The sequence below is a fragment of the Gracilibacillus sp. JCM 18860 genome (genome assembly GCF_055395245.1).
The window spans coordinates 3,839,368-3,897,038 of sequence record NZ_AP043868.1 but is presented as its reverse complement, the minus strand read 5'-3'; the positions used below and the strand labels follow the sequence as shown (position 1 = coordinate 3,897,038).

Here is a 57,671-nt window from a genome sequence, read left to right as displayed (position 1 = left end):
TTCTCGATTCAACACAAAGCTAGAATTATAGATCCCGTCCTCTTTTTTATTGGCGACAGAGCCGCCCACTATATTAACGGAAAATTCTTTCGCTAAATTACTTAAAAATGGAATCGTCGCTTTGCCATTTTGATCAGCTATTGGTTCTAATTGGTCTAGGGCATAGCCTGTGTTCCACATTTCTGGTAGGACAATGGTATCTGGCTTTGTCTCCATCATTTGCTTTTCTATCCAACTAGCAATCTTCTCGCGATTTTTTTCTGGGTTTGCCACATGGACATTCATTTGATATAAGGCATACTTCATCCAATCACACCTACTAATGATTTTCTTTCTATTGTAAATCATTCGACCAAATAAAGAAATATAGAAAAACCGATAAGCTTTAACTCATCGGTTCTTCCCGTCTAATTCTTTTGTCGACTGCCTATATTGAATTTCGTATGGAACAATAATACGCTTTACTGGCTCTTCTTTATTTTTCGTTCTTTCAATTAAACAACGTGCGGATTGAAATCCTAGCATATAGATTTGAATATCCACCGTAGTTAATGGAGGTGTAGTAATCTCTGATAAATAAAGATTGTTAAAGGATGTAATCGAAACATCCTCCGGACAACTTAAACCTAGCTCTTCTAATGTACTAATCACCCCAAAGGACATTAAATCATCCGCTACGACTAATCCAGTTGGCGGTATATCCAATGCGAATAATTGCTCTACCGCGTCGCGTCCCCCTGATTTCAGAAATTCAGCATGGGCAAAATATTCCGCAGGTAGCTCTAAATTTGCTTCTTTAATTGCCGTTTTATAGCCATTCAGACGGTCAATCGTTACCGTGAGCTCAGGTGCTCCACCAATAAAGGCAATATGTTCATGTCCTAAATCGATTAAGTGGTTGGTTAGTTCCTTACTAGCCTTTACGTTATCATTATCGACATAAGTAATTTCATTTTCTTGTTCTTGCGGTTTACCAACAATGACAAAAGGGAAACCTTTCTCGATTAAAAATTGTTGAACAGGATCAGCAATGCGAGAATAGAGCAGGATAATTCCATCTACTCGGTTCCCATTCACCATCCGCTTTACCTCTTCAAATACCTCTTCTTCATTTCCTCCTGTCGATACATACAAGGAATATTCTGTCTTATGCGCATAGGCGCCAATTCCTCGTAATACCTCTGGAAAAAAAGGATTTTGGAGCGCTTTATCGGCAGAGGATGGCATAATGACACCGATTGCTTGAGACGACCTAACCGCTAAATTCCGCGCATTAAAATTTGGATGGTACCCCAAATCCTTCATTGCTTTTCGCACACGTTTTTTTGTTTCTAAACTGATCCTTGGATTATCTGCAATCACTCTAGAAACGGTGGATGGTGCTACTCCAGCCTTTTTTGCCACATCTTTTATTGTAACTCCCATAAACGACACCTTCTACCAATCTATTCTTATCATTTGTGAAGCTTTCTTCATATTAGCAAATATCAAGTCTCCCCTATTATAATCTATTTTGCTTATCTGGGACACCCTACCCTTTTGTACCACCAGCTGTTAGCCCTGATATGAGGTAGCGCTGCAAGAATAAATAGATTGCTGCGACAGGTACGGCGATAAGAATCGAGCCTGCTGCAAATCGTGTAAAGTTATTGGCAAATTGATCATTAATAAAATTATAGAGGCCTACAGCCAATGTGTAATTTTCCTGACTAGACAAAACAATGGATGGCAATAAGAAGTCAAACAATGGCATCATAAAGTTAAACAAGGCAACAACAGCTAAGATAGGCTTCGCAAGTGGGAGCATCACACTCCAGAAAACACGGAGATGTCCAGCACCATCAATTCTAGCAGCCTCATCTAGCTCTCTTGGTATCGTATCAAAATACCCTTTCACTAACCAAGCATTAAATGGAATTTGTCCACCTAAATAAACAAAAATTAATCCGGTTAACGTATCGAGTAGCCCTATCATGTTTAGAAAAATATAAAGGGCAACCATTGCCATCATTACCGGGAACATTTGTAGTAAAAGGAACACATACAGCCCATTTTTTCGACCGACAAACTTATATCGGGAAAATGCATAAGCTACTAAGGAAGTTAAGACAACACTCCCCAAAGCAACGGATATCGATACAATCATCGAATTTTTATACCAAATTAAATAGTCACTTTGTTCACTAAAAAGCCATTTGTAATGCTCAAACGAGAAATTTTCTGGTATTAAAGAAGAAGAATATAAGCTATTCCCTTGATTTAGTGACATGCCAATTGTCCAAATCAATGGATAAAAAATAATGATCGATGTTAGGATGATAACGAGATACATAAAGGTTAGTTCTACAATCGATTTTTGCTTCTGATTCATTAAATTTCACCTTCTTCTTTAAATGATTTCGTTTGTCTAAATTGGTAGAATGCAAATCCAGAAATAATCAATCCCATGATCAAGGAAATAACAGCTGCCATGGCATAATTATTCGTATCAAAGGTTAGCTTATAGACCCAAGATATGAGGATATCCGTCCCACCTGCGTTTTGGTTTCGCACTGGAGGTCCACCTTCATTAAACAGGTAAATAATATTAAAGTTATTAAAATTCTGTGCATATTGCATGATCAGTAGTGGCGCTGTTGCAAACATCACGTGAGGAAAGGTAATGTATCGGAATTTCTGAAAACGAGTTCCTCCATCTACGTCAGCTGCCTCGTACCAATCCTTCGAAATACTTTGTAGAACCCCTGTAAACAATGCAAAGATAAATGGGAAGCCTAGCCATGTTTGAATCAAGATAACCGCCGTACGGGCATAAATCGGTTCACTTAGCCATGGGATACCATCTCCACCGATAAGTGGAATAATGATATCTCGGTTAATCGCTCCAAAATCGTCATTGAACATGGCAGAAAAAATGAGAATGGTCACAAATGCAGGAACCGCCCATGGTAGGATAAAAATGGTTCGAATTAATTTTTTAAACCGTATTCTCGGATCATTCACGATTAAGGCTAACACTAGCCCAACCGCAATTTGTAAGGTGGTAGCAATAACTGTCCATACAATCGTCCATGCCAGTACACTGACAAAGGTTTCCTGCCAAATAGGAACGGTCACTAATTCTGTAAAATTGGTAAAGCCGACCCAATCTACTAGATTACGAGGTGGAGAATTATAAAGATTGTAGTTCGTAAAAGCTAGTAATACGGAAAATAATAATGGAAAAATAACGACAAATATCATTAGCAAAAGGCCAGGAAAAGTCATCAAATAAGGAAAGGCACTATCATAAAAATCGATAATCGTGTCCTTGAATCCCTTTGGCTTCCAGCCTTCCTTCAGCTTTTTCGCTTGTTTTCTTGCATCAATAATATTAAATATATACAACACAAGTAGAAAAACCGTGGCAATTAAGGACAACACACCAAACACGAGTAATCGAACCGAATGATCTGTACCCGGTATCGTTCCAAGTGTCCTTAGTCCCCATAATCCAAAATTGATGGAATCAAGTAGTGTTAAGAGAAACGCTACTTCTAATAAGATGAAGATAAATCCTTTTAAAAATCGTCGATTATATAATTGACCAAGCCCTGCAAAAATAATCGATAAAAGCGTTGCTATCGTTGGGTTATGATTTTTAAAAGGATGGTTACTTATTTCTTTTTTCAACAGAATTACCCCCGTTCATTGATGAAAAATACATCCATGTATAAGTGCTACGTTACTTTGCTCTTGGCACATTTTATTAAGTCGGGCTCACCATTATAGGATTCAACTCACATTATGGTATAGCAAACGCCCAAAGCTCTTTACCTCACCACAATAGGAAGCTTTTTTGTCATACTTAGAGGAGCGGGTATCAGACACCCAACTCCTCTAAAAAGTTCTTACTGAGCTCCACCGCTTGCTTCAATATTGGAATGAATATATTCCACTGCCTCTGTTAACACTGATTCAGGATCTTCTCCTTCCGCTAAAAATTGTAGAGCATTGTTCATTGGTTCCCACACTTGTGACATTTGTGGGGTACTTGGCATTGGCACACCATTTTCGATTTGTCCACTAAACGCAGCATAAATCGGGTCTTCAATCGATGCTAAAGCATTGGTATTGGTTGGAAGCTCCCCTGCCACTTCAAAATACTTTTGTTGGTTCACTTCATTTGTAATAAATAACGCTAGATCTGTTGCCCATTCTGTATTTTCTGAGAAATAAGAAACCATCCATGATTTCACACCAACCAGTGTAGTCGCAGGTTTACCATTAATTTCAGGGAAAGGTACAAAACCAAGCTTATCCCCTAGCGCTTTTTGGTAGCTAGGTATACTCCAAGGTCCATTAATCACAGCACCGATTTTTCCTTCTGTAAACAATCCATCAATAACATCCGTAGTAGTAGATGCTGGAATCATCCCATCACCAAAGAAAGATTGGTATAACTCTCCACCTTGAATCGCTCCTTCATTAGCTAAGCCTACATCCGCGATATCATATTCCCCTACATCACCACCAAAGATATACGCACCATAGTTCTTAAAGAATGGATAAGCAAAATATAAGTCATTAGGCTTCATTAAAAATCCGTATTTATCCTGTGATGCATCGGTATGTTGTTCCAAGGCTACTTTCAAATCTTCGATTGTACTAGGCTCTTCCGTTATAATATCTTTATTATAAAAAATCCCATATGTTTCAATAACAGCAGGTACACCATATAAATCTGTCTGACCATCATACTCATAAGTAACCGCATCCAATGAAACTTGGCTATAGGAGGCTTGATCTGATTCTTCTATTTCTAATGGTTGAGCGAGTCCTTGAGCGACAATATCACCTATACGATCATGTGGTTGAAAGTATAGATCGGGACCTCTTCCTTCTGGTCCAGCTAGTGCCAACTCATCTAGTTGTTCTAGCATCGATTTCGCCACAACGTTCACCTTAATTCCTTCTTCTTCCTCATATTTGGCAGCGATTTCTTCAATAGCCTGTAATTGCTCTTCTTCGTCATTTGCCCAAATCGTCAGTTCTTCAGGCTTATTATCAGAAGCTTCATTTGTTGATTCTTCACTACCTTCACTATTACTTGCCTCTTCTCGGTCTGGTGCACATCCTACTAATGCTAGAAGGGCAATCAATAGAACCCCAATTGAGAATAAAAATGTTTTCTTTTTCATTTCTAACTCCCCTTTTTATTTAATTTGCGCAATCGCTTGCACTTAATTGTTTACATTATACATCCGCCACTTATTTCGCGCAAGCGTTTTCTTTTTATTTTTGTATTTTAAATTTTTCCTTCATTAAATAACCTTTTTAATAAAATTTTAAAACATATTTTATATTGACTTATTTTATACTTTCTTGTAATAATATATATAACAACAAGATTTATCTTCGATCATAATTTGAGGGCAATGCTTTGGATTTTACCAACAACCCCGGCTTCCAATTGAGAAGTCGGGGTTGTTTTTTTAGAAAGGAGGCTCTGGTGAAAAGTCCAAATTTAGCTGGAAAGGATGAGGATAAATAGTGAAATTTTTAGCGAATTTTGCGAAATCGTTTGCATTTATGTTGCTTTGTTTGCTCGTTTTCCAACAATTTAGCTCGGAAATCGAGGCTTCGTCAAAAGTCGATTATTCCCAAGATGTCATTTATCAAATTGTAACAGACAGATTCTATGACGGTGATCCAACGAATAACCCTACAGGTGAGCTTTATAGCCCAGATGCCAGTAATCTGCATAAATATTTAGGCGGAGATTGGCAAGGAATTATCGAAAAGATTGAAAATGGCTACTTAACGGATTTAGGTGTAACCGCTTTATGGATTTCTCAGCCAGTTGAAAATGTGTATGCTGTTCACCCTGAGGGTTATACTTCCTATCATGGGTATTGGGCAAAGGACTATAAGAAAACCAACCCATTTTACGGAGACTTAGCGGATTTTCAGCAATTAGTAGAGGTGGCTCATGAAAAAAGGATGAAGATTATTATTGATTTTACTCCAAATCATTCTTCTCCCGCTCTTGAGACAGATCCTAATTATGTAGAAAATGGTGCGATTTATGATAATGGTACGTTACTCGGTAATTATTCTAATGATGATCAGGGCTTATTTCACCATAATGGGGGAACTGATTTCTCCTCATTGGAGGATGGGATTTATCGAAACCTCTATGATCTCGCTGACTATAATCTCCAAAACGAAACAATTGATCAATATTTGAAAGAATCGATCAAGCATTGGTTAGATCTTGGGATTGACGGCATTCGCGTCGATGCGGTCAAGCATATGTCCCGAGGGTGGCAGGAAACACTAGTCAATCATATTTACACTCATCAGCCTGTTTTTACATTTGGGGAATGGTTTTTAGGAAAAGGAGAAATTGATCCGAAAAATCATGATTTCGCAAATGAAAGTGGTATGAGTTTATTAGATTTTCGTTATGGTCAAGCGCTCCGCTCTGTATTAAAGGATGAAGATGCTACGTGGACTGACTTTCATGAAATGATTGAGCATACATCTGCTAGCTATGACGAAGTAAATGATCAGGTTACCTTTATTGATAACCATGATATGAGTAGATTTACATCCTCTACTACTTCAAAAACCGACACGGAAATGGCATTAGCCGTGCTTCTCACCTCCCGAGGTGTCCCTACGATTTATTATGGCACAGAGCAATATCTAACAGGAGAAGGAGATCCGGAAAACAGAAAACCAATGCCAGGCTTTGATCAAAATACGAAAGCGTATCAACTGATCAGTAAGCTATCAGCCTTAAGACAAGCCAATCCAGCACTAGGCTTTGGAAATACAACAGAGCGTTGGATCAATCAAGATGTTTATATTTATGAAAGAAAATTTGGAGACCATGTTGTCGTAACTGCTGTAAATAGTGGAGACACCGCATACAATATCTCAAACATGCAAACAGCATTACCAAGCGGAAACTATGACGATGTACTTGCTGGATTATTAAATGGAAATTCCATCACGGTGAACCAGGATCAACAAGTTAACAGCTTTGAATTGGTTCCAAATGAGGTAGCGGTATGGCAGTATACAGCAGAGAGCAATGGGCCATCTATCGGACATGTTGGTCCAATGGTAGGTCAACAAGGGAATGACATAACGATAACTGGTGAAGGGTTTGGAAGCTCCAACGGAAACGTGTTCTTCGGTAACGAAACAGCAGAAGTAAAAAGCTGGAGTGACTCAGAAATTGTTGTGACGATTCCTGCCCTTGCTGCTGGAAAATATGCGGTTACGGTGGAGACTTCGTCGCAAGTATCAAGCAATAATTACGAGGGATTTGAAATTTTGACAAACCAACTCGTCCCCGTTCGTTTTGTTGTCGATAACGCAGAAACAGATTATGGTACTTCTATTTATCTAGTTGGAAATACACAGGAGCTTGGTAATTGGGATGTAGATATAGCGATTGGTCCATTTTTTAATCAAGTTATGTATCAATATCCTTCTTGGTATTATGACATAGGTGTACCAGCAGGACAGGAAATCGAATTTAAATTTATTAAAAAAGATAGTCAAGGAAATGTCACCTGGGAAAGTGGCACGAATAGAACCTATTCAACCCCTACCACAGGAACAGACACCATCCAATTTAACTGGAGAAATTAACCTATTGAAGCGGGCAATGCTTTTGATAACAACCCCATTAAATTAATGGGGTTGTTTACTATATATAAAAGGAGTTTTGAACAATGCTAACAGATATTCGTCATCGAGCAATTCTTCCATATGTATATGGCAAGGATAAAGAAACTGTAGAAATTATGCTAGAAACAAAAAAAGAATTCATAAAAAAAGTGGAGCTAATCTATGCCGACCCTTATCATTTTAAAGAAAAGGATTGGCAATATCAGCTCAGTGAAATGAAGCAAACTGGTTCCACTAGAGATATCGATTATTGGAAAATCCAAATAAAACCACCCTATCGAAGATTACGATATGGCTTTCGCTGTACCACCGCGCAAAATAAAACGATCATCGTGACAGAGCGAGGTTATTTTGAGGAAATACCTAAGGAAATTGGCAATTTTTATTGTTTTCCATACCTTCACGAGGCCGATAATTTTCGTGCCCCTAAATGGGTAAAGGATACGGTATGGTATCAAATTTTTCCTGAGCGGTTTGCTAATGGGGATTCCTCCCTTAATCCAGAAGGAACCTTACCATGGGGCAGCACTGATCCGACACCAACAAATTTTTTTGGCGGGGATTTTCAAGGAATCATCGATCACCTTGACTACCTAGTGAATTTAGGGATAAACGGCATTTACCTCACCCCTATCTTTAAGGCTTATTCTAATCATAAATACGATACGATTGATTATTTTGAAATTGATCCCCAATTTGGAGATAAGGAAACCTTCCGCCGGCTTGTGAAGGGATGTCATGCACGTGGCATAAAAGTCATGCTTGATGCTGTTTTTAACCATAGTGGCTTTTATTTCGAACCATTCCAGGATGTATTAGAAAACCAGGAAGATTCACGATACAAGGATTGGTTTCACATTTGGGATTTTCCGATAGAAACAGAACCGAAGCCTAATTATGATGCCTTTGGATTTGTTTCGACCATGCCTAAATTAAATACGGCGAATTCGGAAGTGAAAAAATATTTGCTAGATGTAGCGGAATATTGGGTCAAGGAATTTGATATTGACGGATGGCGACTAGATGTTGCCAATGAGATTGACCATTCCTTTTGGCGTGAGTTTCGACAGGTAGTCAAAAAAGTCAAGCCTGATGCTTATATCCTCGGTGAAATTTGGCATGATTCCTTACCATGGCTCGAAGGAGATCAATTTGATGCTGTGATGAATTATCCTTTCACCAATGGTGCGATAGAATTTTTTGCGAGACAAAGGATGGATAGTCAAACATTTGTGGATAACATCACGAATGTACTGCATATGTATCCACAAAACGTGAATGAGGTCGCCTTTAATTTATTGGATAGTCACGATACAGCTAGGATACTAACCTTAGCAGATAACGACAAGAGAAGGGCACGACTACTGTATCTATTTCAGTTATCCTTCCTCGGTTCCCCATGCTTGTATTATGGGGATGAAATTGGCTTATCTGGCGGAGAAGATCCAGGATGTCGTGCATGTATGGAATGGGAAGACGAGAATCAAGACCAATCCTTGTTTTCATTTGTTCAACAGTTAATCCAGTGGAGAAAGGAAATTAAAGGCTTCGGCAATTCGGGGGAATTCCAGTTTTTAAAAGGGCAAGGAAATGTCATTGTTTATGAAAAAAGAACAAACACGAACAGGCTAATTTTTGTTTTGAATAATGAGGATAAACAACAAGACATTATTTTAGATGAATTAGCTAATCTCAGTGCAAAGGAATTGTTCACAAACAGACAGGTAACCTTTCAAGATCAAGCAAAAATTAGTGTACAGGCATATGGCTACTTTTGTTTTCAACTATAGTAACTGACTAGATGCCTCTTTCCGCATAACGTGCCATCATTAGGGAATAATGGAGATGACTAGTTATCAAGGAGGCATCCAAATGGACAAAAACAAGAAGGAAAAGGAAATTTTGACAAACCAGCAAGGCCATGACGTGACAGACAATCAAAATGTTCGAACCGTTGGCAATCGTGGTCCAATGACATTGGAGAATTATGATTTTTTGGAGAAAATAAGTCATTTTGATCGTGAAAAAATCCCTGAGCGTATTGTTCACGCCCGTGGTACAGGAGCGCATGGTTATTTCCAGTCATATGGAACAGTAAACGGGGAGCCTATCTCCAAATATACCCGAGCAAAGGTGTTTACCAATACAGAGGTACAAACACCGGTATTCGTGCGATTTTCTACTGTTGTTCACGGCAAGCACTCTCCAGAAACGTTGCGTGACCCTCGTGGCTTTGCGATTAAATTTTACACAGAGGATGGCAACTGGGATTTAGTCGGGAATAATTTGAAAATATTCTTTATCCGTGATCCATTAAAATTCCCTGATATGATCCACGCATTCCGCCCTGATCCAGTGACGAACTATCAAAACCTTGAGCGTATGTTTGACTTTGTCAGCAGGTCCCCAGAGGCGATGCATATGATTACATTTGTCTATTCTCCTTGGGGGATTCCAGCGACTTATCGCCATATGCAAGGCTCTGGAGTACATACGTACAAATGGATCAATGCGGAAGGTAAGGCTGTTTTAGTGAAATATCATTGGGAGCCTGTGCAAGGAATTAGAAACTTGACACAGCAGGAAGCTAATAAAATTCAAGGACAGAACTTCAACCATGCTACTCAAGATCTCTACGAAGCCATTGAGGAAGGCAATTACCCTGAATGGGAGCTTTATGTACAGATTATGGAGGACGGAGAGCATCCGGAACTAGATTATGATCCGTTAGATCCGACAAAGATTTGGTATAAGGAAGATTATCCATGGCATAAGGTTGGAAAAATGGTGTTAAATAAAAATCCTGATAATTTCCATGCGGAAGTAGAGCAATCGGCATTCGGTACAGGGGTGCTAGTCGATGGGCTTGATTTTTCCGATGATAAGCTTTTGCAAGGGAGAACCTATTCCTACTCTGATACACAGCGCTACCGTGTAGGTGCGAATTATCTTCAGTTGCCAATCAACCGTCCACATAAAAAGGTTGTGACAAATCAAACGGGTGGACAAATGGATTTCAGAGAGGACTATGGGGAACATAAGAATCCTCATATTGATTATGAGCCATCCTTACTTGGCGGGTTAAAGGAAGCGAAAAATCCAGGCGTTGAGCATGAGCCACATGTGGAAGGAAATCTCCAACGTAAAGCTATTTCTCGCGAGAACAATTTTGGTCAAGCGGGAGAAACCTACCGTCGTTTAGCGGATTGGGAGAAGGATGATTTAATCGCAAACCTTGTGAATGCCTTGGCTAGTTGTCACGAGGAAATTCAGCAAAAGATGGTGGAGATGTGCTATCAATGTGATCAAGACTATGGTAAACGATTAGAGGATGGACTGAAGAATGCGACAAGCAGTCGTGAAGAGAAAATGGAAAAAGCGGTTGATATGGCAGAGGAAATGTCCAAGCCTTCAGATCCTTATTAAAATTAGGAGGGCCACTTCTTTTTTAAACGAAGCGGCCCTTTTCCTATTTATGATGACAATATGCTACTACTTCCTGGTAAGATAACTCCCCACCGAAAATATCTAAGGCACTTCCAATAGTAATATCAAGCTTACCTTTCGATAGCTCGCGAAAATGGTCTAGATCCTCCATCGAACGAATCCCACCAGCATAGGTTGTTGGAATCGATACCCAATCTGCGAGCTTTTCCACTAAATTTGCTTCAAATCCACTTCTCTTCCCTTCCACATCTGCTGCGTGAATCAGGAACTCATCGCAGTATTGCTCAAATTCTCGAATCGTCTCTTGATTGATTTCAATCTGGCTGAACTTTGTCCATTTATCTGTGACGACAAACCATTTTCCATCCTTTTGCTTACAGCTCAAATCAATCACAAGCTTGTCTTTTCCAATGGTATCAAGCAATTTCTCTAATCGTTCTTTATTCAACTCACCATTTTGAAAAATATAGGAGGTGACAATAACGTGAGAGGCACCATTTTCAAGATAAAACGATGCATTATCTGCATTCATCCCCCCACCAATTTGCAGTCCGTTTGGATAGGCATTTAAAGCTTCTAAGGCTGCTTCTTGATTTCCATCTCCTAGCATAATAACATGCCCACCTTTTAGCCCATCTCGCTGAAACATTTCCGCATAGTGATTACTTTTATAGGTTGATATGTAATTTTCAACAACAGGCTTTCCCACTTCGTTTAACGTATCTCCAACGATTTGCTTTACTTTTCCTTGATGCAAATCAATACAAGGTCTAAAGTCCAAAGCGATCACGTACCTTTCTTCTTGTTTCTTCCTTTCATTCTAAATCATTTTTGAAAAAAAAACATCTAGATTGGGGGATTTAGTTGTGTACTTCTTTCAGTTTTTACTTATGTCCTCCATCCCTACAATAAAAGCACTGTCGGTATTAAGGTAATCTTCTTCTTGAATTATTCCATAAACCGCACAGTCTTTATATTGGTTTTTGGCATTACGAATCATATGTCTAATAACTCCTTCTTGAACCAGTCCAGCTTTAACCATTACCTTTCCAGAAGCCGGATTATCGGTGTTATGGGCTGCCGCAATTTTATGTATGTTCATATATCGGAAACCAAATTCCACCACTGCTTTTAAGGCTTCGGTCGCATACCCTTGATTCCACCATGTGTGTCCTATCGAGTAACTTACCTCACAGTTTCCTGTATGGTTATCAAAATCATACAAGTCGATTTCACCAATTAATTCGCCATTGACTTTTCGCTCAATAGCCCACCAACAAAATTCCTTTCTGTCATAATTCTTGACTATCTTTTCTACCCTCTCCATTGTTTCGATAACAGTTTTATGCGCCGCACTAACTCGATTATCCGATACGCGTTCATCAGAAAGCCAGTGATTAAATACCTTTTGAGCATCAGACAACGCCATCCTTCTTAGGATCAATCGAGTGGTTTCTATCTTGGGTGTTCCTAGATAATGTATCATTATGCCACCTTCCTCAATTATTTAGAAGAGCTAATAGATATTCAGGAGCGAGACGTAGCTTACTAACAATTGATGTTTATTTCTATCATAAAACATATGGTGAAATTACTCATAAAAAAAGAGTAAATAAAGAATAAGGAGCACCACTCAGCGTGTGTGCTCCTTTTATTATAACCATGTGCTAGACTTACTGCAGGGCTATTAATCTGTTAATATCTTTGAACCCATCCTTTAATCTCTAAGATATTTATAATCAAATGTAACACCAGGACTATAATAACCAGTAACTTGAAAAAGAGTTTCTATACTTGAGGTAATAGCCCACTGTTGTTTTACAAATAAAGGATTTTCGTCTTCTGGAGGTAAACCTAGAATCACGTTAAGACCCGGATTAGTTTGATACCACTCCCCACTTTGGGCGGAATATATGAAATCAGTTTGATTTCCCCATCTTCCTAAAGAACTGGCTGTATAAAATCGAATTCCGGTTACTCTAGCCGAATCTGGAATTCCGGGTTCCTCTATTAAATCTAGAATCTGGTATGGCAATATGGTTCCGACATTGTTTTGACTATAGTTAAATCCCATACCTGTATCTACAGAGAAGCTATCCTGTAACCAAGCATCTCCTACAAATAATTGATAGTTTTCTTCAGCATTATAACTGTTGTAAGGCATAATGGCTATATACCAAGTTCCAGTAGTATTTATATTCAGGTAAAGTTTCTCATCTGCGTTCCCAATATTTTCGGATAGGGCATAATTTAAATCTGGATCAAATATATAAAGGTCATAGTCTGCATCACTAGGAATATTTTTTAATAGAAATGCGACATCCGTACCTGCAGTAAGATCTATTTGATACCAATCTACATCTTCTGCATCTCCAATATTAGCATTTAATTCTTGTCCAAATAAAATAGGTGTACTTGTCTCCATTGTGTTGTTCGGTTCATATGAATCATTTAATATCTGAGAAGTAATTGGCTGATAGGTAGGGTTGAGGTCATTAGTTTTTTTAATCAAAGTATCAATATCTACATTCTTAGATGAAATCGATTCATTATTTACTTCACTAAATTCATTTGTTTTACTACTTTTAAAATTTAGGGAAGGGTTCGACGACGTATTTTCATTATCCTCGATAGCTAATACCGTTACACCAGTACTTGTTAGAATAAATGTAAGAATTAGCATAAAACATATTCTTGTGAATTTCAATTTAACATCCCCACTTTCATAAGTTTCCAATATTTTTAGCGCTTTCAAAATGGTAGAATACAAATTTTTATAGCATAGTTCTTTTGCTACCACCTCCAATTAATCCTTATCCTGATTTTCGGTATTTTTTGGAAAAATTAAATAGGTAATATTTACTATTTTAATAAATATTACCTATACAGTATTAATAAATTCTTATTTTGTAAGCAGTTAAAATTGGATGGAGTGTAATCAAACAATTAATCTCCTTCCCTGTACTCTCTTTTAAAATAAAAAACTGTTCCACCCCTGTCAGCTCCCAGCCATCCTTACCAAGGGAATTTAGCTTTTTAGTCATTACTGTGTTGAAATCTATATCAGACAATTAATTAGATAATTATTCCCTAACAAATAAGCCCCGAGGTTGAGTTATCCAAATCATCCACAAAAATACGACCTGGATTTATATTCTCAACGACTGCTATAGCTTCTAATTGACCATTTTCATTTAGTAATTTTCTACATTTACTAAATTGGGTTTTATTCAATTCTGTTATCATAAACCTATCCCACCTCTTATAGCTTGTAAAAAAACAATTCGAATCCTAAGGAATTAACTTAATACTAAATATACTGGCAAATATAACAAATGCAGCCGTGAGAAAAGAAATAATGGCATATCCTTTGCGTTTTGCTTGAAGTTCATTAATTCCCATAGCCAAGAGCATGAATCCTAAGATTAATTGTGCATATGGAATTATACTAAAACTCCCAGTAACTAAAGCATATCCTGACAAACAAACAACGAAAACTGCTAAAATAACTTTTAATAATTTCAACAATAATCATTCCTTTCCTTAATATTACTCCCCATTTACTATCCTAGTACTTGTGACTTTTTCCATCCATTAATCGAATAATAATCGCGAGTGTACCCCATTCCTTTTCCTTCTCTGGAGAATATATTTGATAGGTTTGTTCGACCATTTCTCCGATCGAACTACCAACTGCATCAAAATCACTTGCTGGGATATTTTCATACATATCTTTGAAAGACGAATACTGCTTTAGACCGATAACCTCGACTGTTAATGTTTCGTTGCCTTCAGGGATTTTTGTGAATGTTATTGTATCTCCTACTTTTACTCTTCTTCTTTTCTCATCATTTAATCTGACCTCTACTTTTTTTCTCCCAGATTTCATTGAATAGAAAGGTGTTTCATTTAGGCGCATGGTGTGTTCCATTTTCTCAACTCCTAATAATCTTTTTGCCATTTTATCACCAGACTCCATCTTATATTAACATAAATATCCAATATCACAGATAATATTATTAGCCTGATCGCAGAGGGGATTACTATTCTTACAATAAAAAAACTGCACCCTATTTGTTTAACAAATTGGGGTGCAGGGCATTTCGTTAGTATTTTTAAAATCCTCGCTCGTATTGGACAGGTATTTCGATTTCCTGGTGTAATTGGCGGGCAGCATGAATGGCCCAGTATGGATCTCTTAGCATGCCACGTCCGACTGCCACGAGATCGGACGCTTTATTTCCGATAATAGCATCAGCTAGTGCTGGGTCTTCTAAGCGTCCTACCGCAATAACAGGAGCTTGCAATGCATTACGCATTTCTTGTGCAAATGGTATCATATATCCCGCATGTCCTCCTGGATTACGAGATGGGGCTATTGCTCCTTCTCCTCCAGCACTGACATGAATCATATCTACTCCTGCATCCTTATACACTTGGGCGAGTTTGACACCATCCTGTAGCTCATAGCCATTTTCGACAAATTCTGTTGCAGAGATTCGCATAATTAATGGCATATCTGCAGGCATCTCACTTTTAGCTGCTTTGATTACTTCTACACCAAATTTGGTGAGATCCGCATATTCATCCTCCCGCTTATTGGTTAGATGGGAATGAAATTGATGAATTAAATAACCATGGGCACCGTGGAGCTCAATGGTATCAAATCCCGCTTTGACTGCTCTTCGTACCGATAAGCGGAATTTTTCCACCATTTCCTTGACTTCTCCTGTTGTTAACGCTCGTGGAGTTTTGTAGTTCCCATCAAAACGAATTGCAGATGGTGCGACAGGCAGATCTGCATCCTCCGCTTTACGTCCTGCGTGAGCGATTTGAATACCGATCTTAGCACCATTCTCATGGACCGCATCCACAATCCGTTGATAGGCTGGAATTTGATCATCAGACCAAAGGCCTAAGCAATGATTCGAAATCCGTCCATCTGGCTCCACATTTGTCATTTCCACAATCACCAGACCCGTACCACCTATTGCTCGACTGACATAATGGGTATAATGCCAATCATTTGGTGTTCCGTCTTTTTTTGAAACGGAATATTGACACATCGGTGGCATTACCACTCGATTTTTTAACGCTAAATTTTTTATGTTAAATGGGCTAAATAATGTATCCAACTTGTTTTCCCCCTTTAGAAAATAACTTCGATGGATAGTATACCAAGATTTTGCCAAACATTCACTTAATTGAACTCACGGTAAAATGATCACAAATATTAGGCGGGAGCATAGATTAAGTACAGATACCTATCTTAGGGAAAAGGATGTGAATTTATGTTTTACCATATAAAGGAATTGCAGTATCCTGCCAAACCAGATAGGCCGGATCCTCTATTCGCAAAGAAATTACAAGAGGTGTTAGGTGGACAGTTTGGCGAAATCTCTGTGGCTATGCAATATTTATTCCAAGGCTTTAATGTTCGAATGGATGGAAAATATAAAGACTTGTTAATGGATGTAGGAACAGAAGAGTTAGCACATATTGAAATGCTCGCTACTATGATAGCACGTCTGTTAGATGATGCTCCTGTCGGGGACCTTGAAGAGGCAGCAAAGGATCCTGTAATGGCTGCTATTATTGGTGGGATGAATCCGCAGCACGCTATTGTTTCTGGATTAGGTGCCATGCCTGCTGACAGTGTAGGTAACAGGTGGACTGCCGATTATATTATTTCTAGTGGGAATTTATTAGCTGATTTTAGAGCAAATTTAAATGCAGAATCCCAAGGAAGACTTCAGGTTGCTAGACTGTACGAAATAACCTCTGACCGTGGTGTGAAAGATATGCTATCCTTTTTAATTGCAAGGGATACGATGCATCAAAATATGTGGCTTGCAGCAATTGAAGAACTTGAGCAAAAAGAAGGGGTAGTCGTTCCTTCTACCTTCCCTCGCCAATTAGAAAAACAACAGGTTGCCTATGATTTTTATAATTTCTCTCGAGGCGAGGAATCGGCACAAGGTAGATGGGCACATGGTCCAAGCATGGATGGATGTTCTACCTTCTGTTATGTTCAAAACCCACCTGCCTATGGATCTGCTCCTAAATTATCTGCAGCTCCTCCCTATACATTTAACACGAATTTTCATATTCCTCCATCTTTATGTTAGGCGATTTCCCTCAGTTATTTTACTGAGGGGATTTTTTATTGCATTCTATTTTTATTAATAGGGGTTACGGACAATCCATGCTATGATAGAATGAACCTATAACATGCAAGTGGAGGTTGCTATGAAACTCATTTCAGATAAAGATTTACAGGCAGATTGTGAGCAATGCTTTGGCCTATGCTGTGTGGCATTACCCTATGCAAAATCAAGTGACTTTGCCTTTCAAAAAGCTGCAGGTGTGCCTTGTCGAAACCTAGAAGATGATTTTCGATGCAGCATACATAAAGAACTAAGAACCAAAGGCTTCCGTGGCTGTTCAGTCTATGAATGCTTTGGGGCTGGACAAAAAGTGGCCAAGCAAACATATTCCAACAAAAACTGGCGGGACCATGAAGATATTGCCCAGGAAATGTTCGAGGTTTTTCCCATTATGCAACAGCTGCATGAAATACTCTATTATTTGAATGAAGCGATGGATAGAGAAGAAACGGCTTCCTTCCATGCTGATATAGAAAAAGCCTTTCACAGCATAGAGGATTTGACGTATCTTTCCCCAGCGGCTTTATTAGAATTAGATATTCAGCATCATCGCTCCCAAATTAATCCACTACTCGTCCAAACAAGTGAAGTGATTCGGGCAAAACACACTCGAAAACATCGAAAATTACCTAAAGAATTAATAGGAGCAAATCTAAGTAATAAAGCAATACAAGGAGTTCCTCTTCGCGGTGCCTTACTTATTGCAACAGATTTTAACAATACCGATTTAAGAGGTGCTGATTTTCTCGGTGCGGATCTGCGTGATGCGAATTTAAGTGGCGCTGATTTAAGAGAGTGTATTTTTCTGACACAAGCACAGTTAAATGCAGCAAAGGGAGATAGCGAGACAAAACTACCTTTACATTTACGCCACCCTGCTCATTGGTCTTAAGGCTGTTATTAGAAAAGTAGGTGATTTAATTGATTATTTGGGTTAATGGAGCTTTTGGTTCCGGGAAAACACAGACTTCTTTTGAATTACATAGAAGAATTCCTAATTCCTTTGTGTATGACCCGGAAAACATTGGATTTTTTATTGATAAGAATATACCGAAAGAAATTGGTAATGGAGATTTCCAAGATTATGTCATCTGGCGTGAGTTCAACTATACCCTTTTGAAGTATATCGAAAGCGAATATGATGGAGTTATCATTGTGCCAATGACCATAGTCAACCCTCTGTATTTTGATGAAATTATTGGCAGGCTTAGAAAGGAAAAAATGATCGTTAATCACTTTGTATTATGGGCCTCCAAAGAAACGATACAAAAGAGATTACGGAAGAGAGGTGAAAGAAACAATTCCTGGTCAGCAAAACAAATAGATAGATGTTTACAAGGATTATCAAATGATATATTTCAACAGCGGATAAATACGGAAAATAGGACGATTGAAAATGTAGCAGAATTAATTGCATCACAATCTCGTATTGACTTATTACCTGATAATAGAAATAAGTTCAGAAAAAAATTAGATAGAATGAAGACACAACTAAATCATATTCGATTTTTCAATTAAAGTGATGGTGTCTACGTCTCCATAATAATATTTGCAATCCAAAAATACAAACTAAAAGCCAGGCTAAACCTAAAGAGACACCTGCCAATACATCTGTAAAATAGTGAACACTTAAAACCGTCCTACTTAACGGTATCAGTACAATGAGCAGACTTAACACACTGTTACAGAGCCATTTTGTCCTGCTTTTCCAACGACTTCTTGCAACAAGGTAGATGCAAAAACCGTAAAATGCGATTGATCCTGTGGAGTGACCACTTGGAAAACTGAAGCCCGTGCCATCATATTGCATCAGAATTTCTGGCCGATCTCGTTGAAATATTAGCTTCAAGCCTTTGGTAAGCAGGCTGATTCCAACCATGTTAATCCCAAAAAAGATCGCTTCCCATTTCCTTTTCTTAAAAAGAAATAAGTAGCTGACCAACACGATTGTTGCGATCGTTAGTATTGGGACAGAGCCTAACTCGGTTATGGTTTCCATCAAGGAATGGAACCATGTATCTCGTGCAGATTCCATTACATCTTGGACAACCTGATCTATATAAAACTTTTCATCCTCTAAAATATCATCGGCAATCTCAATAAAAAGAAAGGTTGAACCAATGATAAAGGCAAATCCTATGATCAAAATGATTAACGCCATTTCAGAAGAATCTTTTGGTATCCACTTTTTCCAATACAAGCTTATTCACCCTTTACCGACTTTTCCTCCCTTTTCCCTTTTCTACGATCACAAAACCTACTGCAAATGCTTCGGCGGATCTTGATCATGAGATTGCTTGCTCACTTCCGTAAATAGATTATTGGAGGAAGGATTTGGCTGAGAGGTAGTTAAGATTTGCATCAATTGTTGAAATTCTTTTTTGGTTACTGGTTGAGCCTCTTGTTTTAAGGTATACCCTATCTGACCATTTGGTTCCAATGTGGCAAACTCCACATCCTTTATATTCGCCACATTACTCTGTCTTAGCATCATTTCTAGCTGGTCGACGGTTAAGCGCAATTTTTTTAAATTTTGTTCATTTATTGTTCCATTCTCTATCAATATTTTGGATTTTCCTGTGATTAATTTTTCAATACTATCTGATTTCATTTGTAGGTATTCCATTGTAATAAGCGTGATAACTAACAAGGCCCCAACGATTAAGGTTGTCCATATATTTTTTCCCGACACTGGCTGAATAAGCAAGGTTCCGATTGAAATCATGATAATCGTTTCAGCTAGTGTCATTTGTGATATCGTTTTTCTTCCGGCAAATCTTAGTAACAATGTACCTGCTAGTACAATAAGGATTGCTTTCCAAACTAAATCCCATTCCATTGAAACGACCTCCTCTTTGATTGGCTTTCCCTATCTTTTCCATTCTTCTTGAAGTTATTCCATATAGAAAAAAAGCCATCGTGAAATGGCTTTTTAGGTTCCTTTATCTCATGTATTTGGTTAAAAATTCGGTTAGCTTCGTCTGATATTGCTCTCGATAAATGGCATATGCCTCTCCGTGACTTGCTTCAGCAAATAGCATGATCTCTGCTTTTTCCGTGTTCTGGTAAAGCTTACTCGCCATTTTAGTTGGAACAAAATCATCATTTTTACCATGAAAATATAAGATTGGAACATTTGCTTTCTTTACCTGTTCAAGCGCAGAGGCTTCTTTCAAGGAGTAATCTGCTCTTATGCTTGTGATCAGACTTGTTGTCGGTAGAATGGGGAATGCAGGTAGATGATACATTCGATTCATCTGATATTTAAAGAGGTCGTACACACTTGTGTATGCGCTATCAGAGATAATGGCCTTAATATTTTCTGGTAGGCGCTCGCCACTCATCATTAATACTGTTGAGGCTCCCATCGAAAGTCCATGAACGACAATTTCTGCATCTTTTCCGACGCGATTGATTACTTTGTCGGTCCAATCTAAATAGTCAAGGCGATCATGCCAACCAAAGCCAATGTAATCTCCTTCACTCCCCCCATGGCCTCTTAAGTCTGCTGTAAAAATATTATAGCCTAGCTCTTCATAATAATATTGGCCATATAATCCCATATCCATCGCATCGCCTAAATATCCATGTGCTAAGATTACTGTCTTATTTGTCGGCTTTTTTGCTTCTAAAAAATAACCATTTAGATGGAGTCCGTCATAGGATTCTAGTTGCCATTGTTCAAAATCCTGATTCGCTACCCAACTACGCCAATCTCCCTTTAAAAAAACATCCATCGCTGCAGTGGAGACAGTTAAATCCTCATTTCCTTGCAGAAACTCCTTCTTCTCTCTTTTAATGGCTAAATCATAAAAGAAATTACCTGCAATTAAGTCTATGATTAATAGAATACTAATAAGTGCAAAACTAAGCTTTATCCAAGTTTTTCTCCTCAAGATGATCCCCTTTCTAAGCTGCTTATTCTATTATATCAAGAATAGCGGATCATTTGAGCTATTAATTTTTTGTAGGAATAGTATATTATGGATTTTTCCCGCCACTATTATAAGTGATACCGCCATTAGCTCGCTTAAAAGAAAAAAGCAAAATCGGTCTGATTTTGCTTTTTACTCTACAGCTATTTTTTTATCTTCGACTTTCGTTTCTGCGTCTTGCTGATGTGGTGGCTTCACGCGTTTAATAAATAATGCTAAAATCAGCGCGAGACATGCAATTAAGGTAGAGACAAAAAAGCTAAAATTAATTCCCGCAACCATTCCTTCATGCAGCACATCTAATGGGATCGAACCAGCTTGCTGTGCACCTGCCTCTACATTTCCTGCACCATTAGCTAGTAAGTCTTCAATTTTGTCATCTCTTCGATTGTTCATCACAGATACTAACAATGCTGATCCAATCGCACCTGATACTTGCTGTAAGGTATTATTCATTGCTGTACCATGCGGGTTATTGATAGCTGGTAATTGATTCAAACCATTTGTCATGACAGGCATCATCACCATAGACATACCGAACATTCGAAAGGTATACAATAACACTAGTGTAGAATAGGCTGTATCCATACTAATTTTACTAAAGAAGTATGAGGTGACGACGGTAATCGTTAGACCGATTACTGCCAATGCTCTTGCACCGTATTTATCAAAAAGTCGTCCGGTAATTGGTGACATAATTCCCATCACAATTGCTCCTGGTAGCATTAATAAGCCTGAGTCAATTGGAGAAATACCTCTTATTGTTTGTACATAGATCGGCATTAAGATCATCGCTGAAAACATCGCAACTGCAATGACAATCGCGATAGCAGAAGACAATGCGAACATGGGATATTTATAGATACGAAACTCTAGCATTGGTTCATCCATTTTCAATTGGCGGATGATAAATAAGATAAGTCCAATAGCTCCTGCTATGATTGTTCCATATACAACAGGATCATCCCAGCCTCTATCCCCAGCATTACTAAAACCATAGAGCAATCCGCCAAAACCGATACTGGATAAAATCAATGATAAAATATCGAGCTTAATAGAGCGTTGGCCCGTAACATCCTTCAGTTTAAAGATAGAGATGACTAAGGTTAAGAGGGCAATTGGTAAGACGACATCAAACAGCATCCTCCAGCTATAATGCTCCACTAACCAGCCTGATAATGTTGGTCCAATAGCAGGTGCTGTGATCATGACAATACCGAATGATCCCATTGCTGCTCCTCTTTTTTCTACTGGAAAGGCTGCGAGCATTACGTTCATTAATAATGGCATCATAATCGCAGAGCCTGATGCTTGAATCATTCTAGCGAGTAATAATACCCAAAATTCTGGTGCAACACTTGCTAGAAAAGTACCAAGTGTAAATAAAGACATGGCAGTAATGAATAATTTCTTGTCAGAAAAACGTTGAATAAAAAAAGCACTGGCTGGAATTAATATTCCATTTATCAACATATACCCAGTTGATAGCCATTGCACATCTGTTTCATCCACAGCAAAGTCTGCCATAATAGACGGTAAGGCAACATTTAATAAGGTTTCATTCAAAAGTGCTACAAAAGCTCCAATAAACAAAATAGCAATCATGCCATAAGGAGGCTTTGCATGCATCGATGTTTCGTTAGTCATGTATTTTGTTTCCTTCTTTCCATTAATTTGTTTTAGTACTTCATTATTTTATACCTATAGTTCAATTTTTTCAACAATAAAATTTGTTTCAAGTAATAAATATTGATATAATAAGGTTTATACAAGTATACTTACGTTATAAAAGGGTGAAAAAATGAGTAAAAAAACAAGAACCAAAATCATAGAGGCCGCCCATCAATTATTTATTCAAAAAGGTTTTGATGCTACTTCTATTCAGGATATTTTAGATAAAGCTGGTATTTCCAAAGGGACATTTTATAATTATTTCCAATCTAAAAATGATTGTTTAATTGCTATCATCTCGGTTGTTAGGGAAGAAATTATCGATAAAAGAAGAGAATTGGCTTTTGGGAAGGACAAAGCAGATGAAGAAGTCTTCATTCAACAAATTGCCATTCGAATTAATATGAATCGTCAACATCATCTAATGACCGTATTTGAGACGGTATCTTTTTCGGAGGACAAGGAATTAAAAGAGCATATAACCAATGCCCATCAAGGAGAAATTAGGTGGATTGCTAAACGATTAGAGGACTTATATCCATCAGAAGGCCATCCCTATACACTAGATCATGCTATTATGTTGATCGGAATCACCCATCCCATGCTATACGCAGCAAGACTTGGCGTTGATGAGCATATTACGACAGAAACGATCATTCGTTATGCGATGAGAAGATTGAGGTCCATGCTAGACGAGCAAATCAGCCAAAAGGATCTATTTTTTCCGAAGGATTGGTTTGTACAAACAGATGTGAAAGAAAAGCAGGAACAGGAGCACATCCTAAAAAATCGACTAGTAGCACTCCAGAAGGTCGTAAAAGAAGAGAAAGAGAGACAATACTTATCGTTCTTATTAAAGGAGATACAAGAGGATGAACCTCGCCATTTCTTACTCGAAAGTGTGTCTGCGTCTTTAGAACAGCTCGCCATAGGAATGACATATGAGCATAAGGTAAAGCAAGCTGTTCAATGGATGGCAAGAAGATTTCATTGGTAAAAATTACTCCATTGTTTTATAGCGGAAATGCTTCATTTTTTTCTCCAAATCTTGGACGATTTCGGTGATGGATTTATTCGTAGTATCATATAAAAAAGGGATATTGGCTTGCTTTGTCGATAATTCTTGTAATAATTGAGAGGATCTGTGAAGTAATTCGATATCTCCTCTTTTTTCTATTCTATCTCTGATGGCTTCATCATTGGCGATTAATACAATATAATAGACTTCGACGTTTTCATTCGTTAATTGGCTAATAAACCAATCTAGTTCATCCTCTACTACATAATCAATAACAACATTCAAATTAGATTGTAGTGCATTATTTGTCACAGACAATATATTTTGCCATGTAATCGCTAATTTTTGTTCCCAGTTCATCGTTTGATCAGATATCATATGAAAGAGTAGGTCTCCTTCAACGAGCATCGTTTTTTCTATGTTGTTGACTAACGCCTTTGTGATCGTTGATTTTCCCACACCACATGGTCCAGATATGATTACTACGGAAAGCTTCATGACAATATCTCCTTTTATTCAGTAAAATTAGTTTCATACCCACCACTAATGTGGTAATAAATATAATATAACACAAAATAAGGAGTGGAATAATGACAATACCTGAAGTAACATTGAATGATGGCATTCGTATACCAATGATTGGTTTAGGAACCGCTAAAGTGAAAGGAAGTGATGGTGTCCGTGCTATTACATCTGCGCTGGATGGCGGTTATCGCTTAATAGATACTGCCTATAATTATGAAAATGAAGGCACAGTTGGGGCTGCCATTCGAAGAAGCTCAGTAAAGCGGGAGGATTTACGGATTTCCTCAAAACTCCCGGGTCGATATCATTCCTATCAAGAGGCAGTAACTGCCATACAGGAGTCCCTTTACCGTGCGAATTTGGATTATTATGATTTGTACCTGATTCATTGGCCAAACCCTAAGCAGGATCAATATGTGGAAGCATGGCAAGCATTAATCGATGCAAAGAAATGGGGACTCATTCACTCGATAGGTGTCAGTAACTTTTTACCAGAACATCTTAAAAGATTAGAAGAAGAAACTGGTGTGTTACCGAGCATTAACCAAATTGAGCTTCATCCATTCTTTAACCAAGAGGAACAAAGAAAATGGCATGAACAGCATGGGATTGTCACCGAGTCGTGGAGCCCTTTATTCCGAACGAGTGAAATACTTCATCAGGAAGTCCTTCAAGAGCTTGCGCATAAGCATCACAAATCGGTTACGCAAATCATCCTACGTTGGCACTATCAGCTTGGGGCTGTTTCGATTCCGAAATCTTCTTCCCCTGAGCGTCAATTAGAGAACATCTCCATCTTTGATTTTTCTTTGGGTCAGGAGGATATGGATAAAATAGCGAAGCTTACAAGGCCTGATGGTCGTATTAATGATCAGGATCCAGCTGTTTATGAAGAATTTTAGGGAGCTAGCAGGTGCTAACTCCCTAAATTATTATTATTTATCCTCTTCTGATTGTGAAGTGTTTTGGCTTTTTTTCTTATCCTTTTCATTTTTTAAATCTATTTCTAGATCTCTTAGCGGGATTTCGTCGACATGCTGTGGCTCTCTTCTTTTATCGTCGTTTGACTTCCTTTCCATTCTCTTCACCCTCCTTATATTAAGCAATGATGATTGTGACTTTGCTTTCTGGAAGACTCGGGATCTCACTCATGCTGTAATCTAAGTCCTGCTTAGGAAAATGATAGGAAACATCATGCAGGAAAAATTTCAGGGTCACTTTTAAAATGGCTAGTGTAATAAATTCTCCTGCACAACGATGACCTATATCGTATTCCCCACCGCCCTGTGGAATAAAATCAAATGGACTTCCCTCCCACTCTTTAAATCGACTAGGATTAAATTGGTCTGGAGCTTCCCATAAGCTTGGATCATGATTAGTTCCATATAAATCTAATAAGGTAAGGGTTCCTTTTTTAAAGGGATAGTCGTTCCAAATAAAATCCTGTTTTACTCTTGCTGTAGCAAACGGGAAGAACGGGTAATAACGTCTAACCTCTTGAATAAAATTCTCGTAGCTAAATTCCTTTTGATGCAATTTATCGACCTGTTCTGGATACTGATGCACTGCTAATATAGTGAAATCCACGTAAACAGATATAGCGACAATTGGTCTAAGGAGATTTAGTACTTCCACAGCTGCAGTTTGTTTATCTAACAAGTTGCCATCTAGCCCTTGGTGCCAAGCAAACTGATAAATGGGACTTGACTTGGCTACTTTTATTTTTTCCTTACGAATGTCCTCGATTAATTGCTTTAGCCATTTCTCTGCTTTGGATCTTGACCTTCTTGCTTTCCAATGCTTTGGTCCTATGTTTGACGCATTTTCAAACATGGCACTCAGTTCATCTACCCATTTTTCTGATTCCTGTCTATCTAGTGGAATGCCTGTCCATTGCATAGCAACCCTTGTTAGAACATGTTTAGCCATATCATAAACGGTGACCTGTTCTGCTGAATGACGAGAAATTTCTTGACTCCATTCCGCTTCTGTAAGCTCTTGGATTTCCTTTAGCATCTCTCTTGTCATTAGTGACATGAACATAGCTTTTCGATGATGATGCCGATTTTCATCTAACCCTTGCACACCACCCTCGCCAAGCAACGTTTTTTGTAACCTTTTTGGTGCTGCCCCTTTGCGTTCAAATTTTCCATTATCGTAAAATAATTTTGCTTGCTCTTTTCCGACCATACAAATGACCTTTTCACCTAATAGCTTTGTTTCAAAAATCCTTGATTCGTACTTGTTCTTACGATTTTGGATAAAGGTATAGCCTTCCTTTAGTAATTGCAATGTATGATCAATGCCTTTTTCTTTTGGCATGCTTATCTCTTCACTTGACATTTTTCACCCTCCCAAAAACATATTGTTTGTCTATATTTTCCCCCTTTTTTGAAAAGCTAAAACAAAAAAATGAAAGAATGTAGATCTAATGCATGATCGCAGAAACTAGTGTAGTCAAAATATGCAGACTCCAGCGGGAACAGCGCGACCCGAAGACCCCGCAGGAAAGCGATTTTCTCTTTCTGAGGAGGCGAAGGCCGTGCTCGCGGAAAGCGAAGTATTTTGACGAAGGGGTATCACAGGCAGACAATTGGATCGTTCGTCCCTCTTATCCCATCAAATGGAATAAATAAAATCCATGATAAATGGTAATGCTGCACCAACTGGAACTCCATTTTTGGGGGAACGGCTTAGATGAACAAATGATTCTTTGCTTGGAAATGCTGCCTGTTTTCTTATTTTGTCATGAAGGATGTCAATATCTTGTTCGATTAAATATGGAGAAAGATGGCCACCGAGAATAACTTCTCGATCAATGACTTGATGAACATTACCAATCGAGAAAGCTAGATGCTTTAAAAAGTCATCCCATCTTAACACATAGCTTGTCACCCCTTCACGCAGCTCTGAGAAAAAGCTGTCTAGTGTTTCCTCTTCTCGCAAAAGCGCACTGACTGAACAAAAGGTTTCCATACAACCTTTTTTACCACAATAGCAAGGCGGACCATTAGGGTTAATGGTCATATGCTCTACCGTGCCACTATAGCCTTCATTACCCATTTCAATCTGGTTATGAATAATAATAGCCCCACCAAGATGCATGCCGATAGATAAATAAATGGCATCACCAATATCGTTCCTGATCCATAGCTCTGTTGTTGCAGCACATTTGGCGTCATGCAAAAATCTACACGGGTAATCTAAATAAGTAGAAAACCTTTCGATTCTTAAACCAGTACAATCCAAAATCTTTCCATAAATAATTTCCTTACCATCTTTAGTAGTCAATGCCTGTACCGCAAAGCCAATGCCTAGTACCTGCTCTTTTGAAACTTCTAATGAATCGATAAAGGCTTTTACTTTATTACATAAAGTGCGGAAATAATGATCCCCTTGAGCAAAACGGAGAGAAAACTCGGTTTCTTGAAAAACATGACCTAGTAAGTTGACCGCTAGCATTCTAATGGAGTTTCGTTGAATTTCTACCCCTATGCTAATACGTGCTTCTGGTCGGAGTGCATAAGCCGTAGCTCTACGTCCAACAGAAGATTGAAATTGTCCACTTTTTTCAATCAATTGCTCCTTTTCTAGCTTCACGAGATTTTGTGTGATTGTAGGTAAGCTTAATTGTAACTGATGAGCAATTTCTTGCTTCGAAAGCTTTTCATTTTGATAGATCAAATGAAAAATGGCGGAATAATTACTGTTTTTAATATCTTTGAATGTGACCATATACATAACCTCATTAAATCAATATATTTTATAAAATAATTTTCTTTAAATATAGCACACGAATCATGACTAGCTCAAAAATTTGCTAATAGAAGGAAAAATTTAATGTTGACGTTTTCATTATTGCGTTTTATTATATAAATATATTTTATAAAACTGTTTTACAAAATACATTAACAAAAGAGAGGTTTTACACATGGGAATTATCGAAAAAATGCGACTGGATGGTAAAAAGATCTTTGTAACAGGGGGAGCTCGTGGAATTGGCAAAAGTGTTGCAACTGCTTTTGCCGAGGCAGGGGCGGATATTGCCATCGTAGATTTAGATATCAAGGAAGCAACAAAGACAGCGGAAGAAATTAGTACAACTAATGGAACAAGGGCCATTGCAATCGAAGCCGATGTTACCAAGCCTGATGATGTTAACCACATGATGGATCAGTTTCTTCAAGCATTCGGGCGCTTGGACGTTGCTTTTTGTAATGCTGGAATTTGTATCAATGCCCCTGCAGAGGATATGAGCTTTGAACAGTGGAAAAAGGTAATCGATATTAATCTAACAGGGGTATTTCTCAGCGCCCAGGCTGCTGGCAAGATCATGCTCGAACAAGGTGGTGGCTCCATTATTAATACAGCCTCGATGTCTGCTCATATCGTGAACCATCCACAACCTCAATGTGCCTACAATGCGTCTAAAGCAGGTGTGATTCAACTAACCAAATCACTTGCGGTGGAATGGGCTACTAGAAATGTACGAGTGAATTCGATAAGTCCAGGATATATGGGAACAGAGCTTACTCTAAACTCCCCCAGTCTACAGCCATTAATTAAACAGTGGAATGAAATGACGCCAACGAAGAGGATGGGAAAACCTGAGGAATTACAATCCATCTGTGTTTATCTTGCGGGAGATACTAGTAGCTTTACAACAGGATCGGATTTTGTCGTAGATGGTGGTTTTACAAGCATTTAAGCTTAGATAATATTCGATAAGGATGTGAGGAAATGGGGAAATGGAACAAAAGAATCGGATATGGTGTAGGGGATTTAGGCTGTAATCTCGTTTTTAGTACAATGGCATCTTACTTAATGTTTTTTTACACAGATGTTTTCGGGATTACCGCAGCTGCTGCTGGTACATTAATGCTCGTTACCAAAATAATCGATGCCTTAACAGATACTGGCATGGGGCTCATTGTAGATAGGACAAAAACACGATGGGGACAGGGCAGACCATATTTCTTAATCGGCGCCCTTCCGTTTGCCATCTTTACGGTTTTAACTTTTATTGTACCTGATTTTAATATGACCGGAAAAATCATCTGGGCATATGTTACCTATTGCCTGTTAAGTACTGCTTATACGGTGGTCAATATTCCGTTAAATACGATTGTTCCTAGACTAACCTCTGATAATCATGAAAGAAATGTGTTGGTGACCTCTCGGATGATTTTCGCGCTTATTGGAACCGCTTTAGTGATGTCGATTACAATGCCACTAGTCGAATTATTCGGTCAAGGTAATATGCAAAAAGGGTTCTTAATCACCATGAGTATGTATGGATTGATTGCGATGCTGTTATTTGTGTATACATTTGCTAATACAAAAGAGGTAGTCCCTCCTTCCGTGACACCAGGAAAATCGTCTATTTTACAAGACTTAAAGGGATTAACTGGCCAAACGATTATTTTTTTAGTGATCAATTTCCTGTATTTCGGTTTGTTTGTTATTCGAAATACGACCGTTATCTATTATTTTACCTATAACCTTGGTCGGACAGAATGGTTAACATTTGTTGGGCTATTCGGAATTCTATCTGGCTTACCTATGCTATTTGTCCTACCATGGCTCCAGAAGAAGATGTCTAAGAAAAGTGTGCTCATATTAAGTGCTGTAATCTACATCATTGGCGATTTACTAATCTTTCTCGGAAAGCCATCTCCTAGTCTATTAATTGTTGGTCTAGCCATAACTGGTCTCGGGATCTATGGAATCTTTGGTAGTACCTTCGCAATTCAGCCAGATGTAATTGACTACTCTGAATATAAGAAAAACCGTAGTATTGCTGGTATGATTGCAGCATTTCAAGGCTTTTTCGTTAAAGGAAGTATGGGGCTTGCCAGTGCTTTCATTGGATTATTATTAAGCATGGGTGGCTATGTTCCTAACGTGGAACAAACCACTATCGCCCTTCAATATATTGAAATTAGCTTTATATGGACACCTATCGTCATTTGCTTACTCATTATAGGTGTCATGTACTTCTATCATTTGGATCATAAGCGAGCAGAAATGGATGTGGAGCTAGAACATAGACGTTCTTTAACCGAGAAGGCGATGATGAAGGAAAATATGACGATGCAATAACGAGAAAAGGCACTGCCTTTTCTCGTTTTATTTAGGTAATTTGTACCAAAAAGCAAAAAACGATTCAGAATGCTCATGTTTCCTTTGAAATGATATGTTAATCTAAAAATGACCACTGAGTTCTACATAAAACTAATTGGTCACTTTAGTTGATGGGAGGTTTTAAATTGCCAACATATGCAGTGGTGGATAAGGAGACTTGTATTGGCTGTGGAAATTGTGAAGGAATAGCTCCAGATGTATTTGATTTTGACGATGAGGGATTAGCATTTGTTAAGCTTGATAACAACCAAGGCAAAAAGCAGATTCCAACCGATCATATGGAGGATCTAATCGAAGCTACAGGGTTATGCCCAACAGATTCTGTAAAGTTGTCCGAGCTACCATTTAATCAAAAATAGAAGGGAGTTACCTTATATGGCAGTGGAAGTCATTTCATTAAAGGAAATCACCAAATTCCAATCACGTGCGGAGGAGTTTTTTCCAATCAAATGGTACCAAGAAATGCTAGAAAATTCCCCTGTTTATTATGATGAGGTAACAAACACCTGGCATGTTTTTAAGCACAAGGATGTATTAGAGGTACTTACGAATTATGAGTATTTTTCAAGTGTCGGTACGAGAACGACGATTCCTGTTGGTGCGGATAACAAAGAAGGTTCATTACCAGAAAAAACAAATATCAATTTCGTTGACCCACCTGATCATCGAAAAAGACGCTCCTTATTATCTGCCGCATTCACACCAAGAAGTTTAAAAAATTGGGAACCTCAAATCCAACAAATTACAGATGAGCTAGTCGATCAGATGAAAACGAAGTCTACTGTTGATTTGGTTAATGATCTGGCTGCTCCTTTACCTAGCATCGTCATCACTGATTTATTCGGTATTCCCATTCATGATAGAATGCAATTTAAAGAATGGGTCGACATCCTTTTTCAGCCGATTGATACAACCAAAAAAGCGGAAAGTGAATGGAAGAAGCAAGAAGCAGCAAAAGCATATTATCAATACCTTTATCCTATTGTCGTCAGCAAAAGAGAAAATTTAGCCGATGATATAATCTCTGATCTGATCAGAGCAGAAGTTGACGGAGAAAGGTTTACAGATGATGAGATTATTAGAACCACCATGTTGCTTTTAGGGGCAGGTGTAGAAACAACGAGCCATTTACTTGCCAATACCTTCTACTCGCTACTTTATGATGATACTTCTGTTTATCAGGAATTAAGAGAGAACCTGGATCTTGTTCCGAAGGCAGTTGAAGAAATGCTCCGATATCGTTTTCACTCTTCCAAAAGAGATCGTACAGTAAAGAAGGACAATCATTTATTAGGTCATGATTTAAAAAAAGGAGATGTTGTCGTTGCATGGATGAGTGCAGCGAATTTGGATGGAGATGTATTTGAAAATCCTTTTACATTAGATATTCACAGACCGAACAATGTAAAGCATCTAACCTTTGGTAAGGGTCCCCATTTCTGTTTAGGTGCACCACTTGCTCGATTAGAAGCAAAAATTGCATTAACGACCTTTTTACAGGCATTTAGTCGGATCGAAGCGATTCCGACCTTTGACCTAGAGAAAAATTTAACAGATTCCGCAACGGGACAATCTTTACTATATTTACCTGCTAGGATATATTCATAAATTAGATGGGAAGGGCCAAATATTTATTTGGCTCTTTTCTCTAATTGTAGGTTTTCTTCTAGCTTTAATCTCGTAGCTTCGATTTCCGTAATATCACCAAGGTTATGTAGCATGCCTCTTAAGATAACCGATCTTGGCTGCATACTAATTAATTCTTGTTCCATAATGGCTAAGGTTTCGATTGCTTCGGCTCGCTTTTCGCTTGATATGGCTAAGCTGTTCAATTCTTGCTTTAATTGTTTGATCAAATGAAGCGGGTGTTCTTTTTCTTCTACATTTTCTTGTAAATATAAGGACCATAAATTCTCGTTGATGAGCGGTTCATCGTTATTTGCCAGCATGCCCTTGAGAATATAATCGATTTGTGTAAAAAGTTTATGAACGATTTTATGAACATCCAACGGGAAATGCTTCCAATAGATTAACTCGATATACTGTCTTATCATTCCCATTAATAAAAAGGCACCATCTGATACAAATGGTTGGATTTTGTCCCCATATATTCTCAATAAATACTGCTCTGTCCATTTAATTTGAGCGATATTTTGCTGATGTAAATATGGAGAAATTTTATTAGATGCTAATTCAAAAAGATCTCGACTTTGTAACCGATAAAACTCATGATGGTTCATATAGTGTCTGATTTTTATTTCGAGCTCCTTCCTGAATTTTTCAGTGGTCGTGAGCGTCGCATCTAATTCGACCTGAGCAATTTCATCCTCGATACTTTGGAAATAATGCTGAAGGATGTTCAATAGCAGGTCTTCTTTTGATTTAAAGTACACATATAAGCTACCCTTTGACACACCACAAACATCCGCCACTTCCTGCATCGAGATTCGATGATAGTTTTTCGTTGAAAAAAGCTTCCTTGCTGTGATTAGTATGTGCTTTTCCTTGTCGGCATCTTTTCGTCTCATTTTTAAAGCCTCCACTTAAACTCAAAGCCTGTTATATTTTTCTTGCCATTTGCTGTAATGGATCCCACACACCATTATAAGGTGGTGCATAGGCAAGATCTAGATCGAGTAGCTGTTTGACTGTCATTTTATTATATAAAGCTGTTGCTAAAACATCAATGCGTTTATCGACACCTTTTTTACCAATCACTTGTCCACCAAGTAAGGCATAGCTGTTTTTATCATAGATAAGCTTGATATGTAGGGTTTCCCCATCAGGGTAATATCCTGCTTGATTGTTTGCCTCTAACACTTCCACAGCATAGGGAAGCTTTAAATGGTTTGCTTCTTTTTCTGTTAATCCTGTGCGGCCTAGAGTCAGGTCAAAAAACTTTATGATGGATGTTCCGACAATTCCTTTAAATGTCAACGGATTTCCGGCCATATTTGCACCAGCAATTCGTCCTTGCTTATTAGCAGTTGTTCCAAGCGGAATGTGGTCATCTAATTGCTTCACGCGATGATACTGTATAGCACAATCGCCCGCTGCATATATATGAGGGATGGAGGTCTGCATATAGGCATTTACATGAATCGCCCCTTGTGCGTTCATATGAATGGCAGAATTTTGTAAAAAATCGGTATTTGGTTTCGCACCAACGCTTAAGAGCACTAAGTCAGTGGAATAGCTCCCTTTATTGGTAATGACGGTATTCACTCTTTTGTCTCCAGAAAAACCTTCTACTTCCTCACCTAGTATTAAGGAAATTTGGTGCTTTTCTGCCTCTTGATGGATAATCGTTGCCATATCCAGATCAAAGATTGTTGCTAGCTGATCGCTACGTTGGATGAGTGTCACGTTCTTACCAAGCGAATGAAAGCTTTCTGCCATTTCTAAACCGACATACCCTCCTCCAACGATAGTTACATTCTTAATTTTGTTATTTAAATCTTGGAGTATGGCTTTTGTGTCTATTAATGTCTTTAATGGATGTATTCCATCAAGCTCTATCCCCTTCCAATTAGGGAGAACGGGATCAGATCCTGTCGCAATCAGTAAACGATCATAGTCTATTTCAAAGGCCGTGCCTGTCTTTAGTTGAACTCCATATACTTTTTTCTTTTTTTCATCAACATGGATTACTTCTGTAAAAGTTCTAGCATCTATCCCATATTTCTCTCTAAAGGTTTCCACAGTTCTTGCAATCACCTTATCTATATCTGGTACGACGCCATTAATAACATATGGCAGTCCACATTGCCCATACGAATAATCCTGCCCACGTTCTAATACCGTAATCTTAGCTTTCGAATCTGTCCGCGTGATTTCCATTGCAGCACTCATCCCTGCAGCAACTCCACCAATAATGACATATCGCATCAAGCGTGCCCCCTTTTTAATTTTCCAGTAATTCTTCACTACAGGATGGACAGAGGAGCTTATTATTTTCATTGGTTCCATCTAAAAACCCATCCCTACAATATACCGTCTCTCCACATGCCAAGCATTCGCCTACGATCTCTTCCAAGATATTGTCCCTCCGTTCTTTAAAAGATATTTTTAAAGATTGTAGCATATTTGTTTTGTTTATCCTAATGGAGAGATGAAGGTGGTTGGAGATTTTGGGAGTGGGCGAGCTTTTGGAGCTATTGTTTATTTTTGCGAGCGGTGTGGATTTTTTTGCAGTTGCTGCTTTATTTTTGCGAGTAGAGCGACTTTTTTTGCAACTGCTGCTTTATTTTTGCGAGTAGAGCGACTTTTTTTGCAGCTGCTACTTTATTTTTGCGAGTAGAGCGACTTTTTTTGCAACTGCTGCTTTATTTTTGCGAGTAGAGCGACTTTTTTTGCAACTGCTGCTTTATTTTTGCGAGTAGAGCGACTTTTTTTGCAGCTGCTACTTTATTTTTGCGAGTAGAGCGACTTTTTTTGCAACTGCTGCTTTATTTTTGCGAGTAGAGCGACTTTTTTGCAACTGCTGCTTTATTTTTGCGAGTGGAGTGGATTTTTTTGCAGCTGCTGCTTTATTTTTGCGAGTAGAGCGACTTTTTTTGCAACTGCTGCTTTATTTTTGCGAGTAGAGCGACTTTTTTTGCAACTGCTGCTTTATTTTTGCGAGTAGAGCGACTTTTTTTGCAACTGCTGCTTTATTTTTGCGAGTAGAGCGACTTTTTTTGCAACTGCTGCTTTATTTTTGCGAGTAGAGCGACTTTTTTTGCAACTGCTGCTTTATTTTTGCGAGTAGAGCGACTTTTTTTTGCAACTGCTGCTTTATTTTTGCGAGTGGAGCGACTTTTTTTGCAGCTGCTGCTTTATTTTTGCGAGTAGAGCGACTTTTTTTGCAACTAATAAAAAACGAAGGGAGCATATCACTTTAGCCCTTCGCTTTTTTCTATTAATTCACGATCTTGAATTTCTTAAATAATAACACACATATCCCTATAAATAACAACAGGCCACCTATTAGAAGAAAGGTGAAAAGATTGGTTGCTGTATTGGGAAGTGAATTTCCTTCGTTTTGATTCTGATGATGATCCTCTATTTTCTGTTCCTTTTCGCTTTGGTCATTTTCTAGCTTTTCTGACTCTTTTTCATTAGAGGGATTATTAGTTGATTGATTGTCATTCCCGTCATTTCCATCTTTCTCAGGTGCTTCTTCCTTTTGTTCATCACTAGAATCTCCGTCCTGTTCGTTATTAGGCTCCTCTTTATTTGGATCCTCCTCCGGTTCTTTTGGTAACTCCGGTTGCTCTGGTTCTTCTCCTTGAAGATCAATAATTCGACCTTCTATCACAGGGTCAACCTGCCCATTTAGATCCTCGGCCATATAGTCGCGTAGTTGCTCCCAGTCGATTTCGCCAATATCTTTTACTCGACCTTCCTCATATGCTTTGGCGAATACCTCAAAGCCGTCTCCACCTTTTCCTGTAAAATTATTCGTAGTGACAGAGTAGATCTGATCTTCGGCTATTTTTTGATATTCTCCGTTTCTTGCTATTTCCATTGAAATGACACGAGATCCCTCATTCTCCCCACTGTCATAAGTGAACCTCATACCTGCAATTTGTAAAAATCCACCGCTCTCTTTTGGTGCTTGACTTACACTATGTTCGAGTATTTGTTTTATTTCTTGACCAGTTAACTGTGCTACGACAGGGTCGTTTCCGAAGGGGAGGACCGCCATTACTTCCCCAACTGTAATAGGGCCTTTATCAATAGCTGCTCGAATTCCCCCACCATTTTGCATGGCAATGACAACACTTGGATCCTTTTCTTTCGCCTTTGCTAGCATCGCATCTGTAATTAAATTTCCTAATTCTGTTTCATTGGCACGAACACTAACTTCACTATCACTAAGACGTGGATTTAACAAAGGTTTTGCTGCAACGGCACCTGTCTCTTGATCAATGATTTTGTCTACTTCCTTTTTGTATGGGGCTAGAATTTTGCTGGCATCCTCATTTGGTTCTTTTTCCGTGACATCGATTAATTGGCCTGCACTTTCAGTTACAACCCCATTTTCATTAAACTGCACATCGAGTCTTCCTAAGAGTTGAGCATATTGATATGCTTGCACGATAACCGTTGGGTCCTTGTCCGCTCCATTTTCATCCTTTTCGACAACTACCGGTTCTTCTAATTTTGAATGGGAATGTCCACCGACAATTACATCAATCCCATCGACATATTTTGACAATTGCAAGTCATTTCCCATGTCGGGGTTACTATCATAACCAATATGGTTCACTGCAATAATTTTATCAATACCCAATTCACTAAATTGATCCACTGCTCGCTGTGCTTCTTCTATATAGGACAAAAATTCTACATTGACTGGACTGGAAATATTCGCTGTATCCTCTGTGGTAAGTCCAAATATACCGACTTTTTCGCCATCGACTTCCTTAATGATTCCATCATAGACCATTCCACTTTCGGCAGATTCTATAAATCCATCATTGACGATCCCAGACATATATGGATCATTTGAAAAATCAACATTTGTGCCTAGTAATGGGAAATTAGCAGCTTGGACAAATTCCTCTAAGGATTGATGACCATCCTCGCTTGAACCGAGGTCAAACTCATGATTTCCAAATACCATGGCGTCAAAGCCCATCATATTTAATAAAGCTAAATCGGCCTTTCCTTTATACTGATTAAAGTATAGTGTTCCTGAAAATACATCTCCACCATGAAATAAAAGTGCCTCTGGTTCCTCTGCACGCACCTCGTTAATAGCTGTAAGCATTCTTGGTAACGGCTCTACATGTGCATGTGTATCATTCATATGCATGATCGTTAGCGAAAAATTCTCATTATCGCCTTCTGCTGCAAGGATACTAGTTGGTAAAATTAAAGAACTCGTGAGTAGAATAATAGTTAAGAGCTTGAATGAAAATCTCAATTGGCTACCTCCTTTTAGATTAGATTAATAGAATACGCTAGGACTTCTCCCATCATTGTAGAAATCCACTATTAACTAATCATTAAAAATATGTAAAAATTATGTAAAACTACTAATAGTTATAACATATTTCGGCAGGATTTTGGTAGTGTTTTCATTAATTTTATTGGGAATAGTTAGGATAGGTATCTTGGTGATCTCATGTGCGGATCGAGAGATTACCTCGATATAACTATTTATCTTGGTTATTTCACCAGCTCTCCGTACGAAAACCAAAATAAAAAAATATATCTTAGTTATCTCGCGAGCATCCTTCGAGATAACCAAGATATAAGCTCAAAGACTAGCAGATTTTTATCATTCAATGAGAGAGGAAAGCAACCACTCTATCAATTCCCTGAAACTAATCCAAATAATTCAGGTAGCCATAAGGACACGGCGGGAACAAAGGTGACGATTAATAAAACACCTACAATGACGAAAAAGAAAGGCATGATTGGCTTTACCACGCTTTCGATTTTTAGTTTGGCGACTCTTACTCCAATAAACAGAACGGGTCCGACTGGTGGGGTGATCGTCCCGATACTCACATTTAATACCATCATTACCCCAAAATGAACAGGATCCATACCTAATTCCATGGCGATTGGGAGAAAGATTGGAGTGAAGATTAATACAGCGGGGGTCGGATCCATTAATGCGCCAATTATGAGTAGGATAAGATTCATAATTAACAGTATGATGATCGTATTATCTGAAATGGATAATAACAAATCAGAGATGAGTCCAGGTATATTCGTAAAAGACATCACCCATGCCATAATGCTAGAAACCCCTATTAGGAAAACGACAATCGAGGTAATTTTTGTTGCCTCTAGCAAAATTCGGGGTAAATCTTTGATTTTAATTGCTTTATAAATAAAAGATAGAATAAAGGAATAGACAACGGCAATGGCAGATCCTTCTGTTGCGGTAAAAATACCGCCAACAATCCCGCCAATTACGATGACGATGAGAAGTAGGCTCGGTATCGCATCGAGAATCACGAACAGCTTCTCTTTTAATCCTAGTGATAAATGGGAAGTATATTTGCGATGCCTTGCAATGAAAAAGGCGACAAGCATACAACCAAGTCCCCAGAGAATCCCAGGGATATATCCTGCCAAAAATAAGGCGGCGATCGACGTACCACCACTAGCTAAGGAATAAACGATCATAATATTACTCGGTGGAATAAGCATCCCTGTAGGTGCTGATGATATATTAACAGATGCACTGAATTCGGTACTATATCCTTCTTTTTTTTGCATTGGTGTCATGGTGGTACCAACCGCAGCGGCTGCAGCTACTGCAGAGCCGCTGATCGAACCGAAAAGCATATTCGCAATGGTATTCGTGTGCGCCAATGAGCCTGGCATTTTTCCTGCGAGGACTCGTGCACAATGAATCAGCCTTGAAGCAATCCCGCCATTATTCATGATCACACCTGCGAGGATAAAAAAGGGAATTGCTAACAGGGTGAAGGAATTCATTCCAGTGAACATCCGCTGGGCAGAGGACAAAAGCGCATCCTGAAAAAATAGAATATAGAGCATGGAAATCAGTGATGCGATTCCAACACTAATACTAATAGGTACCCCTATGATCAGACAAAACAAAATCCCTATTGCTAAGATCAAGCCAACTACTACTGCTATATCCATGCAAACCCCTCCTTGCCTCCATGATTATTCTGTTTTAACCTTTTTTCGTGTTTGGACTGTTTGATAGATGTTATACGTGCAATAGAATAAAATACACAAGCCACTCACTGGCATGACAGCATAAAGATAGCCAATTGGAATTTGTAAGGAAGCATTCATCTGTGTCCAAGCAAGCTCTGCAGCAATAAACCCACCGATAAGTAGCACAAATAAGGCAAATACCATATTCAGTGCCTCAATCACTATTTCATTTACAGCTTTCAATCCTTGTGGGAATTTATCCTTCACCACTTCCACTGCCATATGTCCTTTCTCCCCGAATACAATGGCTGATCCAAACATCACAAGCCAGACGAAGCAATATTTTGCTAATTCCTCAGAGACGACACTTGGGTTATTTAAAATAAACCTAGTTATCACCTGCCATGTCACAAGTAATACGAGAAAGGCAAACAAAGTAATACAAATAGCGGAAAGCGCTTGATCCAGTCGTTTTTTTACTGCATCCATTTCATCACCTCATTTATTACTCTAGCTTTTGCATTTTTTCATAGATTTCCTTTGCCTTCTCAGAGGTTAATTTTTCTTCGATTAGAGGTCTTACTGCATCTTGAAATACCTTCACATCAACTTCATTAAACTGTGCTCCCGCTTCCTCGGCCGCTTTTTTTGCTTGATCGACATCTTCTTCAAATAGATCATATTCTAAGTCGATGGCATTCGCTAATTCCTCTCGAAAAATAGCTTGATGCTCTTCTGACATTCCTTTAAAAAGATCTGCATTGATAAGCAAGTAATCAGGTAACATCACATGCTGGGTATAGCTATAATACGGGGCAACCTCGACATGTTTGAGATCATTGTAGACAAGCTCATTATTTTCCGCGCCATCGAGCACACCTGATTGAATCGCCGTATACACTTCCCCCTGCCCCATTGGTGTTCCGACACCGCCCATTTTCTCCATCATTTGCACATTTGTATCACTTTCCATGACACGTATTTTCATTCCTGCCAAATCCTCAGGTGTTTCTATCGGAGACTGGCTATTATAGACATTTCTTACGCCTCCATGAAATGCTCCAAGGACGATCATCCCTTGATCCTCCACAGAGTGGTATAAATCTCCTACGATATCTTCATTATTGATAACGGATTTCTGATGTTCCTTGGAATCAAATACATATGGCAAATTAAACACGACGAAATCTTCATTGAAGTTCTCCATTAAACTTCCACCTACGATAGACATCGCAATCGTTCCAGATTGGACAAGTTCTATCGTTTCACGCTGGGCTCCTAACAATTCGTTTGGTGATATCTCTACTTCATATTTTCCATCTGTTCGTTCCTTCAACTTCTCCCCAAACTCCTCCATTGCTTTAAATTGAGGATGATTCTCTGGCTGGTTGAAGGCTACCTTCAGTACGGTTGCTCCGGACGACTCTTCCCCTTCATTCTCTGTTGTATCCGCCGCTTTCCCACAGGCAGAAAGGAACACAATTAGGAAAACGCTTACTAAAATGACGGAAATATAAGACAATCTTTTCATTTTGAAACACCCCTTTTATTCTCGCATCCTACCATTAGTTACATGATTAACAGGATAAGACACTAGCTTTTCTTTCTTAAAACGAACGACTTCTCTGGCAACCTTATATTTTAACTCATATGCTGCTTGCTCGGAATACCAAGCCATATGAGGTGTTAGAATAATGTTTGCAGAATTTCGTAACGGTGAATCAATATCCAGTGGTTCTATTTCCGTAACATCGAGTGCAGCTCCTGCCAGCCACTTTTGAGTAATAGCATGAGCCAGTGCCTCCTCATCGACAATGCCACCACGTGAGACATTGATTAAATAACTCGTTTTCTTCATTTTTCTTAATTGTTCTCTTCCAATCAGATGATAGGCATCCTCTAATGGACAATGGATACTAATGACATCTGCTGTTTCTAGTAATGCATCAAGCTCTACTATTTCGATAAATGGTAGGACTAGTTCGTCCCTTTTGTACTGATATTTAGGATCATAGGCGATAACTCGAGAGCCGAGGGCATGGACTCTTTCCGCAAAGGTACTACCAATTCGGCCTAATCCGATAACACCAACCGTTTGATCACGATGACGATAAATGGGAATGCTTTCCCGATAGTCCCAATTACCGTTTATAACAGAAGCATTCATATGCATGATTTTTCTTGATAGATTGAGCATTAAGGCAAGGGCATGATCTGCCACTTCCTCTACTCCATAATCAGGAATATTGCAAACCTGGATTCCATATCTAGTCGCAGCATCAACATCAATATTATTGACACCAACCCCATACCGGACGATAAGCTGAAGCTTTGGTAGATGACGAAAAACCTTTTCTGTCATTGGTGCATATTGGTTCATGATTATTTCTGCTTGTTGACAGCTAGCGATCACATCCTCTTCTGTTTTGCATTGCTGCATTTCAAACTCAATTACTGCTTCTCGGAAAATTTCTGTTTCGATATCGATATGGTCATGGTCACAATCGGTAATCATCACCTTCATGTTTCTCCCCCCTTTTATTCAGTTATTTTAAAAATGGTCGACCACCCTCCTAAGCTTAAACAGAATCCCTCCTCATAATTTTTGGCTCAAAACGGTAGACAATCCCTTCCCGTCTTTTCGTAATGTTGCTAATTTTCTCTAACAATAATTCGGCTGCCTTTTTTCCCATCGCAAAAGCTGGTTGAGCAATCGTCGTTAATGCAGGATTATAGACACTGGCAAAGGTTACATCATCAATGCCAATAATCGCCAAATCCTTTGGAATCTGTAGCTGGTTTTCTTTCATATAATGAAGGATTTCGACTAATACTAAATCGTTTAAAGCAAGCATCGCATCTGGGGGCTCCCTAAGAGCTAGCATTTTCCTTAAGTGATCTCGGACATTAGTCGTTTCTACATTGGCGATATATTCTGGCCTTAAGGATAGACCATTTTCTGTGATAGTCTGCTTGTAGCCAGTGGTTCTCTCCATCCTTGGTGTTATATTTGGTAACAATGGTGGGGAGATCATAGCAATTCTCTGATATCCCTGCATCAAAAACGTTTGAATCGCTAATTTGCTTGCCTTTTCATTATCTAGTAGCACTGTATCAATTCCGACCCCTGAGACCATTCGATCAATAAAAACCGTGGGATAATTGGTCATTATCAATGTTTGATATAAGCTTTTGTTAGCACCTGTTGGAAACACGATAATGCCATCTACCTGTTTTGCTTGAAGCATTTCGATAAACTGCTTTTCCTTTCTGGGATCATCGTCTGCATTACAAGCAATGACATGAAAGTTTCTCTCACTACAATAATCCTGAATCGCCCGAATAATTTGTGTGGAAAACACATGCAAAATATTGGCTACAATCACCCCGATCGTGTTGGTCTTCTTCTGTTTTAAGCTTCTTGCTAAAAAATTTGGACTGTAATTTAATTCCTTGATCGCAGCTTCAATGCGCGCTTTCGTTTCCCCTCCCATGTAGTCATATCTTTCATTCAAGTATTGAGATACAGTACTTTTGGATACTCCTGCGTGCTTAGCTACATCTGTTATCGTTATTTTTTTCATATAAGGCTGGCACTCCTAAAGCTTGCATGATTACTAAATCGGTTTAGTATACATTTAGTAAGATTATAGATTTACGGAGGTGGTTTTAGAACAATTTTTATTAGAAAAATTGGCATATCCAAAAAAATATGGAACAAGAGGTATCCTCTTATTCCATATTTATGATTAATGCTGCATCCCTTGTTGTGGGGCTTTTCCATATTGTTGTAGCATCATACTTGTATCTTGAGCGCTAAGCTCAGGGACTTGATAGTAACCATTTTTGTTTTGATAGAGGAATAACTCATAGCTCATCTCAATCGCGTTTGGTACACTATCTGCAATCACTCTACGCAAAACTGGGTTGTTAATTTCTGCTGCTGCCATTGCTAATGCAGAAGCTGCAGATTTCGTATGACCTAACATAAAGGAAGAATAGCATTCATCCGTAAGCTCACTAACGGATTGTTTTGGTTGCTTCGGTTGTCCTGGATTCATGCCATACTTTACATCATTGCTTTCTTGCATCTTATATTGTTGTGTGGGTACTTGAGGATCTTGACCAGTATGGAAAGAATCTACAATGGTGTTATACATTTGTGTCATAAAAGCTGATTGACGTTGTAGAATGCTTTTCAATTGAGGATCTTGGATATTTTGATCATAAAGCTTGTACTGTTCTAAAATTCCAATTAAACAGCCAATCACTTCGTGTGCATCAAACAGCTCGTGCGCACCACGGTTTACATCCATTCCTTGGTTCGTCATATTTTGTGGCATTTGTGTACCACCTTGCATTTGATTTTGGTTTTGATTTTGCACAATCATTTACCTCCCATGTTTTAAAATTCACGTATATATTTTCCAATACTTAAACAAATATGTATGAAAAATATTGAAATTTCGATAAAAGATTTTCCGATAGTAAATTCGTCAATTGATTTCTCTAGGATAATTGCTTAAAGTAAAATAGAGAACATTGATTAAGGAGAAATGTAAATGGACAATAAGATTAGACTAGGGATCGTAGGTTACGGTAATTTAGGTAAAGGAGCAGTGGAAGCGATCAAGCAATCTCCTGATATGGAGTTAGTAGCCGTTTTTACTAGGAGAAATCCAGAAGCACTAGTTCTAAACGAGCCTGGTGTAAAGGTATTATCTATAAAAGATGCGGTTGAGTATCAAAAGGACATTGATGTCATGCTGCTTTGTGGAGGTTCAGCAACAGATTTACCGGAACAAACTCCCCATTTTGCTAGCATGTTCAATACAGTGGATAGCTATGATACCCATGCAAAAATCCCAGAATTTTACCAATCTGTTGATAAAGTTGCGACAGAGCATCACACAACAGCAATTATCTCTGTTGGCTGGGATCCGGGATTATTCTCGATTAATCGGGTAATGGCTGATGCAATTTTGCCTAATGGGGAGAATTATACCTTCTGGGGAAAGGGCTTAAGCCAAGGACATTCCGATGCGGTTAGAAGAGTGAGTGGTGTAAAAAATGGTGTCCAGTATACGATTCCGTCCGAGCAGGCAATAGAAAAAGTAAGAAGTGGCTCTAATCCGGAGCTAGCGACAGCGGAAAAGCACCTTCGTGTTTGCTATGTAGTGCCAGAGGAAGGTACAGATACTGGAGCAATCGAGCAGGAAATAAAAACAATGCCTCATTATTTTGCAGATTATGAAACTGAAGTCCACTTTATCACCGAAAAGGAGCTAAAACGCGATCACGCCAAAGCGCCACATGGTGGGTTTGTTATCCGTGGTGGGAATACAGGACAAGACAACAAGCAGATCTATGAGTTCTCCCTTCAGCTAGATAGTAATCCTGAGTTTACAGCAAGTGTATTAGTTGCTTATGCAAGAGCTGCTTTTAGGTTAAGCAAGGAGAAACAATATGGTGCCAAAACCGTTTATGATGTGACACTCGGACAGCTCTCGCCACGTTCTGCAGAAGAATTGAGAAAGGATTTTCTCTAATTCTCAATAAAAGACTGCCCTTGAGATAGTTCCAAGGGCAGTTTATCGTTAGCTTTATCGACTTTTCACCAATAGTTCTACTGCTTCCTTTACAAGCTTGTCTGTATCTTCTCCATTTTCGATACTGTCGCGTACACACTGCTCTAAGTTCATACTAACGATAAGACCAATCGTACGATCAACCGCACTTCTAGATGCAGATAATTGAGTGATAACATCGCGACAATCCTTTCCTTGCTCGATCATTGTTAAGACACCTTTGATCTGGCCCTCGATCCTTTTCAAACGATTGACCACAGATTTATTATATTCCATCATGACTCCCTCACTTTTTTCACATGGTTTGTTGCCCATATTATACTCTAAATAAGGCGCTGTTTGTAATAATTGTGTTTATACTCTATTCGACAAAACGTTCCATAGACATGACGAACAAAGTATGATATTTTTTTGTTATCGATATCACTATTAGTCATATGGGGAGGTGACGAATTATAGGCCTTACGTATTTAGCAAATGACAAATAGACATCTAGAGAAAACCCTTAAAAGAACATAGGGGTTTAATTTTTCACCTCTATTGAAAACGATTACAAATAGAAAGGTGTTATCAAATGTCAAAAACAAAATGGACCGCAATCGTTCTATTATTTATTATGCTATTGACCCTGCATTCCTACGATCGCTTATTTGCAGAGGAATTAGCTACACCACTGAAATTTGATTTTGGTTGTGAAACAAGCCCAACAATGGAAGAATATCTTCCCATCTCCAATAAATTATTATATGAGGCAGAAACAGGATACGGGTTAGATAAGGAAGTATCCTGCCGAGATCGTGGTGCTCCTGATGATTTAAGGAGAGATTTTACCAATGGAAAGGATTATTCCTTTATTGTTGATCTCCCCAATGGCGGTTACTTTGTCAAGATCATTTCTGGTGATCATATTGCTGCCAATAAGACCGATATCACAATTGAAGGGGAACAGCAGGATAGAATCGAGGCAACCACTAATCAATTTGCTGAAGAAATTTATCCAATAGAGGTCAAGGACCATCAATTAAACCTCACATTTGATGAGGATGGTCGAGTAAATAGTCTGGAAATTTATTCAACGAAGGAAACTAGTCCACCAGTATGGCCAGAGAATAGTGAGCTTATCTTGTCCAACATTACGGAAACTAGTGTCGACTTGAGCTGGACAATGCCAACAGATAATGTAGCGGTTACGCAATATCGAATATATCAGAATAATACATTGATCAAGGTGATTGACGCAGAGGCTACCGAAGCAGAACAAAATAAAATTTCCTATCATCTATCTGGTAGCGACCTAGATTTAACGAACACAGAGCTACGGATTGAGGCTGGAGATGCATCAGACAATTGGACAGAAAATGGACCAACTGCCCATACACAACGGATACCAGGGGAAATTAAAATCAATGGCCCGAATAAAATACAAGTATCGAATGAAGAAGGCAAGCAAATTTCGTATCAAGCTGAAGTGTCGGATCAGTTCGGCTTTGAGCTCTTAGAAGAAGGAGTAACCTGGGAGCTAGCTGGAAAAATTCCGAATAGCATTCGTCTTGATCAAAATGGCAAACTAACTATTGATTCTCCTCCCTCTTCCCCGTTAACGATGGTTTTAATAGCGATAAGCAAGTCAAACCCCGATGTAAAAATAGAGCAAGAAATTACGATTTATCGACCTGTAGAAGAAAGGATTATCATAATAGGCCCAAGAGGAATTGCCTTACCGGAGAAAGGAAAGAATACCTTTAGTTATCGTTCCCAGGTCATGGACCAATTTGGTGCGATCATACCAAATGCCGAGGTAAATTGGAGTATTGCTAGTAATTCGCCTAAAGGTGTAAAAATGAGTCGGGATGGGAAGCTAACGGTTTCTTCAAATGCCAAAGAACAATCCTTTATGATTCAAGTAACTTCCGCGAATGATAAAAAGCTTTTCCAGAAAGAAAAGCTTCACCTCACGACAAAGCACTATAAATATTTACCAATTGATGGCGGTTTTACGGTGGAAAATGGCGAAGAATCCTATAATCGCCCTTTATACGGCCCTCATCACTCTCCAAGAATCATCGCCTTAGTTGGGGATAAGCCTGATAGTTTGCTCTTCCAAAATAGAGGAAATAAGGATCAAGAGAAATTAGGTCACGTATTTTTTGGTTTAAAAAACGGGAAGTGGTTTGCTGACTTCGAATCAATTACCTCTCGATATGTTTACGGACATCAAGAATATGAGCTACGAGATCCATCTATTGATGGAACAATACGGTTAAGTTTTGTTCGCCCTACTGATTCGGAAGGATTACTTATCAAGGTTACTCTACCAGATGCCTATACAGATGATTTAGTGGTGGCCTCTGGTGGTCGTGATTATGGGAGCTATGGTTCCCAAGATTATGAGTCGATGAAATTCCATCCGGAAGATACAGAAGGAACCGAAGTAAGCATCGAAAATAATTATTTTTCCATTCGTGGTGGTGGTCCGACATTGTATGGGACAGCTAATATCCCTTTAGCCTTACAGAAGGGAGACGCATCCGTTTTTTCTCAAGGGCCTGACGCACTCCTTGAAAAAGAAACAGAAGCTCAGCCAATGGCAATTGGTACAACAGAAGGAAATTATGATAATCACATATATTTTAATATGACAACAGATGATATTGGGTCTCCTGAAATGGATGCCTATTTAACAGAGCCAGAAACCGTATTTGCAAAAAGCCTTGATTACTATAAGCAGCTTTCTCAATCGATAAAGTTGGATACACCTAATCCTTATTTGGATGCTGCACTTCCTGCTGCAAGCCTAGCTTTGGACGCCTCTTGGAGCAAACCAACCTTCATGCACGGTCCCATCAATTGGTTTGTCGCATTACCTGGATGGAGGTCTACTTATGGTGTTACCGCAGCAGGCTGGGAGGATCGAGCCTTTGAGAATGCCGAGGCCTATTTTGAAAAACAAGCATCCAATGGGAGAATACCATCTAAGCTAAATGGCGATTCCCATTACAATATGGGGGAAGTATTGGTCGATATGATGCTCTACAATTGGGAATGGACAGGGAATCTCGATATTTTTAAGAATGGTGGCTTTGATTTTATTGCCAAGCATTTAAGCTGGATGGATGAATACATGGAAACAGAGGATGAAGGATTATATGAAAGTCACCTCAATGCATGGAATACAGACAATAAATGGAACAATGGCGGAGGAGCGACTATCGCAAGTGTATACACCTGGCGTGCCAATAAAGAAATGGCTGCTATCGCTAAACAGTTAGGCAAGGACCCAACGATCTTTGAACAACGTACAAAACAAATCGAACAAGCGATGAAAGACAAGCTTTGGGTGGATGACATCGGCGTTTTTGGTGAATACAAGGATGTCTATGGCTTAAAAAGAGTGCATGCATCACCAGACCTCTCCAGTATTTATACACCAATCGATTTAGGATTCACCGATCCATTTGAAAGCTATCAAATGCTACAATTTTCAGAGAACCGTATAGAAAACGAGTTAGGGACTACTCCAAGAAATGGCCGTTTACCTTGGACTTCCAATTGGTTACCTAATGTCTATTCAAGTAGAGGTATCTACACAGCAGAAACGATCAATTTAATGCTCACCTATTATCGTCTAGGACTGACTGAGCAAGCGCGAGATCTACAGGCAGGCGTTGATGCAAACCTGTTTGCAGGACCAGGACCTGGTGTTCTTTCCTACATTCAGAATCAGGATGGATCTCAATCTGGGCACGTCGATTTTACCGATGTGACCTCGATGTATGTACGAACAGCTGTGGAAGGTCTATTCGGTATCAAGATGGATGTTCCAAATCAAAGGGCGACGATTCAGCCTGCGTTCCCTCAAGACTGGGAGTATGCCTCCATTGATACAGATTATTTAGCCTATGATTATCACAAAGATGGTGCAAAGGAAACAATGGTCATTCATAGCGAGAAATCATTAGCATACGATATTAGACTTATCGCCAAGGATACGAAGATTAAGTCCGTGAAGATAAATGGAAGCGCCGTGGATTATTCGCTCGAACCAGGGATTGGTCATCCTTGGCTGACCATAGAGACACCTGAGGGCAAAAAGGCGGAAGTGGAAATTACCTATCAGAATCCGAACAAGAAGCATATGCCGGAATTAAAGGCAAGCGCTGTCGGAGCTATCGATGAAGCATATCATTTTTCCATAAAAAAAGGCAAAATTGTTCGTCTCCATGATCCTCAAGGAATACTTGATAGAAAGCAGTCGTCGATAAAAAATTCAAAGGCATCGGTTGTCCTTAAAAATAAGCCTGGTGCCCATACGTTCTTTGTGCTCGTGGAATCTGGGGAAAGCGAGATGTGGTTACCTGTCAATCTCAACCTCAAGGAGCCATTAGAAATAGTGGATGGACAGTTAGTCATAAAAAATGACGAAGCATTTGCTCAATTTGCGATCGAAAATAATAGTCAGGAAAACATCAACCTGAAAGGGACAGCACAGATTGCTGGAACCGATTTTCCTTTACACAGGATGATAAAAGCAAATACAACATCTGATCTGGTAACATTTAAAATCGAAAACCCATCCATGCTGACACCTGGCGAGAATTTACTGACAATTTACGGAAACAACAAGCAAGAAATTAAGACAAATATCGTAAACTGGGAATTAGATGATCAACTATCTGGTGCTTATCACAATGCTTACCAAAGCCACTCTATTGATTTAAGTAGCCTAGTAAACCAGGATTTAGCTAATTTACATCAGAACAAATATACCCCACAGCCTGAGTTGTTTTATTGGGATAATATCCCGAGTACGGTAACGGAATATGGGCTAAATTGGTGGCAATATCGAGATGGTCAAGATAAAGTGAAACCGAGCCTAACGAAGCTTGATTATGAAGGGGACCATTTTAAATCAGATATGGGGATTCCATTTTTAATTACAAAAGGGAAGGAAAATGCTGTGTTTACTTCACTCTATGATAACTTCCCAGACAAGGTCGAAATTCCTGTGAACGTGACGGGGAATAAACTCTATTTCTTTCTGACAGTTGCTACCAATCACATGCAAAGTCGTATAGAAAATGCTAAGATCACGGTAAACCTTGAGGATGGTACGCAAGAAATATTACCACTTACGAACCCTGAAAATATAGATGATTGGTTAAAGGAAAATACCTCAAGTGCTTATGCACAAAGTGGATTTATCCAGGAGCTAGGTGACGGGGCACATGGTAACATTCTAAGTATCGACTTAGGCAAAGCCAAGGACATTGAAAGCGTGGAGCTTCAAACACTTAGTAATGAGGTTTTAGCAGGTCTTCTTGGATTAACAGTGCTCGAACAGAAATAAAAAATCTGCTACCATCAGTGGGGGTTTTCGCGCCCCCATTGATGGCTCTTCTTAATTTCTTCCTCCACGAGAATTGGACCTAGCTTTACTTCTTTTTTGTTCATTCGGTATCCTATCTCCATCCGTTCTCTTTTTCTTATGTGCGTTTGAATCCTTCGTCATCTTTACACCTCCAACCTTTTATTTTTTCTTTTCTAGCATAACCTCGATGTGTCAACTTATTCTATCTTGTCAAAGGTACTATTGATCGATAAGATGTGGAATAATTGTTGGTTCAGTTCTTCAATCGATGTCTTATATTGCTGCCGATGCCATTCCATTAAGATACCAAGGATCGCATTGGACTGATAGCTAATCAGATAATCTGTTTGGATATCGGATTGTATTTCATTATGATTTTCATGAAGCGAATCCTCCATAAAGGAACGAATCGTATCAAAAAGTAAATAATAATACATCATTGGAATATTCTCATCAAAAATAATTTGGTAAAAATCCTGATATTTCTTGACATGATCGAATATTTTGATCATATCTGCTTCAAGATTGTTAATATGGAAGTTCGTTTTATAATAAGGCTCTGAATAGGATAATCGAAAATCCTCGACAATTACTTCTAAATAGTGCTTGAAAACGCCATGCACATCCTTATAGTGAAGGTAAAAGGTACCTCGATTAATGTTTGCCAAGCGACATAGCTCTGCAATTGTAATAGCTTCTAAAGGCTTCTTTTTAAGTAATTGGAGTAAGGCATGCCGTAAACTTTCCTCTGTTTTGGTAATTCTTAAATCTTTTTTTCTCATTATTGAACAAATTCCTCCATAAATGTTTATTACTAGTCACATTCTGTATTTTTCGTTGTTTGTACTTCTATTATCTATCCATTATAATTTTTATTGTACACATGTTCAATAAAATTTGTTAGAGGAGGTTCAAAAAGTGAAATTGAAAGATAAAGTTGCTGTTATTACAGGTGCTGCTTCCGGTATGGGGAAAGAAATAGCTAAACTATATGCGAAAGAAGGGGCAAAAGTAATCATTGCCGATTTAAATGTAGAAGATGCAGAGGCTGTCGCCAATGAGATTAATAAAAATGACGGTGTGGCGAGGTCTGTTCAGACTAATGTCGCTAAACAGGAGGATATTAATCACATGATCGATACGGCTATAGAAGAATTCGGCACATTGGATATTCTAGTGAACAATGCCGGTATTATGGACGGATTTGAGCCTGTTGGAGATATCCTTGATGATCGATGGGATCTTATCTTTGATATCAATACAAAAGGAGTCATGAGAGCAATTCGTAAAGCGTTACCGATTTTCTTAGAAAAGGAAAGTGGAATTATCATTAATACAGCATCTACTGGTGGGTTAAATGGTGCGCATGCAGGTGCGGCATATGGAGCGTCTAAGCATGCCGTGATTGGTCTAACCAAAAATACTGGCTATATGTATGCACCAAAAGGTATCCGCTGTAATGCCATTGCTCCAGGGGGAGTTGCCACAAACATTTCGAGCTCAATGAAAAATGTCAGTGAACTCGGGATGGAACGCACAAAAGCCGTTCAAGCGGTCATGCCAAGAGTTGGCCAGCCTGAAGAAATCGCTCAAGTAGCCTTATTCTTAGCATCAGAAGAATCAAGCTTTGTGAATGGAACAGTTATTACTGCAGATGGTGGTTGGACCGCAGCTTTCTAGAAAGTATTTTACGAGGTTGTCTTTGGACAACCTCTCTCTATGGAATAAATGCTTCCCTAGTTTTGGTTCATTTTAATCAAGGCATCTAGTCCAAATGCGGTTTATCCGCGTTATAAAGCACAGTTCAATCAAAGTAGACGGGAGTTGTCTATCTTATCTTGAATTACCCTAACCGCCTCCTCTACTCCACCAGAATGACGAAAGTCTTCGGCGAGCTTTTCTGCATTCTCAAGAAATGTCTGATTATTGAACAGCGTATCCACTGCTTTTGCCAAATACTTTGGATGAATCCCTTTTAATTCTACTCCTGCACCAAGCTCTTTGACGCGATTAGCAATCATTCTTTGTTCACTATGCTGAGGAAATAGCACCATGGGAACACCAAAATAAAGACTTTCATGGACACTATTCATTCCACAATGTGTAATAAAAACATCTGCTTTCTGTAGAACAGCAAGCTGATCGACCTTGTTTTTTACAGTGAAATGATTGGGTATAGCACCTAAAGATTCGATCTTCGTTTTTTCTCCAACGGACATGACTACTTCATCTCCACTGTTTGCAAATGCCTTGATGCAATTTTGGTAAAATGCGTGGTTTTGATGAAGGACTGTTCCTAATGAAATATAGATAACTTTTCGCTCCTTGCTTACTTCCTGAAGTTTCGATGAGGAAGCAATAGAAGGACCGATAAATGAATATTTATTTGAAAAAGTATTCGCCATAGGTTGGAATTTTTTCGTCGTATAGACAATGGTATCTGTCTCATTATCATTTTGAATCAACGATAGAAAAGAATCTACTGGATATCCATACTTATTCAGTTCCTTGATTTTCCGCTTAATTCTTGGCATTCCAATGATCATTTTCACGATTTCTTTTATGTCTCGTTTCATTAGTTTTGCCGTATATTTATTAAAAGCAAATGTAGTAGTGGAACAGATATATGGAACGTTTAACTTATTGGCAAATAATTTGCCCCAAAAGCATAAGGAGTCAGAGATGATGCAATCAGGCTTAAATGCGGTTAGTTCTGTACAGACTTTTTCATCTAATGCGATGGTCGTATCTGCCACCATTTCAATCAATGCCGCAAAGTCCTTTCCTGCCTTACGGTCCAATTCCTTTTGTGACATTGGTGGCAAAAAGGAATCACAAGGTACGAAATAAGCCCCTGCTCCTTCTATTTTTTCTTGAAATTCCTTAAAAGAATAGTATTGAACGCTGTGACCTTGATGAACCAGCTCAGACACTACCGGAATGGTTGGATTAGTATGACCATGTGCTGGAATGGAAAAAAACACAATTTTACTCATATGGATGACCTTCTTGTGGTTCTGTATTTCGTATCATTTCCGCAAATTCCAAAAAGCTATCACTTTTTAATATTGCTATACCTTTAGTTAGATCTTCACCTAGCACAATAAGCTTATCTCCTGCCAGAATCTGATACATATCTCTTGCCTGCTTCGGTATCACGACCTGCCCTCTCTCCCCTACCTTCACCACTCCAAAAAAATGCTTTCCTTTGGGACCCATCTGCTTGATCTCCTCTTCACTCACATCACTAGACAGCTGATCTAAGCTTATTTGGAAGATATCAGCCATTCTTTTGCTTTTATCAATATCTGGTAGCGCCTCGTCATTCTCCCACTTTGCCACCGTTTGCCTTGAAACTTCTAGCTTTTCGGCTAATGATTCCTGGCTCATTTTTTTTCGATTTCTTAAAGTACGAATATTCCTACCTATCATGTCACCAGCTCCTTCTATCTCAAATATATAAAAGAAAACTGGTAAAGTCTATCAACATTTCCATGCATTTTATGTTAAAAATAGTGGCAATGGTATAATGAGACCTAATATCACGAATCATAAGCATGATTACCATTTTATACTTAGGAGAGACATCGATGAAGATTCGCTTTGGTTATGTAGCTAACGTATTAGGATTATGGGATGCCAGTCCCTCGAAAAGCTTTACTTTTACTAATTATTCTAAGCTTTCCAAGCAAGAAAGATGGGAGAAGCTCCTATTCATTACAGCCCAAAACCTAAAACATACCAAGAGAATATTACACTACAATATTGCACATGAAATAGAGCTTTACCGTTTTTCCAGCTTGCTTGTCCCTTTAGCCACCCACCCGGAGGTGATGTGGGATTTTATTACCCCATTTAAAAAGGATTGGCAGGAGCTTGGTCAGTTAATGGAGCAATATAACATTCGGCCAAGCTTTCATCCAGGTCAGTTCACACTATTCACAAGCCCAAAAGAGCATGTCACGACAAGTGCTGTAATCGATATGGAATATCATTATAAGATGCTGGAAGCGATGAATGCTCACGATAAAGGGATCATTAATATCCATATTGGTGGAGCTTACGGGGATAAAAAAGCTACATTAAAAAGATTTCATCAAAACTTAAAGAAGCTGCCACCTCATATTAAAAAACGGATGACATTAGAAAATGATGACAGAACCTATAATGTGGAGGAAACGTTACATACATGTGAAAAGGAGAACATTCCAATGATCCTCGATTTTCATCATCATTTAGCGAATCAATCAGAGCAGGGGCTTTCTCACTATCTGTCAAGAATTTTTCAATCATGGGGCCATTCTGGAAACATTCCGAAAGTCCATCTCTCTTCACCCAAATCGGAACAAGCGTTTCGTTCTCATGCGGATTTTGTCGCACTCGATTTTGTTCTTCCTTTTTTTAAAATGGCAAAGGAGCTTAATCAGGATTTTGATATCATGATTGAAGCAAAGCAAAAAAATCTGGCTATGCATGCTCTAGTGGAAGAGATTTCATCGATCCGCGGTGTAAAAAGAATTTCTGCCTCATCGGTTGAATGGTAAGGCAAGAGGCTGATCCATGGAAGAATCAGCCTCTTTTTCCTTACCTACTCTTTATCTTCAGTTGTAGTAGAAATATCAGTATCTTCACTAAATTCTGTTCCATAATTTAAGCTACGTGATTCAACAGAGGCTGTATCTGTTTCTTCGTCTGATTCAAAAAGTAGGGTTAAACAATATAAACTGCTGATACCTACTAAAGAATAAATCACTCTGGAAAGTAGACTATCCTGACCACCAAACATTGCTGCAACTAAATCAAATTGGAAAAACCCGATTAATCCCCAGTTGATACCACCTATAATAGTTAAGGCAAGTGCTACGCGTTTTAAGGTATTCACTTGATTACACCTCCTAACCAACATATTTTATAGAAAAGAAATGGATTCATTTCTTCGCCTTTATTTTTCACTATTCCTAAATATTCATACGAAAGCTAGCACACATAATAATAAATTTATTGAAAATCGAAGCAATAAAAGGATTTTTGAATGATTAGGGTGGATGTGTTCATAATAATAAATAGTATATTGGAGATAGGGGAGATTTCTTTTGATCGAGTTGCAAACAGAACTTGAAGGCAAAAAAACATTTTATGGGAATATTCAAAAACAATCGAGCGGGCTTAACTTTACATTAGGAGAAAACTGGGACTATGATAAGGGATACTTGGATTCGCTTCTATCGAGAAAAGAAGGGGAGTCCATTTACCTGCGCATACCTTTCCATGTTCTAGAGGGTGAACTTGAAAATCCAAATGCTTTGATCGAATTTGAAAGACCTTTCGTGATCAACCACGTTGTTCGTCTAGGTTTGGACGATACTGCGAGCGGCGTGACGACCGTTTCTGGTCTAAGCCAATTCCAACATCCTGTCGATAAGGATGGATTGATTGACGATGAACATAAGTGGAAGGAAATTGGAGAACAGGCTGTGCAGCAATTAATCGCAAGTGTTAATTTGAGGTAGCTTTACTGCTATGTAAATAACTCCCTCCTTGAAAGGAGGGAGATTATGGGTTTATTTCTTTGACGGAAATGGCTTGTGTTAATTTATTTGTTTTACATCCTTCAAAGTCCTTCTCTTTCACTAAATCGACCTTAATCGCGGCTTCTAATTTTTCTGTATCTGGTCGTTTCACTAGAAAATCTGCTAAATTTAGCTCTTCCAATTTTTCGACCGTTTTCTCTTCATCATACTGAACCTTTGAACGAATGACCCGTTGAACTTTATATTTTCCATACCTTACTTCGCCCTTTTGTTTTTTTCCAAAGGTTTCATCTAAGTATTCATGAAGCTGTTTTTTTATTAGATTTAATTCTTTTTCTATTGTCTTCTTCTCGATATTTAGATCAGCATACCGTTTTAAATATTCCTCGGTTATTTCAAAGGACTCCACCGTCATCGTCTTCCCCCCTAATGTCTAGATATTCCATTATATGAAGATAGATGGGGATTATGACTTGTCCATTTACAGTATAAAAAGAGATTTTATAGAAAAAATAGGGTTATATTATGTGAAATACAGGAGGCGAATCAAATTGGATAATCAAAAGGTTATAAATGAGCTTAATGCCTATTTAAAGGGGGAATATATGGGGATTCATTCCTATGAACAGTACATCCATCATGTAACAGACCCTCAAATCAAAGCAGAGCTTCAGCGTATTCAGCAAGAGCATAAAGAACATGCCGCCAAAATAGCCGAACGAATTCAGGATCTTGGTGGAAAAGCAGTCGATGATACTGGTGCAATGCTAAGTCTGAAAGAAGGAATGATGAAGCTAAAAGGCATCCCTAATACCATAGAAGAAATTTTAGAAAGTGCGATTAAAGGGCAAGAAATGGGAATGAAAATGACTGAAGAAATCGTTCGAGGAGATTTAGATACCGACAGTAGAGATTTAGTAGAGGAAAATTTAAATGAGGATCGAGAGCAGATTGATCGGTTGAATAGGCTTGTGTAATGAAACTTTATCAGTGGGGTTGCCCCACTGATTTTTTTTTTTTTTAAAAGTGCACCTGGCACTTATTCCATGTATACTGGGGTCTATTAGTCATATATTGAACACTCTGGCCAATGCTTGCATGCAAACTGGGTTATATAATCATATATTGGACATCTGGACCCCTGATCGCTTGCGAGCTGGGATATATAATTATATACCGGGCCTGTCCTGCTAATGAAGGAGATAGCCAAAATGGAAGTGAATGACGTTTTAATATTTACGATTTCACTAAATAATATATCGTCATTCGTCATAGGAAATAAAAAATCGACATTCACCCTCCTAAATCAGTGAATGCCGATATCTAAGAAGGACCCCTTGTATCCTAATCTCTTTGTGTGTGGAGTACTTTCTCTTTCACTGAAGAACGGTATTTAAATACCATCTTTAAATTATCTTCAGGCAAATTTACTTCATCTACAGTTAACGTGAATACCTTGCTTTCCCCAGGTGAAATACCGTGAACCTTTAACTCATCTTCATCAAAAGTAATAAAATCAGACTTTTCTATTATCACATTCCCTTTTAATTCAGCTGAGTCATTGTTAGATACTATAATTTCGATTGAATCGCCATTTTGAATTGATGATTGAAACCCATCTATGTCAATTCCAATATTTGTCTTACCACCTTGAGGTACAACTTTACGTGCAAAAGAGATTTCATCTATTAATACAGATCCATCCCAATTATTTAATGTAGAGGATCTTACCCATACTTTAATTCGGTCAAGCGAATCAAGACCATCCCAATTATTTAAGTTTAAGGCGATGTTATTCCAATCACTATTATGTTCAATATCAAAGTATCCTTCCGCCACATTTCCCCCACTATAAACTTTTACTTTTGCTTGATAAGTCAGTGCTTTGTCCATATCAGGAACCTTTAACGCTAGATTCAAGTATGGTGTGTTGGAAACATCCAATGGTTCTTTT

Annotated in this window: 56 protein-coding genes (2 of these 56 only partly in view); 18 read left to right on the top strand and 38 right to left on the bottom strand. The window is 38.6% G+C overall.

Features of this window, described 5'->3' with window-relative positions; all coding sequences use genetic code 11:
- The 5 genes from ACZ5R4_RS19050 to ACZ5R4_RS19030 all read right to left on the bottom strand — a co-directional run.
- Positions 1-306 carry the 5' end (the start) of a carbon-nitrogen family hydrolase gene (locus ACZ5R4_RS19050; RefSeq protein ID WP_054859723.1) on the bottom strand. 507 nt of this gene lie to the left of the window's left edge, so 306 of the gene's 813 nt are visible here — the first part of the coding sequence; the start codon lies at positions 304-306; its stop codon lies off the left edge, out of view.
- Between the two features lie 84 nt (positions 307-390).
- Positions 391-1,425 carry a LacI family DNA-binding transcriptional regulator gene (locus tag ACZ5R4_RS19045; RefSeq protein WP_109983755.1) on the bottom strand — a complete coding sequence of 345 codons (1,035 nt, stop codon included), beginning with the start codon at positions 1,423-1,425 and terminating at the stop codon, positions 391-393.
- 106 nt (positions 1,426-1,531) lie between these two features.
- The gene (locus tag ACZ5R4_RS19040) at positions 1,532-2,371 is read right to left on the bottom strand and encodes a sugar ABC transporter permease (RefSeq protein ID WP_109983756.1); all 840 of its coding nucleotides are present in this window, start codon (positions 2,369-2,371) and stop codon (positions 1,532-1,534) included.
- Positions 2,371-3,672, bottom strand: a complete 1,302-nt coding sequence (locus ACZ5R4_RS19035; protein ID WP_109983757.1) for a carbohydrate ABC transporter permease — start codon at positions 3,670-3,672, stop codon at positions 2,371-2,373. The genes ACZ5R4_RS19040 and ACZ5R4_RS19035 overlap by 1 nt, the downstream gene beginning before the upstream one ends.
- 218 nt (positions 3,673-3,890) lie before the next feature.
- Positions 3,891-5,180 carry a sugar ABC transporter substrate-binding protein gene (locus ACZ5R4_RS19030; RefSeq protein WP_464367830.1) on the bottom strand — a complete coding sequence of 430 codons (1,290 nt, stop codon included), beginning with the start codon at positions 5,178-5,180 and terminating at the stop codon, positions 3,891-3,893.
- A 352-nt stretch (positions 5,181-5,532) separates the two neighbouring features.
- Here ACZ5R4_RS19030 and ACZ5R4_RS19025 point away from each other — a divergent pair, with 352 nt between their 5' ends.
- The 3 genes from ACZ5R4_RS19025 (at position 5,533) to ACZ5R4_RS19015 (ending at position 11,112) form a co-directional block, all read left to right on the top strand.
- Positions 5,533-7,647: an alpha-amylase family glycosyl hydrolase gene (locus ACZ5R4_RS19025; RefSeq protein WP_464367829.1), complete on the top strand. Its 2,115-nt coding sequence runs from the start codon at positions 5,533-5,535 to the stop codon at positions 7,645-7,647.
- Between the two features lie 83 nt (positions 7,648-7,730).
- Positions 7,731-9,476: an alpha-glycosidase gene (locus ACZ5R4_RS19020; RefSeq protein WP_464367828.1), complete on the top strand. Its 1,746-nt coding sequence runs from the start codon at positions 7,731-7,733 to the stop codon at positions 9,474-9,476.
- A 49-nt stretch (positions 9,477-9,525) separates the two neighbouring features.
- Positions 9,526-11,112, top strand: coding sequence for a catalase (locus ACZ5R4_RS19015; RefSeq protein ID WP_464367827.1), 1,587 nt, complete (start codon positions 9,526-9,528; stop codon positions 11,110-11,112).
- 43 nt (positions 11,113-11,155) lie between these two features.
- Here ACZ5R4_RS19015 and hisA read toward each other — a convergent pair whose 3' ends face one another.
- From hisA to ACZ5R4_RS18975, 8 genes are all read right to left on the bottom strand, one after another.
- Entirely contained in the window at positions 11,156-11,914 is a 759-nt protein-coding gene (gene hisA / locus ACZ5R4_RS19010; RefSeq protein ID WP_109983865.1) for a phosphoribosylformimino-5-aminoimidazole carboxamide ribotide isomerase, read from the bottom strand.
- A gap of 96 nt (positions 11,915-12,010) precedes the next feature.
- Entirely contained in the window at positions 12,011-12,619 is a 609-nt protein-coding gene (locus ACZ5R4_RS19005) for a GNAT family N-acetyltransferase (RefSeq protein WP_054859719.1), read from the bottom strand.
- Positions 12,620-12,850: 231 nt separating this feature from the next.
- Positions 12,851-13,816, bottom strand: a complete 966-nt coding sequence (locus ACZ5R4_RS19000) for a PPC domain-containing protein (RefSeq protein WP_464367826.1) — start codon at positions 13,814-13,816, stop codon at positions 12,851-12,853.
- Between the two features lie 208 nt (positions 13,817-14,024).
- Entirely contained in the window at positions 14,025-14,177 is a 153-nt protein-coding gene (locus tag ACZ5R4_RS18995; protein WP_464367825.1) for a hypothetical protein, read from the bottom strand.
- A gap of 46 nt (positions 14,178-14,223) precedes the next feature.
- Positions 14,224-14,379, bottom strand: coding sequence for a hypothetical protein (locus ACZ5R4_RS18990; RefSeq protein ID WP_347834461.1), 156 nt, complete (start codon positions 14,377-14,379; stop codon positions 14,224-14,226).
- 45 nt (positions 14,380-14,424) lie between these two features.
- Complete coding sequence (locus ACZ5R4_RS18985) at positions 14,425-14,658, bottom strand: DUF3953 domain-containing protein (RefSeq protein WP_054789269.1); 234 nt, start codon at positions 14,656-14,658, stop codon at positions 14,425-14,427.
- A 43-nt stretch (positions 14,659-14,701) separates the two neighbouring features.
- Positions 14,702-15,064, bottom strand: coding sequence for an ASCH domain-containing protein (locus tag ACZ5R4_RS18980; protein WP_277678305.1), 363 nt, complete (start codon positions 15,062-15,064; stop codon positions 14,702-14,704).
- Positions 15,065-15,248: 184 nt separating this feature from the next.
- Positions 15,249-16,268 carry an NADH:flavin oxidoreductase/NADH oxidase gene (locus tag ACZ5R4_RS18975; RefSeq protein WP_464367824.1) on the bottom strand — a complete coding sequence of 340 codons (1,020 nt, stop codon included), beginning with the start codon at positions 16,266-16,268 and terminating at the stop codon, positions 15,249-15,251.
- A gap of 156 nt (positions 16,269-16,424) precedes the next feature.
- Here ACZ5R4_RS18975 and ACZ5R4_RS18970 point away from each other — a divergent pair, with 156 nt between their 5' ends.
- The 3 genes from ACZ5R4_RS18970 to ACZ5R4_RS18960 all read left to right on the top strand — a co-directional run bounded on the left by ACZ5R4_RS18970 (position 16,425) and on the right by ACZ5R4_RS18960 (position 18,818).
- Positions 16,425-17,261 (top strand): manganese catalase, encoded by an 837-nt coding sequence (locus tag ACZ5R4_RS18970; RefSeq protein ID WP_054789270.1) that lies wholly within the window; start codon positions 16,425-16,427, stop codon positions 17,259-17,261.
- A gap of 103 nt (positions 17,262-17,364) precedes the next feature.
- Positions 17,365-18,192, top strand: coding sequence for a pentapeptide repeat-containing protein (locus ACZ5R4_RS18965; RefSeq protein WP_054789271.1), 828 nt, complete (start codon positions 17,365-17,367; stop codon positions 18,190-18,192).
- 29 nt (positions 18,193-18,221) lie between these two features.
- The gene (locus ACZ5R4_RS18960; RefSeq protein WP_054859713.1) at positions 18,222-18,818 is read left to right on the top strand and encodes an AAA family ATPase; all 597 of its coding nucleotides are present in this window, start codon (positions 18,222-18,224) and stop codon (positions 18,816-18,818) included.
- Here the strand turns inward: ACZ5R4_RS18960 and ACZ5R4_RS18955 are convergent.
- The 4 genes from ACZ5R4_RS18955 to ACZ5R4_RS18940 all read right to left on the bottom strand — a co-directional run bounded on the left by ACZ5R4_RS18955 (position 18,811) and on the right by ACZ5R4_RS18940 (position 22,882).
- Positions 18,811-19,500, bottom strand: coding sequence for a phosphatase PAP2 family protein (locus ACZ5R4_RS18955; protein WP_245902272.1), 690 nt, complete (start codon positions 19,498-19,500; stop codon positions 18,811-18,813). The genes ACZ5R4_RS18960 and ACZ5R4_RS18955 overlap by 8 nt on opposite strands.
- Before the next feature lie 57 nt (positions 19,501-19,557).
- On the bottom strand, positions 19,558-20,139 hold the full coding sequence (locus tag ACZ5R4_RS18950; RefSeq protein WP_109983766.1) for a DUF421 domain-containing protein: 582 nt from the start codon (positions 20,137-20,139) through the stop codon (positions 19,558-19,560).
- Positions 20,140-20,242: 103 nt separating this feature from the next.
- Positions 20,243-21,199: an alpha/beta hydrolase gene (locus ACZ5R4_RS18945; protein WP_425454567.1), complete on the bottom strand. Its 957-nt coding sequence runs from the start codon at positions 21,197-21,199 to the stop codon at positions 20,243-20,245.
- Between the two features lie 168 nt (positions 21,200-21,367).
- The gene (locus ACZ5R4_RS18940; protein WP_054859711.1) at positions 21,368-22,882 is read right to left on the bottom strand and encodes a DHA2 family efflux MFS transporter permease subunit; all 1,515 of its coding nucleotides are present in this window, start codon (positions 22,880-22,882) and stop codon (positions 21,368-21,370) included.
- 154 nt (positions 22,883-23,036) lie between these two features.
- Here ACZ5R4_RS18940 and ACZ5R4_RS18935 point away from each other — a divergent pair, with 154 nt between their 5' ends.
- Entirely contained in the window at positions 23,037-23,903 is an 867-nt protein-coding gene (locus ACZ5R4_RS18935; protein ID WP_054859710.1) for a TetR family transcriptional regulator, read from the top strand.
- Between the two features lie 3 nt (positions 23,904-23,906).
- Here the strand turns inward: ACZ5R4_RS18935 and ACZ5R4_RS18930 are convergent, their stop codons facing one another.
- The gene (locus ACZ5R4_RS18930; RefSeq protein ID WP_109983769.1) at positions 23,907-24,422 is read right to left on the bottom strand and encodes a P-loop nucleotide/nucleoside kinase family protein; all 516 of its coding nucleotides are present in this window, start codon (positions 24,420-24,422) and stop codon (positions 23,907-23,909) included.
- A 92-nt stretch (positions 24,423-24,514) separates the two neighbouring features.
- Here ACZ5R4_RS18930 and ACZ5R4_RS18925 point away from each other — a divergent pair, with 92 nt between their 5' ends.
- Positions 24,515-25,351 carry an aldo/keto reductase gene (locus ACZ5R4_RS18925; RefSeq protein ID WP_464367823.1) on the top strand — a complete coding sequence of 279 codons (837 nt, stop codon included), beginning with the start codon at positions 24,515-24,517 and terminating at the stop codon, positions 25,349-25,351.
- Positions 25,352-25,384: 33 nt separating this feature from the next.
- On the opposite strand, the gene ACZ5R4_RS18920 is transcribed toward ACZ5R4_RS18925, so the two are convergent.
- The 3 genes from ACZ5R4_RS18920 to ACZ5R4_RS18910 all read right to left on the bottom strand — a co-directional run bounded on the left by ACZ5R4_RS18920 (position 25,385) and on the right by ACZ5R4_RS18910 (position 28,184).
- Entirely contained in the window at positions 25,385-25,528 is a 144-nt protein-coding gene (locus tag ACZ5R4_RS18920; protein WP_181397442.1) for a hypothetical protein, read from the bottom strand.
- Positions 25,529-25,547: 19 nt separating this feature from the next.
- Positions 25,548-26,792 carry a cytochrome P450 gene (locus tag ACZ5R4_RS18915; protein ID WP_464367822.1) on the bottom strand — a complete coding sequence of 415 codons (1,245 nt, stop codon included), beginning with the start codon at positions 26,790-26,792 and terminating at the stop codon, positions 25,548-25,550.
- A gap of 276 nt (positions 26,793-27,068) precedes the next feature.
- Positions 27,069-28,184: an ROK family transcriptional regulator gene (locus ACZ5R4_RS18910; protein WP_464367821.1), complete on the bottom strand. Its 1,116-nt coding sequence runs from the start codon at positions 28,182-28,184 to the stop codon at positions 27,069-27,071.
- A 196-nt stretch (positions 28,185-28,380) separates the two neighbouring features.
- On the opposite strand from ACZ5R4_RS18910, the gene ACZ5R4_RS18905 reads away from it, so the two are divergent.
- The 4 genes from ACZ5R4_RS18905 (at position 28,381) to ACZ5R4_RS18890 (ending at position 32,201) form a co-directional block, all read left to right on the top strand.
- Positions 28,381-29,157 carry an SDR family oxidoreductase gene (locus ACZ5R4_RS18905; protein WP_109983774.1) on the top strand — a complete coding sequence of 259 codons (777 nt, stop codon included), beginning with the start codon at positions 28,381-28,383 and terminating at the stop codon, positions 29,155-29,157.
- A gap of 32 nt (positions 29,158-29,189) precedes the next feature.
- Positions 29,190-30,551: a glycoside-pentoside-hexuronide (GPH):cation symporter gene (locus tag ACZ5R4_RS18900; RefSeq protein WP_464367820.1), complete on the top strand. Its 1,362-nt coding sequence runs from the start codon at positions 29,190-29,192 to the stop codon at positions 30,549-30,551.
- A 167-nt stretch (positions 30,552-30,718) separates the two neighbouring features.
- Positions 30,719-30,952, top strand: coding sequence for a ferredoxin (locus ACZ5R4_RS18895; protein WP_109983776.1), 234 nt, complete (start codon positions 30,719-30,721; stop codon positions 30,950-30,952).
- Between the two features lie 16 nt (positions 30,953-30,968).
- Complete coding sequence (locus ACZ5R4_RS18890) at positions 30,969-32,201, top strand: cytochrome P450 (protein WP_464367819.1); 1,233 nt, start codon at positions 30,969-30,971, stop codon at positions 32,199-32,201.
- A gap of 23 nt (positions 32,202-32,224) precedes the next feature.
- Here the strand turns inward: ACZ5R4_RS18890 and ACZ5R4_RS18885 are convergent, their stop codons facing one another.
- The 10 genes from ACZ5R4_RS18885 to ACZ5R4_RS18840 form a co-directional block, all read right to left on the bottom strand.
- The gene (locus tag ACZ5R4_RS18885) at positions 32,225-33,121 is read right to left on the bottom strand and encodes a TetR/AcrR family transcriptional regulator (RefSeq protein ID WP_464367818.1); all 897 of its coding nucleotides are present in this window, start codon (positions 33,119-33,121) and stop codon (positions 32,225-32,227) included.
- A gap of 31 nt (positions 33,122-33,152) precedes the next feature.
- Positions 33,153-34,481 carry a CoA-disulfide reductase gene (locus ACZ5R4_RS18880; RefSeq protein WP_464367817.1) on the bottom strand — a complete coding sequence of 443 codons (1,329 nt, stop codon included), beginning with the start codon at positions 34,479-34,481 and terminating at the stop codon, positions 33,153-33,155.
- Between the two features lie 16 nt (positions 34,482-34,497).
- Positions 34,498-34,629, bottom strand: a complete 132-nt coding sequence (locus ACZ5R4_RS18875) for a hypothetical protein (RefSeq protein WP_277679743.1) — start codon at positions 34,627-34,629, stop codon at positions 34,498-34,500.
- Between the two features lie 864 nt (positions 34,630-35,493).
- Positions 35,494-37,506, bottom strand: a complete 2,013-nt coding sequence (locus ACZ5R4_RS18870; protein ID WP_464367816.1) for a bifunctional metallophosphatase/5'-nucleotidase — start codon at positions 37,504-37,506, stop codon at positions 35,494-35,496.
- Positions 37,507-37,895: 389 nt separating this feature from the next.
- A complete protein-coding gene (locus ACZ5R4_RS18865) occupies positions 37,896-39,209 on the bottom strand; it encodes a TRAP transporter large permease (RefSeq protein WP_109983781.1) in 1,314 nt (437 codons plus the stop codon).
- 24 nt (positions 39,210-39,233) lie between these two features.
- Positions 39,234-39,719 carry a TRAP transporter small permease gene (locus ACZ5R4_RS18860; RefSeq protein ID WP_109983782.1) on the bottom strand — a complete coding sequence of 162 codons (486 nt, stop codon included), beginning with the start codon at positions 39,717-39,719 and terminating at the stop codon, positions 39,234-39,236.
- A gap of 16 nt (positions 39,720-39,735) precedes the next feature.
- Positions 39,736-40,761: a TRAP transporter substrate-binding protein gene (locus ACZ5R4_RS18855; RefSeq protein WP_109983783.1), complete on the bottom strand. Its 1,026-nt coding sequence runs from the start codon at positions 40,759-40,761 to the stop codon at positions 39,736-39,738.
- A 15-nt stretch (positions 40,762-40,776) separates the two neighbouring features.
- Positions 40,777-41,754: an NAD(P)-dependent oxidoreductase gene (locus ACZ5R4_RS18850; protein WP_054861027.1), complete on the bottom strand. Its 978-nt coding sequence runs from the start codon at positions 41,752-41,754 to the stop codon at positions 40,777-40,779.
- A 55-nt stretch (positions 41,755-41,809) separates the two neighbouring features.
- Positions 41,810-42,814: a LacI family DNA-binding transcriptional regulator gene (locus ACZ5R4_RS18845; RefSeq protein WP_109983785.1), complete on the bottom strand. Its 1,005-nt coding sequence runs from the start codon at positions 42,812-42,814 to the stop codon at positions 41,810-41,812.
- Between the two features lie 165 nt (positions 42,815-42,979).
- Entirely contained in the window at positions 42,980-43,621 is a 642-nt protein-coding gene (locus tag ACZ5R4_RS18840; protein WP_054788670.1) for a spore coat protein, read from the bottom strand.
- Positions 43,622-43,792: 171 nt separating this feature from the next.
- Between ACZ5R4_RS18840 and ACZ5R4_RS18835 the strand changes: the two genes are divergently transcribed.
- A complete protein-coding gene (locus ACZ5R4_RS18835) occupies positions 43,793-44,779 on the top strand; it encodes a diaminopimelate dehydrogenase (protein ID WP_464367815.1) in 987 nt (328 codons plus the stop codon).
- A 54-nt stretch (positions 44,780-44,833) separates the two neighbouring features.
- On the opposite strand, the gene ACZ5R4_RS18830 is transcribed toward ACZ5R4_RS18835, so the two are convergent.
- On the bottom strand, positions 44,834-45,094 hold the full coding sequence (locus tag ACZ5R4_RS18830; protein WP_054788671.1) for a metal-sensitive transcriptional regulator: 261 nt from the start codon (positions 45,092-45,094) through the stop codon (positions 44,834-44,836).
- 298 nt (positions 45,095-45,392) lie between these two features.
- On the opposite strand from ACZ5R4_RS18830, the gene ACZ5R4_RS18825 reads away from it, so the two are divergent.
- Positions 45,393-50,165, top strand: a complete 4,773-nt coding sequence (locus ACZ5R4_RS18825; RefSeq protein WP_464367814.1) for a hypothetical protein — start codon at positions 45,393-45,395, stop codon at positions 50,163-50,165.
- Positions 50,166-50,383: 218 nt separating this feature from the next.
- Here the strand turns inward: ACZ5R4_RS18825 and ACZ5R4_RS18820 are convergent, their stop codons facing one another.
- Positions 50,384-50,968 carry a TetR-like C-terminal domain-containing protein gene (locus ACZ5R4_RS18820; RefSeq protein ID WP_054861021.1) on the bottom strand — a complete coding sequence of 195 codons (585 nt, stop codon included), beginning with the start codon at positions 50,966-50,968 and terminating at the stop codon, positions 50,384-50,386.
- Between the two features lie 136 nt (positions 50,969-51,104).
- Between ACZ5R4_RS18820 and ACZ5R4_RS18815 the strand changes: the two genes are divergently transcribed.
- The gene (locus ACZ5R4_RS18815; RefSeq protein ID WP_464367813.1) at positions 51,105-51,866 is read left to right on the top strand and encodes an SDR family oxidoreductase; all 762 of its coding nucleotides are present in this window, start codon (positions 51,105-51,107) and stop codon (positions 51,864-51,866) included.
- A 128-nt stretch (positions 51,867-51,994) separates the two neighbouring features.
- Here ACZ5R4_RS18815 and ACZ5R4_RS18810 read toward each other — a convergent pair whose 3' ends face one another.
- Complete coding sequence (locus ACZ5R4_RS18810) at positions 51,995-53,182, bottom strand: macrolide family glycosyltransferase (RefSeq protein ID WP_464367812.1); 1,188 nt, start codon at positions 53,180-53,182, stop codon at positions 51,995-51,997.
- Positions 53,175-53,618 (bottom strand): helix-turn-helix domain-containing protein, encoded by a 444-nt coding sequence (locus tag ACZ5R4_RS18805; protein ID WP_464367811.1) that lies wholly within the window; start codon positions 53,616-53,618, stop codon positions 53,175-53,177. Before ACZ5R4_RS18805 ends, ACZ5R4_RS18810 begins: the two co-directional genes overlap by 8 nt.
- Before the next feature lie 158 nt (positions 53,619-53,776).
- Here ACZ5R4_RS18805 and uvsE point away from each other — a divergent pair, with 158 nt between their 5' ends.
- Positions 53,777-54,730, top strand: a complete 954-nt coding sequence (uvsE, locus tag ACZ5R4_RS18800; protein ID WP_109983791.1) for a UV DNA damage repair endonuclease UvsE — start codon at positions 53,777-53,779, stop codon at positions 54,728-54,730.
- A 44-nt stretch (positions 54,731-54,774) separates the two neighbouring features.
- On the opposite strand, the gene ACZ5R4_RS18795 is transcribed toward uvsE, so the two are convergent.
- The gene (locus tag ACZ5R4_RS18795) at positions 54,775-55,068 is read right to left on the bottom strand and encodes a DUF378 domain-containing protein (protein WP_054788679.1); all 294 of its coding nucleotides are present in this window, start codon (positions 55,066-55,068) and stop codon (positions 54,775-54,777) included.
- 211 nt (positions 55,069-55,279) lie between these two features.
- Here ACZ5R4_RS18795 and ACZ5R4_RS18790 point away from each other — a divergent pair, with 211 nt between their 5' ends.
- Positions 55,280-55,696, top strand: coding sequence for a YugN family protein (locus ACZ5R4_RS18790; protein ID WP_054861017.1), 417 nt, complete (start codon positions 55,280-55,282; stop codon positions 55,694-55,696).
- A gap of 43 nt (positions 55,697-55,739) precedes the next feature.
- On the opposite strand, the gene ACZ5R4_RS18785 is transcribed toward ACZ5R4_RS18790, so the two are convergent.
- Positions 55,740-56,132, bottom strand: coding sequence for a hypothetical protein (locus ACZ5R4_RS18785; protein ID WP_054861016.1), 393 nt, complete (start codon positions 56,130-56,132; stop codon positions 55,740-55,742).
- A 136-nt stretch (positions 56,133-56,268) separates the two neighbouring features.
- Between ACZ5R4_RS18785 and ACZ5R4_RS18780 the strand changes: the two genes are divergently transcribed.
- Positions 56,269-56,694: a DUF2383 domain-containing protein gene (locus ACZ5R4_RS18780; RefSeq protein ID WP_464367810.1), complete on the top strand. Its 426-nt coding sequence runs from the start codon at positions 56,269-56,271 to the stop codon at positions 56,692-56,694.
- Positions 56,695-57,061: 367 nt separating this feature from the next.
- Here the strand turns inward: ACZ5R4_RS18780 and ACZ5R4_RS18775 are convergent, their stop codons facing one another.
- On the bottom strand, positions 57,062-57,671 hold the 3' end of the coding sequence (locus ACZ5R4_RS18775) for a DUF5722 domain-containing protein (RefSeq protein WP_464367809.1). Its footprint extends 2,981 nt past the window's final position; the window shows 610 of its 3,591 coding nt (coding positions 2,982-3,591); its start codon lies beyond the right edge, outside the window; the stop codon is at positions 57,062-57,064.

Bases quoted from the DNA above. Each gene is read 5' to 3' on its own strand.
- ACZ5R4_RS19045 (WP_109983755.1), bottom strand. From the start codon at position 1,425: ATGGGAGTTACAATAAAAGATGTGGCAAAAAAGGCTGGAGTAGCACCA.
- ACZ5R4_RS19040 (WP_109983756.1), bottom strand. From the start codon at position 2,371: ATGAATCAGAAGCAAAAATCGATTGTAGAACTAACCTTTATGTATCTC.
- ACZ5R4_RS19030 (WP_464367830.1), bottom strand. From the start codon at position 5,180: ATGAAAAAGAAAACATTTTTATTCTCAATTGGGGTTCTATTGATTGCC.
- ACZ5R4_RS19020 (WP_464367828.1), top strand. From the start codon at position 7,731: ATGCTAACAGATATTCGTCATCGAGCAATTCTTCCATATGTATATGGC.
- ACZ5R4_RS19015 (WP_464367827.1), top strand. From the start codon at position 9,526: ATGGAGATGACTAGTTATCAAGGAGGCATCCAAATGGACAAAAACAAG.
- ACZ5R4_RS19005 (WP_054859719.1), bottom strand. From the start codon at position 12,619: ATGATACATTATCTAGGAACACCCAAGATAGAAACCACTCGATTGATC.
- ACZ5R4_RS19000 (WP_464367826.1), bottom strand. From the start codon at position 13,816: ATGCTAATTCTTACATTTATTCTAACAAGTACTGGTGTAACGGTATTA.
- ACZ5R4_RS18995 (WP_464367825.1), bottom strand. From the start codon at position 14,177: ATGACTAAAAAGCTAAATTCCCTTGGTAAGGATGGCTGGGAGCTGACA.
- ACZ5R4_RS18990 (WP_347834461.1), bottom strand. From the start codon at position 14,379: ATGATAACAGAATTGAATAAAACCCAATTTAGTAAATGTAGAAAATTA.
- ACZ5R4_RS18980 (WP_277678305.1), bottom strand. From the start codon at position 15,064: ATGGAACACACCATGCGCCTAAATGAAACACCTTTCTATTCAATGAAA.
- ACZ5R4_RS18970 (WP_054789270.1), top strand. From the start codon at position 16,425: ATGTTTTACCATATAAAGGAATTGCAGTATCCTGCCAAACCAGATAGG.
- ACZ5R4_RS18965 (WP_054789271.1), top strand. From the start codon at position 17,365: ATGCAAGTGGAGGTTGCTATGAAACTCATTTCAGATAAAGATTTACAG.
- ACZ5R4_RS18950 (WP_109983766.1), bottom strand. From the start codon at position 20,139: ATGGAATGGGATTTAGTTTGGAAAGCAATCCTTATTGTACTAGCAGGT.
- ACZ5R4_RS18940 (WP_054859711.1), bottom strand. From the start codon at position 22,882: ATGACTAACGAAACATCGATGCATGCAAAGCCTCCTTATGGCATGATT.
- ACZ5R4_RS18935 (WP_054859710.1), top strand. From the start codon at position 23,037: ATGAGTAAAAAAACAAGAACCAAAATCATAGAGGCCGCCCATCAATTA.
- ACZ5R4_RS18930 (WP_109983769.1), bottom strand. From the start codon at position 24,422: ATGAAGCTTTCCGTAGTAATCATATCTGGACCATGTGGTGTGGGAAAA.
- ACZ5R4_RS18925 (WP_464367823.1), top strand. From the start codon at position 24,515: ATGACAATACCTGAAGTAACATTGAATGATGGCATTCGTATACCAATG.
- ACZ5R4_RS18920 (WP_181397442.1), bottom strand. From the start codon at position 25,528: ATGGAAAGGAAGTCAAACGACGATAAAAGAAGAGAGCCACAGCATGTC.
- ACZ5R4_RS18915 (WP_464367822.1), bottom strand. From the start codon at position 26,792: ATGTCAAGTGAAGAGATAAGCATGCCAAAAGAAAAAGGCATTGATCAT.
- ACZ5R4_RS18910 (WP_464367821.1), bottom strand. From the start codon at position 28,184: ATGGTCACATTCAAAGATATTAAAAACAGTAATTATTCCGCCATTTTT.
- ACZ5R4_RS18905 (WP_109983774.1), top strand. From the start codon at position 28,381: ATGGGAATTATCGAAAAAATGCGACTGGATGGTAAAAAGATCTTTGTA.
- ACZ5R4_RS18900 (WP_464367820.1), top strand. From the start codon at position 29,190: ATGGGGAAATGGAACAAAAGAATCGGATATGGTGTAGGGGATTTAGGC.
- ACZ5R4_RS18890 (WP_464367819.1), top strand. From the start codon at position 30,969: ATGGCAGTGGAAGTCATTTCATTAAAGGAAATCACCAAATTCCAATCA.
- ACZ5R4_RS18885 (WP_464367818.1), bottom strand. From the start codon at position 33,121: ATGAGACGAAAAGATGCCGACAAGGAAAAGCACATACTAATCACAGCA.
- ACZ5R4_RS18880 (WP_464367817.1), bottom strand. From the start codon at position 34,481: ATGCGATATGTCATTATTGGTGGAGTTGCTGCAGGGATGAGTGCTGCA.
- ACZ5R4_RS18865 (WP_109983781.1), bottom strand. From the start codon at position 39,209: ATGGATATAGCAGTAGTAGTTGGCTTGATCTTAGCAATAGGGATTTTG.
- ACZ5R4_RS18860 (WP_109983782.1), bottom strand. From the start codon at position 39,719: ATGGATGCAGTAAAAAAACGACTGGATCAAGCGCTTTCCGCTATTTGT.
- ACZ5R4_RS18855 (WP_109983783.1), bottom strand. From the start codon at position 40,761: ATGAAAAGATTGTCTTATATTTCCGTCATTTTAGTAAGCGTTTTCCTA.
- ACZ5R4_RS18850 (WP_054861027.1), bottom strand. From the start codon at position 41,754: ATGAAGGTGATGATTACCGATTGTGACCATGACCATATCGATATCGAA.
- ACZ5R4_RS18845 (WP_109983785.1), bottom strand. From the start codon at position 42,814: ATGAAAAAAATAACGATAACAGATGTAGCTAAGCACGCAGGAGTATCC.
- ACZ5R4_RS18840 (WP_054788670.1), bottom strand. From the start codon at position 43,621: ATGATTGTGCAAAATCAAAACCAAAATCAAATGCAAGGTGGTACACAA.
- ACZ5R4_RS18835 (WP_464367815.1), top strand. From the start codon at position 43,793: ATGGACAATAAGATTAGACTAGGGATCGTAGGTTACGGTAATTTAGGT.
- ACZ5R4_RS18830 (WP_054788671.1), bottom strand. From the start codon at position 45,094: ATGGAATATAATAAATCTGTGGTCAATCGTTTGAAAAGGATCGAGGGC.
- ACZ5R4_RS18825 (WP_464367814.1), top strand. From the start codon at position 45,393: ATGTCAAAAACAAAATGGACCGCAATCGTTCTATTATTTATTATGCTA.
- ACZ5R4_RS18820 (WP_054861021.1), bottom strand. From the start codon at position 50,968: ATGAGAAAAAAAGATTTAAGAATTACCAAAACAGAGGAAAGTTTACGG.
- ACZ5R4_RS18810 (WP_464367812.1), bottom strand. From the start codon at position 53,182: ATGAGTAAAATTGTGTTTTTTTCCATTCCAGCACATGGTCATACTAAT.
- ACZ5R4_RS18805 (WP_464367811.1), bottom strand. From the start codon at position 53,618: ATGATAGGTAGGAATATTCGTACTTTAAGAAATCGAAAAAAAATGAGC.
- uvsE (WP_109983791.1), top strand. From the start codon at position 53,777: ATGAAGATTCGCTTTGGTTATGTAGCTAACGTATTAGGATTATGGGAT.
- ACZ5R4_RS18785 (WP_054861016.1), bottom strand. From the start codon at position 56,132: ATGACGGTGGAGTCCTTTGAAATAACCGAGGAATATTTAAAACGGTAT.